Here is a 50,795-nt window from a genome sequence, read left to right on the forward strand (position 1 = left end):
CCGACAAGAGCGAGCTGAAGGGCCGCTACGCCGACACCAGCCGCGAGAATTTTTCGCGCACCATGGTGATCTCCTGCTTCTCGTTCACGGAAGTCGCAAAACGCGCTGCCGAACTGATGACGGAGGGCGGCAGCATGATCACGCTGACCTTCGGCGCCTCGGAGCGCGCGATGCCCAATTACAACGTGATGGGCGTCGCCAAGGCGGCGCTGGAAGCGTCCGTGCGCTATCTCGCCTCTGATTTCGGACCGCGCGGCATCCGTGTCAACGCGATCTCCGCAGGCCCCATTCGCACGCTCGCGGGCTCCGGCATCGGCGAGGCGCGCGCGATGTTTGCGTTCATGCAAAAGCATTCGCCACTCCGCCGCGGCGTCACGCTCGACGAGCTCGGCGGCTCGGCGCTGTATCTCCTGTCGGACTTGTCCGGCGGCGTGACCGGCGAGATCCATTATGTCGATTCCGGCTACAACACGGTTTTGATGCCGAGGCCGGACGATTTGAAGACCCCGGACTAGAACTCCGCAGGGTGGGCAAAGGAGCGTAAGCGACGTGCCCGCGATCTCTCATATTGCGCCGAGAACTTCTGCCGCGAGCGACGCATTGATCAGCGCGCGTCGCTGTTGCGCGCCGCTCGTTGAGCCCCGAGCATGAACGGAAGTGTCTTGTCGAGGCTTTCCGTCAGCATGACGCGGACGCCATCGCGCAGGGCGGGATCGCTGGCGGCGTCCTCGGGGCGCGTTGGAAACGATTCTGCGGGCAACTCGCGATAAGGACCGCCGATTAGCGTGCCCAAAAGCCTCTGCACCGCCAGGGAATGATGCACGTTGATCAGCGCAGAACTCTGTCTGACAACAGAGAAGTCGCGCCCGTCAAAGATGCGGATAAACGCCAGAGCGTAGAGAAAGATGCGACGCCCGAGCACCACGTCCTGATTGAGGATGCCGAAGCCGCGGACCGTATAATTCGATGAGCCGATAGGACTGATTGAATTGAGGATCTGGATGTAATGCCGGCAATTCGTTCCTTTCGCGACCTGGCGCATGTATTCGGCCAGCTCCGCGTTGTGATCGCGGAACAACCTGTCCTTCAACGTGTCCTTGGACTCATCGCGGGGAGGAAATTTCGCCGGGTTGTAGGGGATTCTCAGGACGGATACCCCGGCAGGGATCGTGGCGCGAATCCGCGCGAAGATCAGATCGTTGAGTCCCCAGCCTGGGATCGGGATGACGGTCTTCTTGTTCTGGAATACGGTGAGGCCGGTCGTCAGCACGGTGAACTCATCGCCGGTGGTGACGACGACACCGAAGTCGCACGGGCCGCCGACCACGGACGCAGGCTTGGCCGTCCGCGTGCTCGTCTTGCTGTTGGCTTGCTTGACGGCTGGTCCTGCCGTCTCCGCCCCTGGTGGTCCCGATTTGGTCTGCGCCCAAGCAGATGTCGAAAGGCACCACAAGACAGCTGCAACGACGACCGGCCGGGCCATAACCCCAAATGCAGCCCAGCCGCAGGAAGCGGACGAGCGATATGCTTTGTCGCGTCCCGTCGGCAAAGGCGCTCACTCGCCTTTGATGTACGCGGGTAGATACTTGTCCAATTGGGCCGTGAGCAGGCTGCGTGTGCTGTCACGCAGCAATGCACTGTTGGTCACCTGTTCAGGAGTCTTGGGAAATTCGAGATTGTTGAGAATCTGCATATTGTCATTCTTGTTGGAAAAGCTCGAAGCAAGCACATCTCCGAAGCTCCGGGTCGGCGCTCGGTGGATGTCGAAAGTTCGTCCGTCAAAAACGTTGATACGGAAATAGGCAACCACGACGCCGCGCCCGGAAGGGCTCGCCCAATTCTTGTAGACCCCAAGGCCCTCGATTGACTGATTGGTGCCATCAACCGAAACGCGGGATTTCGTGGCTACGATGTAGCGTTCGCAATTTGCAGTCCCGGCGATCTGCCGCACCAAGGCCGTCAGGTCGTCGCGGTCATTGCGGAATAGTTTCGCTTCCGGATGATAGTATGGCTTGAAGGCGCCGCTTGCGTAAGCGATCTTTCGGACAGTCGTGCCGGGAGCCGCGGCGCGAACCCTCGCGACGAACAGATCATCGATACCCCACGTCTCGATCGGCGCCTCCATGTACTCGTTGCCGAACATCGTGAGGCCGACATGTTGCACCGAGAACTGGTCGCCGATCGCGGAAATGACGCCGATCTGACAGGGGCCATTCTCCGCCGCGACCGGCTGTTGTGCAGCCGGTTTGGCCTTCGGCGTCGCCCGCTTGACCGCTGACTTGGCCGGTGCCGCCGTCTGAGCGGAAGGCGCGGCGGGTGCTGGAGGAGTTTGCGCGATTGCCGAGGTGAAAATGGACAGGAGCGCGATCAGCGAGGCGGCAATGCGTAGCATGGATTCCGGGAGATCAGAGGCAGGAGGTTATCGGCCCCGCCACACTAAGTGGGGATCGTGACAACCGCAAGCTGCATCCGGAGATCGCCGTCTATCCGCCCGGCTGCCGCTTCCAGCGGTAATATTTCATCACGAACCCGTTCGACGGCTCGACCTCTTCCTTCTCGAACACAAAACCCTCGCGCTCGTACCAGCGCCAGGCCTTTTCGTTCTCGCGAATGCAGCGCAGGTACATCTCATCCGGCATTTGCGTGCGCGTGAAGGCGAGTAATTGCCGGCCGAGCGATTGTCCCTGATATGCGGGCCCGACAAACAGCATGTCGAGATAGAGTTTTGGCAGATGCAGCGCCAGCATCGCGGCGATCGTGCCGTTGTCGTCTGCGACGAACAGGCTCCAGCCACCCTCGATCTCGCGCTGGACGCGCGCGCGCAAATTCGCCAGCAGGAAGTTGCTCGCCTCGGCAAGCCCGGTCGAGACCCAGCTCTCCATCCAGACGCGGGCGATCTCGTCATATTCCTCAGTGCGAGCAGGGCGGATGACCGGATGCGACATCCGAGCCTCAACCCCGTTGGTTGCGCGCGACCTGCCGCGGGCGCGCCTTGCCGGCGGACAGGCACACCACTTCGGAGATTTGCAGGAGCTGCCGCGCCAGCGGACTGGTCTTGCGCCAGACCATGCCGATGGTGCGCGAGGGCTCCGGGTCGCGAAAGCGCGAGAGCGAGACCGAGGCGGATCGCGTCTCCACCGACACCGCCATCTCCGGAATCAGGGTGACGCCGATGCCGGCGCTGACCATCTGGACCAACGTCGACAGCGAATTTGCGTCCAGCATCTCGCGTGGCGGTGCCGATTGCATGTTGCAGAACGACAGCGCCTGGTCGCGGAAACAATGTCCCTCTTCGAGCAGCAACAGCCGCATCTCGCGCATCATCTCGCGTGACGGCACCGGCGTCCCCGCATCCGTGCCCGGCCGCACCAGCAGGAACTTCTCCTCGAACAGGGCGACTTCGGTGAGCGAAGGCTCGGACACCGGCAGCGCGACGATGGCGGTGTCGAGCCGGCCTTCGACCAGTTCCTGGATCAGCCGCGGCGTCATCGTCTCGCGCACGCGGATGTCGAGCTCCGGATGCATGCGCGTGAGATTCTTGGTGATTGTGGGCAGCAAATAAGGCGCGATCGTCGGGATCATGCCGATGCGCAGGCGGCCGACAAAACGGTCCTGCGAGGCGCGGGCGAAATCGCCGAGCTCATCGACCGAGCGCAGGATGTCGCGGACGCGTGGTGCGAGCTCCTCGCCAAATCGCGTTAGCGCGACCTGCCGGGCGCTGCGCTCCAGCAGCAGGCCGCCGAGCGCCTCTTCCAGTTCCTTGATCTGCATCGACAGGGCCGGCTGTGAGATGGAACAGGACTCAGCCGCACGCCCGAAATGGCCATGACGCGCCAACGCGTCGAAATATCGCAGTTGGCGCATCGTCACGTTGACCATCAGAAAATCCTATCGCAGCGATCATTAAAGTCAACTTCCCCTGATGGAATGTGAAGCTTAGAGTGCTTCTACCTGGTCAAAGGCGCGAGTTCGACGCCACCAGAGGAGGTATTCATGGACGACTCTTCGAAGTGCCCGTTTTCGGGTGGAAAACGCGTACCGGCGAACCGCGATTGGTGGCCAACTCAGCTCAGCATCGAGATGCTGCACAAGAATTCCGGTCTGTCCGATCCGATGGGCAAGGAATTCGACTATGCCAAGGAGTTCAAGACGCTCGACCTGAACGCGGTCGTCAAAGACCTGACCGCGCTGATGACGGAGTCGCAGGAATGGTGGCCCGCCGATTTCGGTCACTACGGCGGCCTCATGATCCGCATGGCCTGGCACAGCGCGGGCACGTACCGCACCACCGATGGCCGCGGTGGCGCCGGTGCCGGTCAACAGCGTTTCGCGCCGCTCAACAGCTGGCCCGACAATGCCAACCTCGACAAGGCGCGCCGGTTGCTCTGGCCGATCAAGCAGAAATACGGCCGCAAGATTTCCTGGGCCGATTTGATGGTGCTTGCCGGTAACGTCGCGCTGGAGTCGATGGGCTTCAAGACCTTCGGTTTCGCGGGCGGTCGCGCCGATGTCTGGGAGCCGGAAGAACTGTATTGGGGACCTGAAGGTTCGTGGCTGGGCGACGAACGCTACAGCGGCGAGCGTGAGCTCGCCGAGCCGCTCGGCGCGGTGCAGATGGGCCTGATCTACGTCAATCCGGAAGGCCCGAACGGCAAGCCGGATCCGGTCGCCGCGGCAAAGGATATCCGCGAGACCTTCTTCCGCATGGCGATGAACGATGAGGAAACGGTCGCCCTGATCGCCGGCGGCCACACCTTCGGCAAGACCCATGGCGCGGGTGATCCCTCGCTGGTCGGACCGGAGCCGGAGGCGGGCGCGCTCGAGGATCAGGGTCTCGGCTGGAAGAGCAAGCATGCTTCGGGCCTGGGGGGTGATTCCATCACCAGCGGTCTCGAGGTGACATGGACGACGACGCCGACGAAGTGGAGCAACAACTTCTTCGAGAACCTGTTCAAGTACGAATGGGAGCTGACGAAGAGCCCGGGCGGCGCGAATCAGTGGACGGCCAAGGGCGCCGACGCGATCATTCCCGATGCGTTCGATAAGTCGAAGAAGCATCGGCCGACGATGCTGACGACCGACCTCTCGCTGCGCCTCGATCCGGCCTATGAGAAGATCTCGCGGCGCTTCCTGGAGCATCCCGATCAGTTCGCGGACGCGTTCGCCCGTGCCTGGTTCAAGCTCACCCATCGCGACATGGGCCCGATCGTGCGCTATCTCGGCCCGCTGGTGCCGAAGGAGACGCTGATCTGGCAGGATCCGATTCCGGCCGTGAATCACGAGCTGGCCAGCGACCAGGACATCGCTTCCTTGAAGACGAAGATCCTGGCCTCGGGTCTCTCGGTGTCCGAGCTGGTCTCGACCGCCTGGGCGTCGGCTTCGACGTTCCGCGGTTCGGACAAGCGCGGCGGCGCCAACGGCGCGCGCATTCGCCTCGCGCCGCAGAAGGACTGGGAGGTGAACCAGCCGGCTCAACTCTCGAAGGTTCTCGGCAAGCTCGAAGCGATCCAGAAGGACTTCAACGCTTCGTCTGGTGCGAAGAAGGTCTCGCTCGCCGACCTGATCGTGCTCGGTGGTTCTGCCGCGGTCGAGAAGGCCGCGAAAGACGCCGGCGTCGACGTCAAGGTCGCGTTCACGCCGGGCCGCATGGATGCCTCGCAGGAGCAGACCGATGCCGCTTCGTTTGCTCCGCTGGAGCCGCGGGCCGATGGTTTCCGCAACTTCGTCGGCAAGCGGCATCAGTTCTTGCAGCAGGAAGAGGCGCTGGTCGATCGCGCGCAGCTTCTGAAGCTGAGCGGACCCGAGCTGACGGTGCTGGTCGGCGGCCTGCGTGTGCTCGGTGCCAATGCCGGTGATTCGAAGAACGGTGTCTTGACCTCGAAGGTCGGCACGCTGACCAACGACTTCTTCGTCAACCTGCTCGACATGAGCATGCAGTGGACGCAGGCGGCTGACGGCAGCTATGAGGCACGCGACCGCAAGACCAACGCGGTGAAGTGGACCGGCACGCGCGCCGATCTCATCTTTGGCGCGCACTCGCAGCTCCGCGCCTACGCCGAGGTCTATGCCACGTCCGACTCCAAGCAGCAGTTCGTGAAGGACTTCGCCAAGGCCTGGACCAAGGTGATGAACCTCGACCGGTTCGACCTCACCGCTTGATCCCAGCGATCAGTACAGCACAAACAAAAAGGGCGGCCGAGAGGCCGCCCTTCGTGTTTTTGGCTTTAGCGAGATTTACTCGCCGGCCGCTTCGCGCGGGGCCTTCTCGCCATCACCGCCCTTGCCCTCGAGGTCTTCGCCGGTGGTCTGGTCGACCACCTTCATCGACAGGCGGGTCTTGCCGCGGTCGTCGAAGCCGAGCAGCTTGACCTTGACCTTGTCGCCTTCCTTGACGACGTCGGAGGTCTTCTGCACGCGCGCGGAAGCGAGCTGGCTGATGTGAACGAGGCCGTCCTTGGAGCCGAAGAAGTTCACGAAGGCGCCGAACTCCATCACCTTGACGACGGTGCCCTCATAGATCTGACCGACTTCCGGATCGGAGGCGATCGACTTGATCCACTTGATCGCGGCCTTCATCGCCTCGCCGTCGCTGGAAGCGACCTTCACGGTGCCGTCGTCCTCGATGTTGACCTTGGCGCCGGTCTTCTCGACGATCTCGCGGATGACTTTGCCGCCGGTGCCGATCACTTCGCGGATCTTGTCGGTGGCGATCTTGAAGGTCTCGATGCGCGGCGCGTATTCGCCGAGCTCTGCGCGGGCGTTGGTGAGCGCCTTCGACATCTCGCCGAGGATGTGGATACGCCCATCCTTGGCCTGGCCGAGCGCGACCTTCATGATCTCCTCGGTGATGCCCTCGATCTTGATGTCCATCTGGAGCGAGGTGATGCCGGCTTCCGTGCCGGCGACCTTGAAGTCCATGTCGCCGAGATGATCCTCGTCACCGAGGATGTCGGAGAGAACCGCGAAGCGCTTGTCTTCGAGGATCAGGCCCATCGCGATGCCCGCGGTCGGCCGCTTCAACGGCACGCCGGCATCCATCAGCGCGAGCGAAGCGCCGCAGACCGAAGCCATCGACGAGGAGCCGTTGGATTCGGTGATCTCCGAGACCACGCGGATCGTGTACGGGAACTCGTGATGCGGCGGCAGCACCGGGTGGATCGCGCGCCAGGCAAGCTTGCCGTGGCCGATCTCGCGGCGCTTGGTGCCGCCGAGGCGACCGGTCTCACCGACCGAGTAGGGAGGGAAGTTGTAGTGCAGCAGGAACGTCTCTTTGTAAGTTCCCGCAAGCGCGTCGATGTACTGCTCGTCCTCGCCGGTGCCGAGCGTGGTCACGACCACTGCCTGGGTCTCGCCGCGGGTGAACAGCGCCGAACCGTGGGCGCGGGGCAGCACGCCGACTTCGGCGATGATGCTGCGCACGGTCTTGCTGTCACGGCCGTCGATGCGCTTGCCGGTGTCGAGGATGTTCCAGCGAACGATCTTGGCTTCGAGCTCCTTGAACACGCCGCCGATGCGCAGCTTGTCGTATTTCGGCTCCTGCCCTTCGGGGAAATAATGGGCGATCACCTTTTCCTTGACCTTGCCGACCGCGGCGTAGCGATCCTGCTTGATCGGAATGGCGTAGGCGGTGCGCAGCTCCTGCTCGACGAGGCCGAGCATTTCCTTTTCGAGCGCCGAATTGTCGATCGTGGTGACTTCGCGCGGCTCCTTGGCGGCCTTCTCGGCGAGCTCGATGATCGCGTTGATCACCGGCTGGAAGTGGCGGTGACCGAACATCACCGCGCCGAGCATGATGTCTTCGTTCAGCTCCTTGGCTTCCGATTCCACCATCAGCACGGCGTCGGCGGTGCCGGCGACGACGAGGTCGAGCTGGGTGTCGACCATCTCGTCGAGCGTCGGGTTGAGGATGAACTCGTCATTGGCGAAGCCGACGCGCGCTGCGCCGATCGGGCCCTTGAAGGGCGCGCCGGACAGGGTCAGCGCAGCCGACGATGCCACAAGCGCCACGATATCGGGATCGTTCTCCATGTCGTGCGACAGCACGGTGACGATCACCTGGGTCTCGTTGCGCCAGCCGTCGACGAACAGCGGACGGATCGGACGGTCGATCAGGCGGGAGACCAGCGTCTCCTTCTCGGTCGGACGTCCCTCGCGCTTGAAATAGCCGCCGGGAATGCGCCCCGCAGCGTAGGTCTTTTCCTGGTAGTCGACGGTCAGCGGCAGGAAGTCGACGCCTTCACGCGGCGTCTTCGCGGCGACGACGGTGGCGAGCACCACGGTCTCACCATAGGTGGCGACGACGGCGCCGTCGGCCTGGCGGGCGATCTTGCCGGTTTCGAGCTTGAGAGGGCGTCCGCCCCAGTCGATCTCGACTGAATGCTTATTGAACATAGAGGTCTTCTTTCATGGGTTCTCGAAAGAAGGGACGGCTCGAAAAACAAAAACCATGTCAAGATTGCAGGACGCTGATCGGAGCGGGCGATCAGCGTCCTGCGATCCTGCCATGGTTTTCGGATTTCGGATGGCGTCCATCCTTTCGGGTCATACGGGCGCCTTGCCCGTTGTGCCCAGCCGCCGGATTGCTGCTGGACTGTCAGTCGGCACGAACGCGAACACCGAATCGCGGTCTTCGCTTACATGCCCCGGATGCGAATCATCATTGGCCCGCACCCGATGTGCGCGTGAGCCTCGATCAAAAACCCTAAAATAAGCGCCTTCGCTCGAAACCACGCGCAAAAACGCGCGCCGATGGCGCGCGCAAGAACTCTTAACGACGAATGTTGTGCTTCTCGAGCAGCGCCTTGTAGCGCGCCTCATCCCGCTTCTTCACGTAGTCGAGGAGCGAGCGGCGGGTCGACACCAGCTTCAAGAGGCCGCGACGCGAATGGTTGTCCTTCACGTGGGTCTTGAAATGGCTCGTGAGGTTGTTGATGCGTTCCGAAAGGATCGCGACCTGCACCTCGGGCGAACCGGTGTCGCCGGCTTTGTTGGCATTCGTCTTGATGACTTCCGCTTTGCGTTCTGCGGCAATCGACATCGTCAATTTCTCTCGTTGCGACCGGAGCTGGCAGTCAGGCCGGTCAGGTTGAACACACGCTTGGGGATGATTTCGCCATTGCCAACTTCAGCAAGCGCCAGAAGACGGCCTGCCACCGTGACATAGACTGTGCCGCTACTTGTGGGCGCATCCCGTCCGCGCAATAAAACGGCTTGGCCCCGATGGAGCCTTGCCGCATCAGCCCGAGTGACGGCCAGTGCCGGGATGTCGTCCAGCGCGGTCTCAACGGGCATAAGCGCGTCGGCGAGGCTCCCCTCGCCGGACGCGGCTCTATCGCACAAAGCCTCCAACTGATCCAGCGGAATCATGTCGTTCTCGCCGAATGGGCCGACCAGGGTCCGCCGCAGCGCGCAGATATGGCCGTAAGTGCCGAGAATCCGGCCCATATCGCGGGCGATCGCGCGGACATAGGTGCCCTTGCCGCACTCGGCCTCGAACGTGGATCTGCCGCTATCTGGTTGATCTGCAAGGGATAAATGATGAATCACGACCGGGCGCGGGGCCAGTTCCACGATCTCGCCGTCGCGGGCGAGGTCATAGGCGCGCTCGCCCTGGACCTTGATGGCGGAATAGCGCGGCGGAACCTGCTCGATCACCCCGGTAAAGCGGGGCAGCAGGGCCTCGATGGCCTCGCGCGTGGGGCGCTGGTCGGACGTATGAGTCACCCGGCCCTCGACGTCGTCGGTGTCGCGTTCCTCGCCCCAGCAGACCGTGAAGCGGTAGCGCTTGCGGCCGTCCATGACGAAGGGAACCGTCTTGGTGGCCTCTCCAAGCGCGATCGGCAGGCCGCCGGAGGCGAGCGGATCGAGCGTGCCGGCATGACCGGCGCGCTTGGCGTTGAACAGGCGCTTGAGCACGGCGACCGCCTGGGTCGACGTCATGCCGATCGGCTTGTCGAGCACGACCCAGCCGTGAACGTCGCGCCGGTCGCGGCGCGGCTGCTGACCCTTCTGCTGCTTGTTGGCCCGCGGATCGTTGTTGACGCGACGCGTCTCCTGCTGCGGCTGAATATCGCCGCCGACGTCTGCAAAATTATTTTTCTGCACGTCGCGCGTATCGGGCTCTTCGCTGCCGATTGTGCCGTGAGCCGGGTCCATCATCATTGCTCTTCTTCCCGATCCGCATCCGGATCCTGTTCCAAGTCCTTCTGCACCGCAGGTGTTCGCAAAAGCTTCTCGATCCGTTCCGCTTCGTCGAATCGTTCGTCGGCGCGGAAGCGAAGGTCAGGTGCAAATTTCAGGTTAACGCGCCGCGCGACGTCGCCGCGCAGGAATTTCTTGTTGCGCTCAAGCGCAGCGAGAACCACCTCGGTGTCGCGGCCACCGAGCGGCATCACGTAGATTGTCGCGAGCTTCAGGTCGGGCGACATCCGTACCTCCGGCACGGTGATGATGTGACCTTCGAGATCCGCATCATGCACACTGCCTTGCGCCAGAATCTCGGCTATCGCGTGGCGAACCTGCTCGCCGACACGCAGCTGACGCTGCGAGGCGCCGGGTGCGGAACTCTTCTTCTGGTGGTGGCGGGGCATAGTTCGAAATCACCTCGTCATGCCCGTGTTTGGGACATGGGCATTGTCATTTGTCCTGCTGAAACGAATGAGGCGTGGATGGCCGGAAAAAATCCGGCCATCGCACTCCCGCAATTTCAGTTCAAAAAGATCCGCGCGCTTCGGTAAGATTTGGACTTACAGGGAGCGCTGGATCGTCTCCACGCGATAACACTCGATCACGTCACCGGCACGCATGTCGTGATAGTTCTCGAAGGCCATGCCGCATTCCTGGCCGGCCTGGACTTCCTTCACTTCGTCCTTGAAGCGCTTCAGCGTCGACAGCTTGCCTTCGTGCACGACGACGTTGTCGCGGATCAGACGCACATTGGCGCCGCGTTCCACGGTGCCGTCGGTGACGCGGCAGCCGGCAACCTTGCCGACCTTGGAGATGTTGAAGATCTCCAGGATCGAGGCGTTGCCGAGCATGGTTTCGCGCAAGGTCGGCGCGAGCAGGCCGCTCATCGCCTTCTTCACGTCGTCCACGAGGTCGTAGATGATGTTGTAGTAGCGGATTTCGATGCCGTTGCGCTTGGCGGCGGCAGCGGCTTCCTTGTTGGCACGAACGCTGAAGCCGATGATCGCGGCGTTGAAACCTTCCGCGAGCGTCACGTCCGACTCCGAGATGCCGCCGACGCCGGCATGCAGGATGCGGGCTGCGACTTCGTCGGTGCCGAGCTTCTCCAGCGAGCCGAGGATCGCTTCCAGCGAGCCCTGCACGTCGGCCTTGATGATCAGCGGGAATTCCTTGCGGCCCGCGGTCTTCAACTGCGACATCATCTGCTCGAGCGAGCCGCGCATGCCGGAGATCGAGGCAGCCGCGTTCTCGCGCTTTTGGTGCGCGCGGTAGCTGGTGACCTGGCGGGCGCGGGCTTCGTTCTCGACGACGGCGAGACGATCGCCGGCTTCCGGCGGACCGTTGAAGCCGAGCACCTCGACCGGGACCGACGGACCCGCTTCCTGCACCGTCTCGCCCTGATCGGAGATCAGCGCGCGGACGCGGCCCATCTCGGCGCCGGCGACGATGATGTCGCCGACACGGAGCGTGCCGCGCTGGACCAGCACGGTCGCAACCGGACCACGACCGCGATCGAGCTTGGCTTCGATCACGGTGCCTTCGGCCGGGCGCTCCGAATTGGTCTTCAGGTCGAGGATGTCGGCCTGGAGCGCGATCATCTCGAGCAGCTTGTCGAGATTGGTCTTGTTCTTGGCGGACACTTCGACGTCGACGACTTCGCCGCCGAACGACTCGACCTGCACCTCGTGCTGAAGCAGCTCGGTGCGGACGCGCTCGGGCTTGGCGTCGGGCTTGTCGATCTTGTTGATGGCAACAATGATCGGCACGCGCGCCGCCTTGGCGTGGTTGATGGCTTCGATCGTCTGCGGCATGACGCCGTCATCGGCCGCAACCACCAGCACGACGATGTCGGTGACCTTGGCGCCGCGGGCGCGCATCGCGGTAAACGCGGCGTGGCCGGGCGTGTCGATGAAGGTGATCTTCTTGCCGCTTTCGGGCGACAGCACCTGATAGGCGCCGATATGCTGGGTGATGCCGCCGGCTTCGCCGGAGACAACGTTGGCATGACGGAGCGCGTCGAGCAGCGAGGTCTTGCCGTGGTCGACGTGACCCATCACGGTCACGACCGGCGAGCGGGTCTCGGTGTCGGTGGAGTCCTCGATGGCGTCGAACAGGCCTTCTTCGACGTCGGACGCCGCCACGCGCTTCACGGTGTGGCCGAGTTCTTCGGCGATCAGCTGCGCGGTGTCGGCATCGATCACGTCGGTGATCTTGTGCATCGCGCCCTGCTTCATCAGCATGCGGATGACGTCGACCGCGCGCTCGGCCATGCGGTTGGCGAGTTCCTGGATGGTGATCGCTTCCGGAATGATCACCTCGCGGATCAGCTTTTCCTTCGGCTCGTTCGAGGCATGGCCCTTCAGGCGCTGGGTACGGCGGCGGAACGAGGCGATCGAGCGCTCGCGCACCTCGTCGGCATTGAGCGCGGTGACGAGTGTCAGGCGGCCGCGTTCCTTCTGCGGACCCGGCTTGTGCGTGGTCTTGGGGGCTGCCACGGGACGCATGGCGCCGCCGGGACCGCGACGGATCTGGCGCGGACCGTCATCCTCGTCCGGTCCGGCTGCGACGCCGGGGGCGCGAGCCGCCGGTCCACCCGGCCGCTGTGCGGTCGTTGTCGCAGGTCGCGCTGTCGTCGTTCCGGGTCGCCCTGTGGTCGTGGTCGTCGCAGGTCGCGCCGTGGTCGGCGCGGAGCGCGGTGCGCTGGCCGCCGGTGCGGCCGTCGCCGTGCGTGCCGCAGATTGCGACTGCTCGCCCTCGCCAAAGCGCTTCTTGGCCTCGGTCTCGGCCTTGCGCTTGGCTTCCTCTTCATGGCGATGCCGCTCGTCCTCGGCCTTGCGGCGGGCTTCGGCGGCTTCGCGCTCGACACGCTCGGCGCTTTCGCGGACGGCGCGGCGCTGGGCTTCGTCTTCGGCCTGGCGGCGCTCTTCGACTTCGCGCACCTTGGCATCGGCCAGCGCGCTGGCGCGGGCGGAACGTTCGTCCTCGGTCAGGGTGCGCAGCACCACGCCGGAGCCGGAGTTACGCGGCGGAGCGGGGCGCGCGGGAGCGGGTGCAGGCGCGGCCGGAGCCGGCTTTGCAACAACCGTGGGAGCCTGCGGCTCGGGGCTGCCGTCGATACGGCGCTTGCCGCGCTTCTCGACCACGACCTGCTTGCTGCGGCCATGGCTGAAGCTCTGGCGCACAGTGCCCGTTTCGACGCGCGGCTTGAGCGATAGCGTCTTGCTCGGAACGCTCAGCTTCTTGTCGTCAGGGGTCTTGGTATCAACCATTCAGCAGTCCTAATCCTGATCTTGTTAACGTTGTGCGTTGCCGCACCGTTCTGTCGGGGGTCGTTGTCTCTCAGAAATCCTGGCCGTGCTTTTCGGCAGTCTTGTCATCGTCCGCCAGCCGGTATCGGACCAGCATCTGGCTACGTGACAGGAATGTCTTGCTCGCCGGGCCCGCAAGCAGGGCAGCATGTATCACATTTGACCGGGTAAGTGCCAAATCCAATTCTATCGATTTCAATGCGGTAACGACGGGAATCGGCAGCTTGGCACCGCGATTTTCGTCATTTTGCCGCGCCAGCATGTCCAATTTGCGGATTCCGTCCGCGGCCCCGTCGCTGGCATGGATCAGGACCTCGACCGTGCCTTCCCGCAGGGCGCTTTCGACCTTGCCGAAGCCGGCAACGATCTGCCGCGCCTTGGCAGCAATCCCAAGGGCTTCGGTGACGCTCCGAACCAGGAGCGCCTCGATGTCGGCGGGAAGCGTCGGAGGAATGCGCAGATCGCGCTTGAAGGCTTTGGTAAATTGGTGACGACGGGCGGCTTCCGCAACCACCTGTCGCGATGCCGTCACCCACATGCCCCGTCCGGGCAGCTTGCGCTTGAGATCGGGAACTATCTGCCCGTCCGGCGATAGGACGAAGCGGATCAGCTCGTCGATCGGCCGGACCTCGCGGCTGACCACGCACATCCGCATGGTCGCGGACCTTTCGGTCCGCGGGCCATTGTCGAGATCGTGGTCAGTATCTGCGAGCATCCGGGCGACATTCTCCTTGGCCCTTAAGCCGGCTGATCTTCAGCCGCCTCAGCCTCTTCGGCCGGCTTGGCCAGGTCGGCTTCGGTGATCCAGCCCGCCTTGACGCGCGCCTGCATGATCATCGATTCAGCATCGTCACGGGAGACGCCGAGGCCTTCGAGCGCACCGGGGAATTTGGTCTGCTCGCCGCCTTCCTTGCGCTCGGTCCAGCCGACCAGATCGTCGGTGGCGCAGCCGGCGAGATCGTCGACCGACTTGATGTCGTTCTCGCCGAACTTCACCAGCATCTTCAAGGTCACGCCGGGCACATCCTTGACCGCGTCCTCGACGCCGAGTTCCTTGCGCCGGGCTTCGATCTCGGCTTCCTGCTGGTCGAGATATTCACGGGCGCGGTTCTGGAGTTCCTGCGCGGTCTCCTCGTCGAAGCCCTCGATGCCGGCGAGTTCCTTGATGTCCACCATCGCGAGTTCCTCGACCGAGGTGAAGCCTTCGGAGGCGAGCAACTGGCCGACCACCTCGTCGACATTGAGCGATTCCATGAAGACGCGGGTGGAGTTCTCGAAATCGGCCTGGCGGCGCTCCGATTCTTCCTGCTCGGTCAGGATGTCGATGTCCCAGCCGGTGAGCTGCGAGGCGAGGCGGACGTTCTGGCCGCGGCGGCCGATCGCCAGCGAGAGCTGGTTGTTGGTGTCGGGCACCACGACCTCGATGCGCTCGCGGTCCTCGTCGATGACGACCTTGGACACTTCGGCGGGCGCCAGCGCGTTGACCACGAAGGTCGCGATGTCGGGCGACCACGGAATGATGTCGATCTTCTCGCCCTGCAATTCGTTCACCACCGCCTGCACGCGCGAGCCGCGCATGCCGACGCAGGCGCCGACCGGATCAACCGAGGAATCACGGGAAATCACGCCGATTTTCGCACGCGAGCCCGGATCGCGGGCAACCGCCTTGATCTCGACGATGCCGTCATAGATTTCCGGCACTTCCTGCGCGAACAGTTTCGCCATGAACTGCGGATGGGTGCGGGAGAGAAAGATCTGCGGCCCGCGGGTTTCGCGGCGGACGTCGAAGATGTAGGCACGGACGCGGTCGCCGTTGCGGAACACCTCGCGCGGCAGCATCTCGTCGCGGCGGATGATGGCTTCGCCACGGCCGAGATCGACGATCACGCTGCCATATTCGACGCGCTTGACGACGCCGTTGACGATGTCGCCGATGCGGTCCTTGAATTCCTGATATTGCCGGTCGCGCTCAGCCTCGCGCACCTTCTGCACGATCACCTGCTTGGCCGATTGCGCGGCGATGCGGCCATATTCCAGCGGCGGCAGGGTGTCGGCGATGGTGTCGCCGACCTGTGCGCCTGGGTTGGCGCGCTGCGCATCCACCAGCGAGATCTGGTTGGAGTGGTTCTCGACATTGTCGACAACCAGCATGTGGCGCGACAGCCGGAGCTCGCCCTTCTTCGGGTCGATCTCGGCGTGAACGTCAGTCTCGCTGCCGTAACGCGCGCGCGCCGCCTTGGCGATGGCGTCCTCCATCGCGGCGATGACGATGCCGCGGTCGATCGATTTCTCGCGCGCAACGGCGTCGGCGATCTGGAGCAGTTCGAGTCGATTGGCGCTGACTGCCATGGCTAGTCTCCTTCGTCAGGCTCGATCTCGCCGCGCCGCGCACGGTCGGCGGCAAGACGATGTTTCTTTGTATTGGTCGGTGCCGGCTTTTTTTGCGTATTGATCAGGGCCGGCTTCTTTTGCGGCTTGGTGTTCTTGGTGATCTTCGCACTGATCTCCGCGTGCGGCGCAGCCGGCGGCTCCAGGCCGAGATTGCGGCGTATCTCGCGCGCCTCGGCCTTGCCGCGGCGCATGGATTGCGCGATCAGCTCGTCGGTCAGCACCAGCCGCGCCTCGCCGATATCCTCCATCACCAGGAGAACTTCGACATCGTCGCCGGCCTTTAAATCGTCGCGTATCAGCCGGATGGCGTCACCTTCGACACCCGCGATCTTGCCGCGGAACCGCTTCCGTCCCTCATGGGCGACCGCCATGTCGACCTTCACGAGATGCCCCGTATACCGCTCGAAATCGGAGCGCCGCACCAGTGGCCGGTCGATCCCGGGCGAGGAAATTTCCAGCCGATAGGCGCGCTCAACGGGGTCGGCGACGTCGAGCACGGGCGACAGCGCCCGCGAGATCGCTTCACAATCCTCGATCTGCATCGAACCGTCCGGACGCTCGGCCATGATCTGCACGGTGCAGCCGGCCTCGCCTGAAATGCGGATCCGCACCAACCGGTAGCCCATGCCCTCGAGCACGGGACCTGCGACCGCAGACACGCGCGCAGCCGCGCCCGGCTCGACCACAAGCCGCGGTTCGGCCAGCAATTCGGCATCCGTGGAACCAGTATTCGGTTCGGTCATATCCAGGGTCGGGGCGCTCGATGGTTAAGGCTAGGTTAACGACTTTCGCACGTTAAGATTTGCAGAGCCTGCTTCGGAACTCTTCGTCCCGACAATTCGTCGGGTCGCGCATCTTTCGCCAAGCCGCGTTCAGGTAATAAAAAAGAGCGGGTCCTTTCGGGCCCACTCTCACTACGCGGATCGTATGAGAAGATGAAGTTGGCGCTGATATAGCCCTTTCCACCCTCCCGGACAAGGCCCATCGCAGCCGGGAGCGGGCTTTTTGCGCCCATCCGGCGTCCCCGGAGCAACGCTTCCTTCATCAAGGGGGCCTAAATTTCCCGATTGTGGGGCGGCTTGAGCCTATGGCGCGCCCACGGCGTGCCAGATTCGAGTTGCGTTCCATGACCGTTGCTACGTCGCTCATTCCCGGACTGGACGATATCGTCAGACGCGGCGATCCCAAGCGCCGTGGCGAGATCGCGCGCGCCATCGCCGCGTTGTTCTTCCAGGACGCAGCAAAGCTTCGTCCCGACCTTGTCGATCTCTTCGACAATCTCCTGATCGATCTCGTCCCTCATGCCGAGCTTGCTACGCGCGCCGACCTCGCGGAGCGCTTCTCGTGGCTGGACAATGCACCGCCCCATCTGGTCGGCCAGCTCGCCCGCGAAAATGAAATCATGGTGGCGGCTCCCGTACTGCGCCGTTCGCCCGTGCTCGATGATGCCGCACTTGTCGAGATCGCCCGGCTGAAGGGCCAGGGTCATCTGCTGGCGATGACGGAGCGGCCGATATTGTCGGCCGACATCACCGACGTGCTGGTCGAGCGTGGCGATCGCGACGTGGTGCGCCGCGCTGCCGGCAATGCCGGCGCGACGTTCTCGGCGGGCGGCTATTCGGAACTGATCAAGCGCGCCAGCCAGGACGGCGTGCTGACGCTCAAGATCGGCCAGCGCGAGGATCTCTCCGGCGAGAATCTCAAAGAGCTTCTGAACGGCACGCTCGACGTCATTCGCCGCCGTCTCTCGACCGTGGTCAATCCCGACCGCCAGGTCGAGATCAAGCGCGCCATGTCCGCGATCGAGGAAGCCGCGCTGCCGCCCGGGCCGCGGCGGGATTTCTCGGCGGCGCAACGCACGGTGCTCGGCCTGCATCGCGGCGGCCATCTCGGCGAGAGTGCGCTGCTCAGCTTCGCCAAGGCGAACAAATACGAGGAGTCGATCGCTTCGCTCTCGGCGATGTCCGGCGTCAGGCTTACGACCCTCGACCGCCTGATCGCGGGCGACCGCTACGATCCGATCTTGATCCTGGGCCGATTGCTGAACCTGGGCTGGCCCACAGTGCGCGCGCTCATCCTGATGTGGTACGGCGCGAATCGCACGCCGGCTGATGCCGATCTTGAGCAGGCTCGCGTGAACTTCACGCGCCTGATGCCCGCGACAGCCGAGCGCGTCGTGAATTTCTGGCGCAACCGGCGGACGATCTAGATTCTCTTGAACCGCAAGTAAGCCGCCCTGCGTCCCTCGCGCGCGGCTTTTTTCCCGTAGCGCGTCATGGTGTAGCCGGCCCAGGGCAGCCGGAAATCATCGGCGCATTCCGCAAGCCACCGAAAATCCGGCGAACGCGCGAGATGCGACAGTGTCCAGGCGCAGTAATCGTCGATGTCGCAGACGAAGCGGAATTCGCCACCCGCCTTCAGAACGCGCGCCATCGCGGCAATTGTTCTGTCCTGAACGAAACGCCGCTTCCAGTGCCGCCGCTTCGGCCAGGGATCGGGATGGATTAGATCGATCCGCGATAGCGAGGTTTCCGGCAGCCAGGCCAACAACTCTGCGGCATCGCCCGCGAGCAGGCGGATATTGCCGATGTCGCCGGCCTCGATCTGCGCGAGGATTTTCGCCATGCCGTTGACATAGGGCTCGCAGCCGATGAAGCCGGTTGCGGGAAAACTCTGCGCCTCCGCCGCAAGATGCTCGCCGCCGCCAAAGCCGATCTCGAGCCGCACATCGTCGGCTGCGGGAACGAAGATATCGCGAGCATTCGCCGGCGCCGCGGTCGCGATGTCGAGCGAAAGACGCGGCAATAGATGATCGATCAGCTCCGCCTGGTGCTGCCTGAGCTTGTGGCCCTTGCGGCGTCCGAAGAAGGCGCGCTCGCTGTCCTCGCGCTCCGGATCTGATTTGCGCTCGCTCATCGCAGCGTCTGGTACAGACGGTAGAGCAGTCGCGCGCGCGGCTCGAGCGAGGAGACGTAGATCTGCTCATAATGGGTGTGCGCGCCCTTGCCGTCGACGCCGAGCCCGTCGAGCGTGCCGGTGTGCGGAGCCGTGAAATTGCCGTCCGAGCCGCCGCCCGTGTGGGTGTCGATCAGTTCGAAGCCGATCTCCGCGGCGACCGTCTTCGCGTGCTCGTACAGCGAGGCGCCCGCATTGCCCTTCTCGTAAGGAGGACGATTGAGCGCGCCGGTCACCGTGACGGTGACGCCTTCGGTTTTCGACGTCAGTCCGAGGATCTTGCCGACGAACTCGTCGGCATCGGCAAAGCTCGGCACGCGCAGATCGACTTCGGCATAGGCGTCTTCCGGCGTTACGTTCGGCCGCGAGCCGCCGCGCACCACGCCGACATTGACGGTGACGCCGCGCTTCAAATCGTTCATGCCCTCCAGCGCCTGGATGACATTGGCGAGCTCGCGGATGGCGCTGCGGCCGTCTTCCGGTCGCGAGCCGGCATGGGCTGGCACACCCTTGATGAAGACCTCGAAGCGTCCGACGCCCTTGCGGCCGGTGACGATCTTGCCGCCGTCGCGCGCAGGCTCCGTCACCAGCACGTATTTGGCCTTGCGTCCTTCCTTCTCGATCAGCGCGCGCGACGTCGGGCTGCCGATCTCTTCGTCAGACGTGAACATGTGGGTGATGCCGAGCGGCGAACGATCGGGTGTCGCGCAGAGCTCGCGAAAGGCGTGATAGGCAATGTAGGCGCCGCTCTTCATGTCGTAGATGCCGGGACCGAACGCGCTGTCGCCCTCGACCTTGAATGGCAGGCGCGCGATGAATCCCATCGGGTGAACGGTATCGAGATGACTGAGCACCAGGATACCAGGCCGGTCCTGACCCCAGGTCGAACGCACCACGAGATGATCGCCGCAGCCATCGATGCCGGCGACGCGTTCGAGCGTGACAGGCAGATCGCGATAATGTTCGGCAGCCATTGAGGTCAGCTTGTTGACCTGTTCAGGCACTTCCGTCGGTGTCTCGATCTCCACCCAGCGGCGGATACCATCAAGGATAGTTTGGGAATCGAACGAATTGGTGCTCGCCATGGGCGTATCTGTGCCTTTGAACCGGATCATCGGAGAGGAGCACGCTGAACGCGCGCCCGCAAAGGACGACATAGGCCAGATTTGGCGCAGTCTCAAATCGTAAGAGGATGGCGCGTCAGCGCTTGTCGGGCCCTTCGCGGGCGGCGATCTGTTCGACGAGGTCGACGATCGAGCGGCGCAGCTTCGAATCGGTGATTCGGGTGAACGCCTTGGTCAAAGCGAGCCCTTCGGAGGTCGCGAGGAAGTCGGAGACATAGGACGGCGAGGCGCCTTCTGCGAAGCCGTTCGAGCCGGCCACGCCGCTCGGTCCGCCCTCGAACAGGAACGACACCGGCACCTGGAGAATCTCGGAAATCTGCTGAATACGGCTCGCGCCGACCCGGTTGGTGCCCTTCTCGTATTTCTGAACTTGCTGGAATGTCAGGCCCAAAGCTTCACCGAGCTTTTCCTGGCTCATGCCCAACATGATGCGGCGCATGCGCACGCGACTGCCGACATATTTGTCAACAGGGTTGGGCGCTTTCGACATTTCCTCAGCCCTCCAAACACCACCGTCGGCGCAATATGAAGTATTGCCTCAGGTGACAGCGACGTCAAAACTTCACTCTGATTGGGGAAACATTGCGGAGAAATTTAGCAATGCACCGCTGTCTTATGCAGCGGGTGCAGAATGGGGAGCCCGCCTGCAATCTGTCAACCGTGGGACTGCGGTTGTCAAAGGTTTCCGGCCGCTTCGACCGGAAACCGCTAGCGACGGTGTGATCAGGGGTGCCGTTTGGCAACACGCCGCCGCACCGCCAGAATCACAGCCAGTGCGACGAGCATGGCTGCGGGGATGTCGCCGACTCTCGCATAGATAGTGGGCGGGATTGCGGTGGGCAGGTTTGCATCCAAAATGCCTTCGATTCCAAGGCCGAGGCTGGCCACGGTTCGCCCCACCGGATCGACTACCGCCGAAACGCCGGTATTTGCGGAACGGACCAGTGGCAATCCGAGCTCGATGGCGCGCATCCGCGCCTGCTCAAGATGCTGGTACGGACCGGTCGAGATGCCGAACCAGCCGTCATTGGTGAGGTTCACGATCCAGCCCGGGCGCTCGTCATGCGTACCGACCTCGCCGGGGAAGATCGCCTCGTAGCAGATCAGCGGCAGCGCAGGCGGCGCGCCGGGCAGCGGCAGCACGTGCCGCACCGTGCCGGGAATGAAGCCACCGCGCATCCGCGTCAGTTGCTCGAAGCCGAGCTTCTCCATCAAATCCTGGTAGGGAAGAAATTCGCCGAACGGCACGAGGTGCAGCTTGTCGTAGACCGAGAGCACGCTGCCCTCGTGGTCGATCACATAGATCGAATTATAGGCTCGCGTGATCGGCGTGCCACGCGGCAGATCGGGTGCGCGAACCGACCCCGTGATCAGCACTGTTCCTTTGGGCAGCAGCTCGGCGATTTGCGCCATCGCGTCGGCTTCACGGGTCAGGAAGAACGGAAACGCAGATTCTGGCCAGATCAGAATCGTGGCAGCGCTCACGCCAGTCGATTGCGGTCCGGAGGCGCGGTCCGACAGCGCGAGATATTTCTTCATCACCTCCGCCTTGGCGGCGTAGTTGAATTTTTGGTCCTGCTGGAGGTTCGGCTGCATCAGGCGCAGCTTGGTGCCCGCAACCATCGTGGTCGGATGCAGCGACATGCGGATCGCGCCGAAGATGCCCATCACGATCAGCAGTGCGACGGCCGCGGCCGGCACGCGCCACGCCGGGCGGCGATCGGGCGTGCGGTCGATCAGCACCGCGGGACTCGCGAAGATCGCCACCGTGAGGAACGTCATGCCCCACTGGCCGATCAGCGATGCCGTCTGCGCCAGCGGCAGCGGTTCCGATAGCGCATAACCGAAGGCGTTCCAGGGAAAGCCCGTCAGCACGTGCCCGCGCAACCATTCGCCGATGGTGAGGCTTGCGGCGAGCGCGAGAATGCGCGTGGCATCCTTGGTCCAGAGCAGGCGGGCCAGCGCGAAACCGATCGCCGTGAAAATGGAGAGATAGGCCGGCAAGCCCAGCACCGCGAAGGGCGTCAGCCAGGCGAACACGTCGGCATCGACGAAGAAGGCATAGCCGATCCAGTAGAGACCGGGGACGAAATAGCCGAGCCCGAACCAGTAGCCGGTCAGTGCTGCAGCGGGCACACCGCCGTATCGTCCGGCGCCGGCGCCGTCGATCAGCCAGACCAGCACAGGGAAGGTGATGAACAGCACCGGCCAGGCGTTGAACGGTGCAAGGGCCAGAACCGACAGCGCGCCGGCCGCCATCGCAAGGACGGCGCGCTTCCATCCCCACGTCAGGATGACGGCGAGGGCGATCTGGCAGAGACGCTGGAACGAGCTCACTGTGAACCGGTCCCGTCGGCAGGCGGCGGGGTGGGCGTGTCGCCGGACTGCGGCTGACCGCTCTCCGGCGTGGCTTCGCGGCGGCGGCTCTCGCGCTGGGTGCGCGGTGCGGGACGTTCCTTCCGCGTCGAGATGCGCAGCCGCTTGACGCGGCGCGGATCGGCATCGAGCACCTCGACCTCGTAATGGCCGGGACCCGAGATCACCTCGCCGCGCACCGGCAGGCGGCCGACGAAGCTGACGAGATAGCCGCCCAGCGTCTCCACTTCCTCGCCGGCCTCGCCGGTGACGAAGTCCTCGCCGATCACCGTGCGGACGTCGTCGAGGCTGGCGCGGGCGTCTGCGATGAAGGCGTTGTCGGGCAGGCGCACGATCGAGGGCGGCTCGTCGCTGTCATGCTCGTCGTCGATCTCGCCGACGATCTGCTCGACGATGTCCTCGAGCGAAACCAGCCCGTCGCTGCCGCCATATTCGTCGACCACCAGCGCAAGGTGAATGCGCGTGGCCTGCATCTGCGCGAGCAGGTCGATCGCCCGCATCGACGGCGGCACGTAGAGCAGCTTGCGGATGATGCGCGCTTCCTGGAGCGGCAGCGCGAGATCGACCGTGCGCAAATCGAGTCCGGCCGGCAGCGGCTTCTTGCGCTTGGCCTTGGTCGCGTCCGGCACGCGGGCGCGTGCGGTCATGAAGGCGAGCAGGTCGCGGATGTGGACGATGCCGACGGGATCGTCGAGCGTCTCGTCGTAGACCACGAGGCGCGAATGGCCGGCGCTCTCGAACCGGTCCATCAGCTCGCCGAGCGGGATGTCGCGCTTCACCGCGATGATGTCGGCGCGATGCACCATGACGTCGGCGATGCGGCGCTCGTGCAGGGCGAGGATGTTGCGCAGCATGGTGCGCTCGACGGTCGAGAACCCGGTGTCGTCGGGCGTGGTGGCATCGAGCACGACCTGAAGATCGTCGCGTACCGATCCCGCCTTCCAGCCGAACAGCGTGCGGATGGCGCGCAAGAGCCAGCCGTCCGCGGTCGGACGCAGCACCTCGCCGGGCGTCACCACGGCCGGCAAATTGGGCGTGTTGCGCGGATTGTCGTGGGTCGGGTCGGAATCCGGCATCTCAATCCATCCGTCAGCGGTCGGCATAGGGGTCGGGTATGCCGAGATGCGCCAGGATTTGGGTTTCGAGCGCTTCCATTTCCTCCGCGTCGTCGTCGTTTTCGTGGTCGAAGCCGATCAGGTGCAGAAAACCATGCACGGCGAGATGGCTCAGATGATGGTCGAACGGCTTCTGCTCGTCGTCCGCCTCGCGCCGCATGGTCTCGTAGGCAATCGCGATGTCACCGAGCATGCGCGGTGCATCGCCCGGCTTCCATTCGCCTTCCGGCTGGAGCGCTGGAAACGACAGCACGTTGGTCGGCTTGTCGATGCCGCGCCAGTTGCTGTTGAGCGTGCGGATGCCGGCATCATCGGTCAGCATCACCGCCACTTCCGCTTCCGCAACATCCTCGTCGACCGTCTCCGCCGCGGCGGCGACCGCGCGCTGGATCACGGCATCGGCGTCGGGCTCGCTCTGCCAGCAATCGGCGACGACGAGGACCTCGGTGGTGGGAAGGTTGGGATGCGACATGGCTTTGTTCGGAACGAAAAGGGCGCTGTGTCCGCGCCCGTATGGTCCGGCTGTTGTCTCGTCAGGATTTGTTGCCGGTGGCCGGCCGCTGCGGCAAGCCTTCGTAGGCCGAAACGATCCGCGCCACGAGCTCGTGGCGGATCACGTCTTCGGCGGTGAAATGAACTTGCGCAATACCTTCGACGCCGTTCAGCAGCCGGGTCGCTTCCGCGAGGCCCGAGGTCTGGCCGTTCGGCAGGTCGATCTGCGAGGGATCGCCGGTCACGATCATGCGGCTGTTCTCGCCGAGACGGGTCAAGAACATCTTCATCTGCATCGATGTCGTGTTCTGCGCCTCGTCCAGGATGATGGCGGCGTTGGTGAGCGTGCGGCCGCGCATGAAAGCGAGCGGCGCGATCTCGATCTCGCCGGTCTGGAGCGCGCGCTCGACGATGCGGGCATCCATGAGGTCGTAGAGCGCGTCGTAGATCGGGCGAAGATAAGGATCGACCTTCTCGCGGAGATCGCCGGGCAGGAAGCCGAGCCGCTCGCCGGCTTCCACCGCCGGACGCGACAGGATGATCTTGTCGACCTCCTTGCGCTCGAACAGTTGCGCGGCATGCGCGACCGCGAGCCAGGTCTTGCCGGTGCCGGCCGGGCCGATGCCGAACACCAGCTCATGGCGCTTCAGCGCGCGGATGTAGGAATCCTGCGCGGCCGTGCGTGCGCGCACCGGGCGCTTGCGCAGATTGATGCTGTCGAAGGTCGACTTGGCGGATTTGGCGTCGAACTCGAACAGCGAGCCTTGGGCGATCACGGCGCGGATCGCGCCTTCGACCTCACCCTGGTCGACATCCTGCCCCTTCACCGCATGGGCGTAGAGCGTCTCCAGCACGCGGCGCGCCGCATCGCAGCCGTCGCGCGTGCCGCCGATGGTGATGTGGTTGCCCTTGGAATCCACGACGACGCCGAGCCGCCGCTCGATCTGCGCCAGGTTCTGGCCGTAGGGGCCGACCAGCGCCGATGCGGCGCGGTTGTCGTCGAAGTCGATGACGACCTGGGTCTCGGGCGGAACTTGCATGTCGCGGTCAAATTTGCGGCTGGGAGCGAAGGAAGGCGAATCCGATGCGCTTTTGGGCAAGGGTTCAGGCTCCAGTGGCGATGGGTGAGAAAGCGGGCTCGCGCGTCATGCGCGGCGTCACGAGCTCACCGAGGAAGCTATAGCGTTCGAGGCTGTCGATCCGGACCGGCAGGATTTGTCCGATGATGTCGGGCGGGGCCATCACATGTGCGGGCTGGAGAAAGGCGGTGCGGCCGACGATCTGGCCGTCCTTGCGGGCTGGGCGCTCGAACAGCACATCGACCGTTGCGCCAATCGCAGCCTTGTTGAAGGCCGATTGCTGGCTGTCGATCAGTTCCTGGAGCCGCTCCAATCGCTGGTCCATTTCGGCGGGGGACACCGTCTCCTGCATATCCGCGGCCGGCGTTCCCGGCCGGGCGGAGTATTTGAACGAATAAGCCGCAGCGTAGCCGATTTGCGTGACAAGCGCGAGGGTGGCGAGAAAATCTTGCTCGTTCTCGCCCGGGAAGCCAACAATAAAATCTGATGAAAAAGCAATGTCTTGGCGTGCAGACCGGAAACGGTCGATGACACGCCGATAATCATCGGCGGTATGTTTCCGGTTCATGGCGGCCAGGATCCGGTCCGAGCCCGACTGCACCGGCAGGTGCACGAACGGCATCAGCGCGTCGAGATCGCGATGGGCTGCAATCAAGTCGTCATCGACGTCGCGGGGGTGGCTGGTCGAGTAGCGCAACCGCGCGATGCCGGGAATCCGCGCCAGATGCTCGAGCAATTTGCCGAGCGGCCAGCTTTTTCCGTCCGGTCCGTCGCCGTGATAGGCGTTGACGTTCTGCCCGATCAGCGTGAGCTCGCGCACGCCGTTGTCGGCGAGCCGCTTCACGTCGTCGACGATCCTTGCCACAGGGCGCGAGACTTCCGCACCGCGCGTATAGGGCACGACGCAGAAGGTGCAGAACTTGTCGCAGCCTTCCTGCACCGTGACGAAGGCGGAAATGCCGCGCGCGCGGATCGCTGCGGGTTTTGGCTGGGCGAGGAAGCCGAACTTGTCTGCGGCCGGAAACTCGGTCTCGATCGCGCGGCCTTGCTCGCCGGCGCGCTTCAACAGCTCGGGCAGGTGATGATAGCTCTGCGGGCCGACGACGACGTCGACCGTGGGCGCACGGCGCACGATTTCCTCGCCTTCGGCCTGCGCCACGCAGCCCGCGACTGCGATCTGCATCGTGCGGCCTTCGCGTGCGGCCTCATCCTTGGCGACGCGCAGGCGGCCGAGCTCGGAATAGACTTTTTCGGAGGACTTCTCGCGGATGTGGCAGGTGTTGAGAATGACGAGGTCGGCATCCTCGGCGTTCGCCGTCTCCACGAATCCTTCCGGGGCCAGCGTGTCCACCATGCGCTGGGCATCGTAGACGTTCATCTGGCAGCCAAATGATTTGATGTGCAGCTTGCGCGGCGGCTTCATGGAACCCGGAATGGAGGTGGAGGACGGCCCTCAGATATAGGCTGGAGCGGCGAAAATCCAGCGAATCGGGCCATTCGGGCCGTCATTCCAGGGCACGCACCAGTGCGTAGTGAGGAATCTCGCGCCAAAACCTCTGGATTCCGGGTTTGCGCGCGTTGCGTGTGCCCGGGAACGACGGTGAGGGGCAAAATCACCCTGCCACGGCGTCGGCCGCGACCCGCCGGACCAGCTCCGGCAGCTGATGCATGTCGGCAAAGAGCAGGTCAGCGCCTGCCTGGCGCAGTGTCTCGGCATAGCCGTCGCGGCAATGGCTGCCGCCGTGGAAGCCGAACACGGTCATGCCGGCCGCCCGCGCGCCGGCGATCCCGGCCAGGCTGTCCTCGATCACGACACAGCGCTCCGGCGGCACGCCCATTTCGTGGGCCGCGAACAGGAACAGATCCGGCGCCGGCTTGCCGTTCTTCACCTGAGAGGCCGAGAAGATGTTCGGCGCGAGGCGCTCGTAGAGTTCGGTGCTCCCGAGGCTCACGCGCATGCGCTGATGCGAGCCGCTCGAGGCGACGCAGACGGCTTGCGTGACGACATCGAGCACGTCGTGGATGCCGCGGATTTCTTCGAGGTCGGCCTCGAACGCGCGAAACAGTTCGTCCTGCAAATCGCCGTGATAGGCCTCGGGCAGCTTGCGGCCTAGTTCGGTCTCGATCTCGAGATTGGCCTGCCGTGTCGAGCGGCCGAGAAAGCGCGCGAACACCTGATCCGGCGTGATCGGATAGCCGTGCCTGGTCAGCACATCGGCATGCGCGCGGCAGGAGATCTCCTCGCTGTCCACGAGCACGCCGTCGCAATCGAAGATGATGAGATCGATGGGCACTAGCTTTTGGACGTGTCGTCGTCGAGCGGAACGCAATAAAGCTCGAGCCGGTGATCGACCAGCTTGTAGCCGAGCTTGCGGGCGATCTCCGCCTGGAGCTTCTCGATCTCTTCGGAGGTGAACTCGATCACCTTGCCGTCGCGCAGATTGATGAGGTGGTCGTGATGGCTGTCGCGCATCGTCTCATAGCGTGCGCGGCCCTCGCGGAAATCGTGCCGTTCGATGATGCCGGCATCCTCGAACAGTTTGACGGTGCGATAGACCGTCGAGATCGAGATCTTGTCGTCGACCGCGACACAACGCCGGTACAGCTCTTCGACGTCGGGGTGATCGAGCGCCTCCGCAAGCACGCGGGCGATGACGCGGCGCTGCTCGGTCATGCGCATGCCGGTGGCGGCACAGCGCGCCTCGATGCCGGACGCCTTGGATGCGGAGGAAGGTTTAAGTCCAGTCATGTGTTGTCTGCCTGACGGGGCGCTATCTGCCATCAATATTACGACAAGTCACGTCGCATCAGAAGTGCGTTCAATTGTTCCCCGTTGGCCTGCTTATAGTAGCGTTCGCGGCGTCCGACCACCACGAATCCGCCTCTATCGTAGAGCCGCCGCGCCGGCTGGTTGTTCTCCTCGACCTCCAGAAATATCGTGCGGACGCCGCGTCCCGCGAGGTGACCGAGATGGGTCATCAGCAGCGTGCGGGAGAGGCCGCGGCCGCGATGGGTCTGGTCGACCGCGACCGAGAGGATCTCCGCTTCGTCCGCGCCGATCCGCGATACGGCGAAGCCGATTGTCTTGCGGCCCAGGCGCAAGCGATGGACCAGCGTGTTGCGCTCGCTGAGCATGGTCTCGAACTCGCCTTCGCCCCAGCCGCGGGCGAAGGAGGCGCCGTGAAGCTGTGCCAGCCGCGCGGCGTCGCGCACCGAGGCCGGCTCGACGGCCGCCGTGCCGCCGCGCCACCATTCCGATAGCCATTTCATCATGAGGTTGCGGCTTGGGCTGCCAGCGGCTTCTGTGCGGCAGGCTTTGCATCGGGTGCGCGCAGATAGAACGGCCGCGCCGGATTGGTGTCGGGATCGGCGGCAGCACCAAGCCACGCGACCCAGCTGATGTCGGGCGCGGCCTGCGCCTCGACCGCAACCGGTCGTGGCGCATCCTTCGGCCAGCGGTCGGCGAGAATCTGTGCGGCATTGCCGACCAGATGCGGCGCGCCGAATTGCGAGGCGGCGATCGCCTCATCGATGCTGGCGACTTTAGGCCGCACCAGCTGGCTGCCGTCGCCGGCGACGATCTGGAAATAGACGTGATCATGCCGCGCATCGATCGCGGAGATCACCGGCGCCGATTTGCTCTGGCCGACGATGGCGGCCGCATAGGCGGATAATGTCGTAAGCCCAACAGCCGGCCGTTTGGCCGCGAGTGCAAGACCGCGTGCGGCCGAAATGCCGACGCGCAGGCCGGTGAAACTGCCGGGACCGACGGTGACCGCGATCCGGTCCAGCGTCGTGAATGCGAGATTTGCCGACTGCATGACGCGTGCAATCATCGGCATCAGCGCCTCGGCATGGCCGCGCTTCATCAGAAGCTGCTCCTGCGCAAGGAGCTCGCCGGCATCTGTGTCGAGGACGGCAGCCGCGCAGGCCTCCAGCGCTGTGTCGATGGCAAGGATCAGCATGGATGAGCGAATGGTGAGTGGCGAATGGCGGACAGCTTAGCCGATCGGAGTTCCATTCGCCATTCGCTACTCACCATTCGCTGTTAATCACATCGGCCGGACTTCGACCACGTCCGGCACGAAGTGCTTTAGCAGGTTCTGGATACCGTGCTGGAGCGTTGCGGTCGATGACGGGCAGCCGGCGCAGGAGCCCTTCATGTTGAGATAGACGATGCCGTCCTTGAAGCCGCGGAAGGTGATGTCGCCGCCGTCATTGGCGACCGCGGGCCGCACACGGGTCTCGATCAGATCCTTGATCATGTCGACCGTCTCGGCGTCAGACTCGTCGAAGAACTCGTTTTCGTCGTCGAGATCGGCATCGCTGGTGGCCACACCGTCGGCGAGCAGCGGCGCGCCTGACATGTAGTGCTCCATGATGGCGCCGAGGATCGCGGGCTTGAGCTGCTGCCATTCACCGTCCGCCTTGGTCACGGTGATGAAGTCCGATCCATAGAACACGCCGGTGACACCGGGCACGTCGAACAGCTTCTCGGCGAGCGGCGAACGCGCGGCGGTTTCGCGGCTCGCAAACTCGATCGGGCCGCCATCGACGACGACGCGGCCGGGAATGAACTTGAGCGTGGCGGGATTGGGGGTGGCTTCGGTCTGAATGAACATGGCTTTCTCCGGACGTCGCCGGTTCAAGGCCGGCGCGTAATCTATCCAGTAGCAGATGGCGACGGCAAACGCACGGTCAAGGGGTGGGGAGGCCGTTTCGTTGTTATATCAGCAGGTTAGGGCGGTGCCTACCCTCGCCTTCCAGGGGAGGGTGGGCAGCAAACTACGACAGCGCGTCCACGCTTTGATCGCTCAGCGCGCCGGAGATGATCGTGACCGGAACCGGGAACGTGCCCAGCGCATGCGCGAGCAGGGCCACCCACGGCCCCGGACCTTCCGCGCCGGGGCTGGCAGCGAGCACCAGCATGGCAATGTCCGGGTCCTCGTCGATCACCGCGAGCAGCTGTTCCATCGCGGCACCTTCGCGGATGACGCGCTCCGGTGTGATCGCGGCGATGCCGTTGGCACGGCCGGCGGCGCGGTCGAGCGTGGCGTTGGCCTCTTCATGCGCCTCGGCGCGCATGATGTCGACGACCCCCAGCCATTGCTGGTTCTGGTCCTCGATCTCGATGATGCGCAGCATCACCACGCGACCGCCGGCGCGGATCGCCCAGCGGCTGGCGTAATAGACCGCGCGATCCCATTCGGCGGTGTCGTCAACGATGACAAGGCATTTGGGCTTGTGACCCGGCTCGAAGCACTGTCGCTTGCTGGTCATGCATGTCCCGGCGTGTCGTCGCCCGACATGCTGCCACACTCCCTGTGGATTTGGGAGAGGCGACGTCGGCCGACGCCACAGCGCCGGCCAGACTTCGCAAGCGCAATCGTCAGCGCCGGCGGATGAAGCCGACGATGTCCTTCGAGAGCTTCATGGTCTCGTCGGCGATCGCACGCGCACGGTCGGCGCCATCGTTCAGGATGGTGTCGATATGGCCGGGGTCGGCGACGAGGCGCTTCATCTCACCGGCGATCGGCGCAAGCTTGGTGACGCACAGCTCTGCCAGCGCGTTCTTGAAGCTGGAGAACTGGCCGCCGCCGAACTCGCGCAGCACCTCGGCCTTGGGACGACCGGAGAGCGCCGCAAAAATGCCGACGAGGTTGTCGGCCTCGGGACGTGCTTCCAGGCCCTTTTCCTCTGATGGCAGCGGCTCCGGATCGGTCTTCGCCTTGCGGATCTTTTGCGCGATGGTGTCGGCATCGTCGGTCAAATTGATGCGCGAATTGTCGGACGCATCCGACTTTGACATCTTTTTGGTGCCGTCGCGCAAGCTCATCACGCGCGTCGCCGGTCCCGTGATCAAAGGCTCGGGTAGCGGGAAGAACAGGCCGTCATTGGCGCCGTGGCTGCGGATCGAGTCGCCGAAATCGTTGTTGAACTTCTGCGCGATGTCGCGCGAGAGCTCGAGATGCTGCTTCTGATCCTCGCCGACCGGCACGTGGGTGGCGCGGTACAGCAGAATGTCGGCCGCCATCAGCACCGGATAGTCGAACAGCCCGACGGAAGCATTCTCGCGATCCTTGCCGGCCTTCTCCTTGAACTGGGTCATGCGGCCTAGCCAGCCCATGCGCGCGACGCAGTTGAAGATCCAGGCGAGCTCGGCGTGTCCGGAGACCTGGCTCTGGTTGAACACGATGTGCTTGTTCGGATCGATGCCGCTCGCGATGAACGCCGCCGTCACTTCGCGGGTGTTGCGCGCGAGCTCGGCCGGGCCGCCCCAGACGTCGACGCCCTGTGTGATCGCGTGCATGTCGACGACGCAATAAATGCAGTTATGGGTTTCCTGCATTTTCACGAAGTTGACGATGGCGCCGAGATAATTGCCGAGATGCAGATTGCCCGTCGGCTGGACGCCCGAAAAAACCCGTTCAACGAATGGCATGGCGAGTGTCCCCAAAGGTATTCGGGCCGTCGTTTCCAACAGCGGCGCTGCCCCGTCAAGGGTAATTCGATGGCCTCACGCGCCGAGGTCGGGCTGGGCGGGGCGCTTCAGGGCGCTAACCGCCTCACGCAAGGAGGTGGCCCCGAGGATTTGCAGGAGGACGCCATAGACGGCGATCCCCGCCACAATCTGCAAACCCAACGCGATGAAGCGGATGAGGCCGTGCGCCTCGGCAGGCATCAGCCCCGTCGTCAGCCAGAGCAGGGCGCCCATGGCCACTGCTGCGAGCACGATCCGCGGCAGCCGCTTGCGGGCGGCGTCGTCGACCGAGAAGCCGAATTCGCTCGTGCCTTTGCGCAGCAGCGACAGCGCGCTGCTCCAGGCGCCGGCCGCGATGCTCGCGGCGATCCCGGTTGCGCCATAGAAGTGATCAAGCAGCACCGCAAGCGCGATGGCGACGACAAACCCTTTCGTCGTTGCCACGAGCGGCGTCATCGTGTCGCTGCGGGCAAAGAAAGCCGGCGACAGCGCCTTGATCAGCACATGCGCCGGCAGCCCCAGCGCCAGCCACATCAGCGCATGCGCGGTGGCCAGACTGTCGTCCGCACCGAAGGCGCCATGCTCGAACAAGAGCCGCACGATCGGCTCGGACAGCACGATCAGGCCGAGGGTCGCCGGCAGCGCGAGCCCCGTCGCGAGCTCAAGCGCGCGCGATTCCGCGTGCGCCACTGCGTCGCGGTCACCGGTGCCGACGGCGCGCGTCAGCTCGGGTACCAGCACCGTGCCCATGGCGACGCCGACAATGCCGAGCGGCAGCTCGATCAGCCGGTTGGCGAAATAGAGCCAGGACACGGCAGACGGTGTGGCGGAGGCGATGATGGCGCCGGCCACCATCAGCCATTGCGGCCCCGAGCTTGCGATCATGCCGGGCACGGCCTTGGCGAAGAAGCCGCGCATCTCCTTGTCGAAACTTGCGCGCAACGGCGTCGCAAGGCGTGCACTCCGTTGCGACAGCAGCATCAGGAGTTGCAGCAGGCCGGCGATGCCGACGGTGGCCGCTAGCATCCACGCGGCGAAGGCGGCGTCGGTGTGCCAAACGAGGAGCACTGCGATCGCGGCGATCAAGGCGATGTTGAACAGCAGCGGCGAAAATGCGGTCAGCGCAAAACGTCCTTGCGCGTTCAAAAGTCCCATCAGCACAGTGACGGGGCCGGCAAAGGCGAGATAGGGCAGCATCAGCCGCGCGTTCTCGACGGCGAGACCGAGCGTGGCGCTACCGAGAAATCCGGGCGCGATCACCATGATGATCAACGGCATTGCGAGCGCAATGACGATCGAGATCGCGATCAGGGCCGCGCTGACCGTGCCGAGCACGCGTCCCGCGAATGCGGCTGCGGCCGCCTCGCCATCGCGATCACGGACGCGAAGCCAGGCCGGGATCAGCGCCGCGTTCAGTGCTCCTTCGCTGAGCAGCCGGCGCACCACGTTGACGAGCTGGAAGGCGGCCAGGAACGCATCCGCCACGGCGCCGGTGCCCAGCAACGCGGCAATCATTGAATCACGCGCAAAACCGAGCAGCCGCGAGGCCAGTGTTCCCGTCGAGACTGTCAGGAAGGAGCGGATCATTGCTCTTTAATACCATAGCGTTTTCAAGCGAAGTGGTCCCGGTTCGCGTGAAGAAAACGCGTCAAAGACAACTCTCGTTGCTTGCCCGTGCGGGCCCGGTCGTGATAGGCCGCGAGCCAGATTTCAGGCCGACAGGAAGCGGATTTCCGCAGGGATCGCAATCCGGCAACAGGATCAAGGTGAATGGCTGACGTGAAATATGACGTTCTCGGGATCGGCAACGCGCTGTTCGACGTGCTGGTCCGGACCGATGAGGCTTTTCTCGCCAAGCACGGCATGGCCAAGGGCAGCATGTCCCTGATCGACGAGGCGCGGGCCGCCGCCATCTACAAGGACATGGGCCCGGCGACGGAAGTCTCGGGCGGCTCGGCCGCCAACACCATCGTCGGCATCGGCAGCCTGGGGGCACGCGCGGCCTATGTCGGCAAGGTCAAGGACGACCAGATCGGCAAGCTCTATGTCCATGACATCCGCGCCGCCGGCGTCGCCTTCAACACGCCCGCCGCCAAGGACGGCCCCGCCACCGGCTGCTCCTACATCCTGGTCACGGGTGACGGCGAGCGCACCATGAACACCTATCTCGGTGCGGCGCAGGATTTGTCGCCGGCCGATATCGACCCGGCCGAGATCGCGGGCGCTGGCATCGTCTATCTCGAGGGCTATCTCTGGGACCCCAAGGACGCCAAGGACGCCTTCCTCAAGGCGGCCAAGATCGCCCATGATGCCAAGCGCAAGGTGGCGCTGACGTTGTCGGATTCCTTCTGCGTCGATCGCTATCGCGACGAGTTCGTGGCGCTGATGCGCAACGGCACCGTCGACATCGTATTCGCCAACGAATCGGAGCTGACTTCGCTCTACATGAGCTCGGACTTCGACACGGCGCTGAAGCAGCTGCGCAACGACGTCAAGCTTGGCGTGGTCACCCGTAGCGAAAAGGGCTGCGTGGTGGTGACGCCGACTGATGCCGTCTCCGCTCCGGCGTCACCGATCGCGAAGCTGGTGGACACCACCGGCGCCGGCGATCTCTTCGCTGCCGGCTTCCTGTACGGTCTCTCGCGCGATCTGTCGCACAAGCAGTGCGGCGAGCTCGGTGCGCTTGCCGCCGCCGAAGTGATCCAGCACATCGGCGCACGCCCGCAGGTGTCGCTGAAGGAATTGGCTCAGCAGCGCGGGCTGACGGTTTAACTCCGCCGTCATCGCCCGGCTTGATGCGATCGAGTACGCCGAGACGTCAGTGGTTTATCGAGACGCCGCGGCGTACTGGATTCCCCGCTTTCGCGGGGAATGACAGTCGTTGTGTGATGAAGAGGGGCGGCAACTACGCCGCCTTCTGCCCCTTCCCCGCATCGAGCCCGGCATAAACCCCGCGCTCGAATCCCGCGAATGCCTCAAGGCACTTTCCATCCGCGAACGGCAACAGCTGCATCAGGATCACGCCGGTGACGTTGCGCGCAGGGTCGATCCAGTAATAAGTGTTGGCGAGGCCCGCCCAGGCGAGGCTGCCGGCGCTGCGGCCTTCCGCGGTCTTGGCGGTGTTGATCATGAAGCTGAGGCCCCACTTCTTGACCTGATCCGGATAGAGATCGACGTCGTTGGTGTAGATCGGCGCGGCCGTCGCCAGCTTGGTCATGTTGAGATCGCCCATCTGGTTCTGACCCATCGTGGCGACCGTCTCGGCCTTGAGCACCTGGTTGCCGTTGCCGCGGCCCTTGTTCAAAACCATCTGGGTGAACTTGATGTAGTCGGCCGCGGTCGAATAGAGGCCGCCGCCACCCATGTGGAATTCCGGCTCCTGCTCGAGCTCGAACGGGATCGCGGCGAGCTGGCCGTCCTCGCCGCGCGCATGCATGCCGACCAGGCGCTTGCGCATGTTGTCGGTGATCTTGAACCCGGTGTCGCTCATGCCGAGCGGCGCAAAGAGATTGTCACGCAGATAAGCGTCGAGCCGCTTGCCGCTGACGGCTTCCACGGCCTTGCCGACGAAATCGATATTGGTGCCGTATTCCCAACGCGTCCCGGGATCGGTCATGATCGGGGTCTTCAGCGCGGCGTTCTGGCAGGTGGTGATCGCCGGGATGCCGGTCTTCTCCAGATAGACCGCGAGATCGCCGTTCCACATGTTGTAGGCGAAGCCGGCGGTGTGGGTCATGAGCTGGCGCAGCGTGATCGGCCCCTTCGCCGGCCGCAGCTTTGGTTCGCCCTTGGCGTCGAAGCCGTCAAGCACTTGCGGCTTGGCGAGATCGGGCAGCAGCGATCCGATCGGAGCATCGAGCGAGAGCTTGCCCTGCTCGACCAGTTGCATGGCGCCCGCTGATGTCACCGCCTTGGTCATCGATGCGATCCAGAACACGCTATCCGGCGTCATCGCATCGGGCTTGGACAGATCGCGCTTGCCGAACGCGCCCTGATACAGCACGTCGTTACCGCTGGCGGCGATTGCGACGACGCCGGGAATCTCCTTGGCGTCGCTTGTCTTGCGCAGAATCTCGTCGATCTGGGCTTTGCTTTGCATACGCGTTTCCTCCGGTTTGATTATTGTTGGAAGCGATCGATTGTCCTCCCGCTCCCGCTGCGCGGCAAGCGTGACGATGTGCACGCTTCGGTCGCGATGTCGTGACTTGACGGTCCGTCCTCCACACGGGACGACTGAATTGCAACACTTCATCGCAATCTGCGGTGGATGGCCGCACTTCGCCGTGACCGCGGATGGGCTCAGGCGATATGTTTCGGGTGTTTGAAGCACTTGAAACATTTTGTGCGTTGCGGCGTTCAGCTCTCGGCCCAATCGGCGGCTGGCGCCAAGAATAGATGAAGACTTGATACAAATTTGGCGGCCGCCGATCGGCCGCGAGGGGACCTCTGATGATTTCCACCTGGAGCGAATGGAAGCGCTATCCCCGTCCCGGACGGGGCGACAACCTCGAGGCGCCGATCGCGCCCGGCATTTATGAGGTCCGCATCGCCGGCACCGGCGCGCTCTATTCGTTCGGCGCGGTCGACAATCTGGCGCAGGCCCTGGCGCTGCTGCCGGTCGGCTCGAAGTCGTGGTTCGGTCGCCGCGACACCTCCGATGCCCCCGCTCTCGAATACCGCACCTGCGCGACCTCCTCGAAGGCCGACGCCAAGGCGGCAGCCGAGCGCATGATTGGCCGGCGCGAGACCTATATGAGTGGCGCGGCGTAACCTTCCAGCTCCGAATTTAACTCCCGGCAGATGTGCGTTGCGGGACGGTGCATTGTGCACCGTCTGCTACTATATTCCGGCCAATTCGATCGCCCGCAATTGATCGTCCGAGGAGCAAAGCCATGACCCCGACCGCCGCCGCACGCGCCCAGCACACGACCGCCACCCTGCGCGACCGGCTGAAGGACCCCTCGCTGCTCAAGGAGGCCTGTTACATCGATGGCGCCTGGGTCGGCACGCCCGTCTTTGCCGTCAACAATCCCGCCACCGGCGTCGAGCTCGCGAAAGTCCCGCAGCTTGGTGCGGAGGAGACAACCAAGGCGGTCGAGGCCGCCGAGCGCGCGTTTCCGGCCTGGGCCAAGCACACCGCCAAGCAGCGCTCCAACATTTTGCGTAAATGGTTTGAGCTGATCATCGCCAACCGCGAGGACCTCGCGCTGATCCTCACCTCCGAGCAGGGCAAGCCGCTCTCCGAGGCGCTCGGCGAGGTCGATATCGGCGGCGCCTATGTCGAGTTTTTCGCGGAAGAGGCCCGTCGGGTCTATGGCGAGACCATCCCGACCCAGCGGCCCGACGCGCGCCTGCTCGCGATCAAGCAGCCGATCGGCGTCTGCGGCGCCATCACGCCGTGGAATTTCCCGAACTCGATGATCACGCGAAAGGTTTCGCCGGCGTTAGCTGCCGGCTGCACCGTGGTACTCAAGCCCGCCAACGAGACACCGCTCTCGGCGCTCGCACTCGCCACCCTCGCGGAGAAAGCCGGTGTGCCCAAGGGTGTGTTCAACATCATCACCGGCGATGCCCCACCGATCGGCAAGGTGCTGTGCGAGCATCCGGCGGTGCGCTTCGTCGGCTTCACCGGCTCGACCGCCGTCGGCAAGATTCTCTACCAGCAGGCCTCCGTTGGCGTGAAGCGGCTTGGCCTCGAGCTCGGCGGCAATGCGCCGTTCGTGGTGTTCGACGACGCCGATATCGATGCGGCGGTCGAAGGCGCGATCGTCTCGAAGTACCGCAACATGGGCCAGACCTGCGTCTGCGCCAACCGCCTCTACGCCCAGGACAAGATCTACGACGAGTTCGTCAAGAAGCTGTCGGCAAAGGTCGCGGCGATGAAGATCGGCGACGGCACCGAGAGCGGCGTCACGCAGGGCCCGCTGATCAATTTGAAAGCGGTCGACAAGGTCGAGCGCCACATCGCGGATGCCGTCAAGCGCGGCGCCAAGATCGTCACCGGCGGCAAGCGTAGCGAGCTCGGACGCTCCTTCTTCGAGCCGACCGTGCTCGCCGACGTCAAGCCGGACTCACTGGTGGCGCATGAAGAGACGTTCGGTCCGCTCGCGCCGGTGATTCGCTTCAAGGATGAAGCCGACGTCGTCGCGTTGTGCAACGCCTCGCCGTTCGGTCTCGCCTCCTATTTCTACTCCCGCGACCTCGGCCGAGTCTGGCGCGTCGCCGAAGCGCTGGAATCCGGCATGGTCGGCGTTAACACCGGCCTGATCACCACCGAAGTCGCGCCCTTCGGCGGCGTCAAGGAAAGCGGCCTGGGACGCGAAGGCTCGCGTCACGGCATGGAAGAATATGTCGAGATCAAATACGTGATGATGGCAGGGGTGTAAGGGCCGACCTCCCTGGTCGTCCTGGCTTTCGCCAGGACGACATTGGAGTTTGTGGCGCATGATGTTCGCCTCAGTTTCGTAGCCCGGATGGAGCGCAGCGCAATCCGGGGCCTCTGTCGCTTGTGGCACGACCCCGGATTGCGCTGCGCTCCATCCGGGCTACGCAGTCGCTACCGCCGCAACACCGCAATTGTTCGGTTCGCAAACGTCAGCCGCTCGGCCATGACCGAAACAAAGTAAGTCAGCAGCTTATGACTGAGCGCGGGGTCTTCTTCCTTGATGGCGTCGAACTGGAGCGTGTTCAGCACGTAGAGCACGCTGTCGACCTCGGCCTGGATGGTGGCGCTGCGCGGGGTCTGCGACACCAGGCCCATCTCGCCGATCGTGGTGTAGCGCCCCAAGCTGCGCACGCGCGTGGTGCGGTCGTCCTCGGCCGGGACCATGATGCCGACGCGGCCGTCGAGGATGAAGTGCATGGAATCTGCGGGATCGCCGGCCCGCACGATGATGTCGCCAGCCTCGACCTCGAGACGCTGGCAGCGGCGGATCAGCTCGTCGGCGTCGTCCTCGCTGTCGAGAATCCCCGTGAACCAGTCGCGCAGACTGGCCGTTTCCTGGGCCAGCCCCTGATGCTGCGAAATGAGCTCGTTCTCGCACCATTCCAGCGCACGATCGAGCTCGGGAATGAGGGTGGCGCCGTCGCCGATGAAATCGCTGGAGTGCAGCACCTTCTCGGCCGCGGCCGAAAGATGCACCAGAATGAGCTCGACGCCGAGGTCACCTGCGCTGCGCTTGATCTGCGCGAAACTATAGGCAGCCGAGGAGTCGACGCCGGTGACGAGCTTGAAGTCGAACAGAAGGTAGCGGCATTCCGGGCGCTCCTGGAGCAACTGCTTGACGTGCTGGTAGAGCCGGTTGGCGGAGCCGAAGAACAGATAGCTCTGGAGGTTGAGGCCCTGGATCTTGCCGCCATGGGCCAGCAGCACCTCCTGGTCGTCGCGCGAGCGGTCGAGCGATGAGCGATATTCGGCGCCGTCAAAACTGTATTTGATCGATTCGACCCGCGCCGCGCTGAACGCAAAGGTCGCGCAGCCGATGATCACGCCGATCAGGATGCCTGGCACGAAGCCCCAGATGACGATGATCGCGATGATGGCGACCAGCGACAGATATTCAAGCTTCGACAGCCGCTTGCGCGACTCGATGATCCATTTATGGAGCTGGTCGGCGCCGAGATAGAGCAGAAGGCCGCCGAGAACGAATTTCGGGATGAAGCCGAGCAGTTCGGGCGCGATTGCCAGCATCAGCAGCGACAGCGCCGCGCCGGTGAGGCCCGACAGCCGTCCGCGGCCGCCGCTGGAGAAATTGAGGACCGAGCGGCTGACCGAAATGCAGCCGGCATAGCCGCCGAGCGCACCGGTCAGGATGTTGGCTGCGCCCGTGACGTTCAGCTCGCGCTCCAGATTGGCTTCGCGATGTACGGCGACCTCGATCCCCGTGGTGTTGAACAGCGTGCTCGACGCCGTGACGAAGATGACGGCGACGACGTTGCCGAGCAGATCCGGCACAGTGGACCAGGGATATTGGGCGAGATCGTCAATGTGCCATGGCAGCATGAACGCCGCCGGCGGGGGAGGCTGGAAGGTCCAGCCCAGGGCGCGCGCCGCCTCCGGCGAGATGCCGGAGATCCAGAACGCCACATGCGCCGTGAGCACGCCGCCGACCAGAATGATCGGCAATCCGAATGGGCTGCGCGAGCGATGCCAGGTCAAATACAGCACCATGGCCATCGCACAGGCCGCGCCAAGCTCTGACAGCGTGGTGCCGTTGGTGAAGCGCAGCATTGTTGCGAACTGCATGGGGTGATCGGTGATGACGCGGATCGCGCCCATCACAATCAAGAGGCCGGTCGCGCCGAGGAAGCCGCCGACCACGGGATAAGGCACGTAGCGGATGGCGCGGCCCATCCGCGTCAGCCCCAATCCGCACAGCGCTATCCCGGTCAGCACAGTCGACAGGCCGAGCGTGATCAGGACCGGCGCGAGCAGTGGCGCCGACAGATTGGCCGCCTCAACGTGCTCGACCAGCGAGGCCGCCAGAATTCCGGTGACGGCGGCGGTCGAGCTGTCGGGGGCAGCGATCGCGAAAGGCAGGGAGCTGCCGAGCCCGATGACGACCGCGAGCACCGCGGAGCTGACAAAGGTCGCTGTGATCCCGTAGGACAGATAGGGCGAGAGCGGGCCGGCGAAAATCAGCAGCGCATAGGACAGCCCGAACGTAACGGTAAGGACGCTGGCGGCGGTTCCGCCCAGGATATCGTTCAGCGCACGCTTGAGTGACGGACTAACCCTGGTGACCGGATCGAAGCCAATTGCCGGATCTGTCACGCCCTGACACTCGCTCATGAAAATTCCCGCCCGAGAGGTAGACGACTGCGAGCTTAGCGCAACAGGATTCTTGCAAGTATGAGATAGCCGACAGTTTTCGGGCATCCGGTGAGGATGCGGCCTGTGGCGTGTGAATGGGCAATCATATGCGGCGGGTGGATGGGTGACGCAGCAGCATTGGCTGCACATTCAGTGTCGTCCCGGCGAAGGCCGGGACCCATAACCACAGGGAGACGTTTGGCGAAGACTAGCAGTTCGGGATTAGCATCATCCGCGGTCGATGGACCTCGCGGTATGGGTCCCGGCCTTCGCCGGGACGACGATAAACGGCCTTGCTAAATCTTCAGCTCTGTCCCCGTCACCCGCCGATACGCCTCCAGATATCGCTTGCTGGTCGCGTCCACCACGCTTGCAGGCAATGGCGGCGGCGGGGCGTCGCCGTTCCAGCGGCCGGCGTGGCGTTCGACGTCGAGATAGTCGCGCAGCGGCTGCTTGTCGAAGCTCGCCTGCGGCTGGCCGGGCTTGTAGGCATCGACCGCCCAGAAGCGGGAACTGTCCGGCGTCATCACCTCGTCGATCAGGATGATGCGGCCGTCCTTGTCGCGGCCGAACTCGAACTTGGTGTCCGCAATGATGATGCCCTGCTCGCGTGCGAGCTCCTCGCCGAGCGTGTAGACCGCGCGCGTCATGCTCTCGAGCGTGTAGGCGAATTCGTCGCCGACCACCTTGCGCATTTGCGCAATCGTGATGTTTTCGTCATGGCCGGTCTCGGCCTTGGTCGCCGGGCTGAAGATCGCGGGCTCAAGCTTCTCGCTCTCGACCAGACCCGCTTTCAGCTTCTCGCCGGCGAGCGTGCCGGAGCCGGCATATTCCTTCCAGGCCGAGCCGGAGAGATAGCCGCGGATGACGCATTCGATCGGGAACACGGTGGTGCGGCGGCAGAGCATGGCGCGGCCGAGAATCTCGGCTCGGTGGGCCTTGAGCGCCGGCACGGCCGCGATGATCTCGTCGGTGTCGGCGCTGATCATGTGATGCGGCACCACGCCTTCGAGCTCTCCGAACCAGAACGCACTGATCTGGGTCAGCACCGCGCCCTTCATCGGGATGGTCTCGCCCATGACGACGTCGAAGGCGCTGATACGGTCGGTGGTGACCAGCAGCAGGCGGTCGTCATCGACGGCGTAGATATCGCGCACCTTGCCGCGCCCGATTTTGGGGAGCGGCAGGTCGCTGGAGAGCATGGTGGTCATCGGCAAATCTTTCGCAGGCAAGGCCTTCAGGCAGGAGATTTCAGCCGTGCCCGATCGCACGGCTGAAACCGGATTAGCCTATTCCGGCAGCGGAATGAACTCATGTTCCTGCGGAACCGCGGCGAAGCGGCCGGTTTTCCAGTCCTGCTTGGCCTGCTCGATCCGCTCCTTGCTGGAAGAGACGAAATTCCACCAGATGTGGCGCGGGCCTTCCAATGCATCGCCGCCGAGAAACATCATCCGCGTGGCCTTGATCGCTTTCACGGTGATGCGGTCGCCGGGGCGGAAGATCAGCAGCCGCGGCCCCTCGTAGCGCTCGTTCGCGATCTCGACCTCGCCGTCGACGACATAGATCGCGCGTTCCTCATGATCAGGATCGAGCGGCACGCTCGCGCCCGCCACGGCCGTGACCTCGGTATAGAACCAGGGCGATACCATCGACACCGGCGAGGTGATGCCGAAGGCGGAGCCCGCGATCACCCGCGCGGTAAAGTCGCGCTCGGAGATCATCGGCAGATCGCCTGCGCCGTAATGCTGGAACGACGGTGCGATCTCCTCCGATCCGGCCGGCAGCGCAATCCAGCTTTGCAGGCCGAGCATCTGCTGGCCCGATGCGCGCTGCGTGTCCGGCGTGCGCTCGGAATGAGCGATGCCGCGCCCGGCAGTCATCAGGTTCATTGCGCCGGGCTGGATTTCGCAGACGTTGCCCTCGCTGTCGCGGTGCATGATCGAGCCGTCAAAGAGATAGGTGACGGTGGCGAGCCCGATATGCGGATGCGGCCGCACGTCCATGCCCTTGCCGGAGACGAACTGCACCGGGCCGAAATGATCGAAGAAAATGAAGGGCCCGACCATCTGTCGCTTGCCGTGCGGCAGCGCCCGCCGCACCACGAATCCGTCGCCGAGATCGCGGGTGCGCGGCACGATGACGATATCGAGCGCGTCGCAGGACATGGGATCGCCGAGCACGGGATCGTTGGAGGGCTGCCAGCTCATGGTGGACTCCTGTTTCTTGCTGGTATGATCGTAGCAGAAAATGTTGGAAACGGGAGGAGACCGATGATTCCGCCGCTCAAGCCTGGCGCCAGGCTGTTGCAGGTGTCCGGCCCCAGAATCGAGACAGAACGCCTGATTCTGCGCCCATGGTGCGCCAACGACATTGCTCCCAATTCCGTGATGCTGAGCGACCCGGACACGGCGCGTTTCATTGCGGCAGACGGCAAACCGGTCACCACTGAGATTGCCGGCTGGCGCAACGCGGCGGTGATGGCCGGGCATTGGGCGCTCCATGGCTTCGGCTTGTTCGCGGTCGAAGAGAAATCGAGCGGACATTATGTCGGGCGGGTCGGCCCGTGGTGCCCGCCGGGCTGGCCCGGCTTCGAGGTCGGCTGGGGCATCGCCAAGGAGTTTCGCGGCAAGGGCTATGCGGTGGAAGCGGCCCGCGCCTCGATCGACTGGGCGTTCGACAGTTTTGAGGTCGACGACATCTTGCACTGTATCGAAAGCACGAATGCGCCGTCGCAGGCCGTGGCTCGCAGCCTCGGAGCCCGGAAGGATCGCGAGATCGAACTGTTCGACAAGCCTGCCGACGCCTGGATCACGTCGCGGGCTTCGTGGGCGAGGCGAAATTGAATCGATGTCCGATCTGACTTAAATTCGCGGCACCGACGAAGCGGACCGACAGAATGCTGCTGACCAATCTCGAACTCGCCTTTCGCGCCGCCAGCGTCGCGCTGCTGCTGGTGCTGGCGGCGTCATTGGTCTCCGATTTCCGCAATGTGCTCGCGGCCCGGCTCGGCGCGGCCTTCGCGCTCAGCTCGGCCGCGCATGCGGCGAGCTATTCGTTGGATGTCACGTCGCGGATCCCGCTCTTGCATGCACCGCTGATCGCGTTGTCGACCGGCAGCATCGTGGTGTTCTGGCTGTTCACACGCTCCCTGTTCGACGACGAGTTTCACCTCCGCTGGTGGCACGGATCGGTCTGGGCGCTGGTGACGGCCTTCAGCTTCGCAGGCTGCGTCTGGATTGCACCCAGCGGCCATGTGCGGTTCTCGGTGACGGTGGTCAATCTGATCGTGCTCGGTTTCATCGCGCTTGCGGTTGGGCAAACGATCGCCTCCTGGCCGGCCGACCTGGTCGAGCGCCGCCGCAGCGCTCGCGTCTTCATCGTCTGCGCAACCGCGCTCTATGGCGGGCTGAACGCAGTGCTCCAGATCGCCGTCGCCGGGCACCACGTCGGCGATGTCGCCGAAACCATCAATGCCGGCGTGCTCGCCTGCACCGTCGCTGCGATGGTCTATGCCATGATGCGCGTTGACGGGGCGGATCTGTTTCCGGCCGCGGCGGAGCCCGCACCGCCGATTGTTTTCAGTCAGCCTGCGGCCGATGATGCCGCCGATCAAAAGCTCATCGACGCCTTGATGCGGCTGATGGCGGATGAGCGGATCTATCGTCAGGAGAACATCACCATCGGCGTGCTGGCGGGCCGTTTGAAGATTCCCGAATACCGGCTGCGCCGGTTGATCAACCAGCGGCTCGGCTATCGCAACTTCAATGTGTTTCTGAACAATCACCGGATCGAGGAGGCCAAGGCCGCGCTCGCGGATCCCACCCAGGCCGAGGTCCCCGTCATCACCATCGCGATGGACGCCGGCTTCCAGTCGCTCGGCCCCTTCAACCGCGCCTTCAAGGCGGTGACGGGCGTGACGCCGACCGAATATCGGCGGCTCAGGGTTGACGCTATCTTACCCTGTAATCAATTGTAAAAACTGGATAATTTCAGAATCGGCGAACCGCTGCGCAGTTTCGGCGAGCTCGCTTTCAAATCCGGCGAGCGCTCATCAGGCCACTCCGGCTTTCTCTCGGCACGTCCTCGAAGCCCGGAGAAGCCCGTGACCCGCCGCCGCAAGATCATCCTCCTCACCACCACCATCATCTGTGCCGGCCTTGCGCTCGGCGCGGCGCGGGCCCGCGACGTGCCGAAAGTCGCCACCGGCTTCATCGCCGACGTGCTCTGCTCGGAAACTTTCGTCTCCGGCCTCGATCCCCGGCGCGACCTCGTCGAGACCACCCATGCGATGCCGGGCGTCGGTCTGCTGACCTGGGCGATGGACTACCAGGTCGATCGCGCGCGCAAGGATGTCACAGTGACGCTGTTCGGCATCGGCCGCAGCCATGCCGTCTATCGCGAGGGGCTTGGCTGCACGCTCGAGCACGGCCAGGGGATCGCCGAAGTCGCGTTGCCGCCTGATGATAAACAGCCGGCGTTGCTCCCCGAGATCGCCGGCCCGGGACTCGTGCCGCCGCAAAGCGAGGGGCTGTCCGCCGCGCTCGACCGCGCTTTCGCCGAGCCCGCGCAACCGCCTTATCGCCGCACCCGCGCGATCGTTGTCATGAAGGCCGGGCGCGTCGTTGCCGAGCGCTACGCTGATGGTGTCGGGCCGGAGACGCAGCTGCTCGGCTTCTCCATGACGAAGTCGGTGATGTCGGCGCTGACAGGCATTCTCGTGCGCCAGGGCAAGTTGAAGCTCGATGGGCCCGCGCCAATTGCCGCTTGGCAAAATCCTGATGATCCGCGCCATGCCATCACTGTCGACCAGTTGCTGCGTCACACCGCAGGCATTGCGCTCGGAAGCTCGTTGGAAGCCTCGCTCGGTTCGGCACTCGAGCCGGTCAACACCATGAAATTCGCCGAGGATGATATGGCCGCCTATGCCGCGAGCATGCCGCTTGCGACCGCACCCGGCACGGTGTGGAATTATCACGACGGCAACTTCCTTATTCTCGCGCATCTGATCCGCAACGCCGCCGGCGGCAAGCCCGCCGATGCACTTGCCTTCGCGCGCCGCGAATTGTTTGCGCCGCTCGGCATGAACAACGTCACGCTCCAGCTCGATGGCGCCGGCACGATCGAGGGCTCCAGCGAAATGCTCGCATCCGCGCGCGACTGGGCGCGCTTCGGCCAGCTCTTTCTCAACGACGGCGTCGCCGGCGGCAAGCGCATCCTGCCCGAGGGGTGGGTGAGCTACTCGGCGACGGCGACGCCCAACGCGTGGGTCGGCATCGGCGCCGGCTTCTGGACCAATCAGGGCGACAGCTTTGGCGCGAAGTTTCGTGTGGAGCACGGCTGGCCGCGCGATGCCTTTTTCGCCAAGGGCACGATCGGGCAATACACGATCGTGATTCCGTCGGAGCATCTGGTGATCGTGCGGCTCGGCCGCTCGCCGAACTGGCCGCCGGAAGCGGATGGCGTGTTCGATCTGGTGCGGGATGTGGTCGCAGCGACGCGCGAGAAGGGGAAGATGGCGGGAGCGAACTAGGCGGCTACTGCCGTCCCAGCTCCGTCGCCTTCGCCACGCGATCGAACCGCTCCAGCGTCATGATCGCATCCGCGAACTTATCGGCGCGCGCGTTCAGCACCGGCCGTGCCAGCGTCAAAAATTTCTGCTGCATCGCCTGCGCATCGGGGAACGATGCCGGCTCGCCGGAAGGATCGGCGTAGAGCCGCTCGTGCACGCCGTCGTCGGTGGTGATGCTGACGCGCGCGCCGAACGGATGGGTGCGGCCGACCTCGAGCCGGTCGTCCTGCACCACGTCGAACTTGTCGGCGAGCGCGTCGATCGCGGCATCGCCGAGACGGATGTAATCGTCCCAGCCGAATGAGCCCTGGTCGAGCGCGAGCGCGCCGGTAAAGAACATCGAGAACTGGCCGCCGACGATCGAGGTCGGATGCCGCTTGGTCGCGGCGTCACCGGTCAGCGTGATGCCGTTGCGATGCAGGCCGATTTCGACGCGCTTGACCTGATCCGGCGTCAGATTGTGCTCGCGCCGCATCGCGATCAGCGCGTCGATCGCGGCATGGGTGTAGCGGCAGCTCGGATACGGTTTGACGCCGATCTTCATGGTCTCGTAGGTCTTGCCGAGCCCGGCCACCGCCTTGTCTGGATGTGCATCGTCGGTGTAGCCGGCGAGCAGGCCGTGCTTGCCCTCGATCGATTCCGTCGCGCCGACGAAATCGTTGCGCGCGAGCGTCGCGGCGATCACGCCGTTCATGGCGGCGGCGCCGACCTGGTAGCGCTTGTTCCAGGCGCCGTTCATCAGGAATTGCAGCGAGCCCGCGGCCTGGCTGCCGGCGACGCCGAAGGCGGCGATGAGCTGTGGCTCGGACAGGCCGAACAGTTTGCCAGCGGCGGCCGCTGCGCCATAGGTGCCGGCGGTCGCGGTCGGATGGAAGCCGCGCGCGTAATGCGAGGTCGGGTCGAGCGCGTTGCCGAGCCGGCAGCAGACCTCATAGCCCGCGACGATCGCGGTCAGCACGTCGCGGCCCGAAGCGCCGACCATCTCGCCGACGGCGAACGCCGCCGGAACCACGGGCGCACTCGGATGCAGCGAGGAATCCGCATGGGTATCGTCGAAGTCGAGGGAATGGCCGAGCGCGCCGTTGAGCAATGCCGCGACCGCCGGCGTCCAGGTCTTGCTGTCGCCGAACACGGTCGACTCGCCCTTGGTGTCGAGCGCCAGCGCCTCGAGCATTTTCAGCAGTGAAGGGGTCGATTCCGCCTCGCTGCGGGCCCGGATGGCGCTGCCGAGGAAATCCAGCGTCAGCACTTTGGCGCGATCGAGCACCTCCGCCGGAATATCCCCGAATTTCAGGTTGGCGACATAGGCGGCGAGCGTTGCGGTTTCGTGGGCCATCGTGTTTCCTCGTTTTGGCCGGCAAGTTAGGCGGGCTGGTTTGGCCTTTCAAGCGGCCTTGGGGACACGGGCATCAGCTATGCTTTTGGTCGGCTGACGAGGATTGGATCGGACATTCGATGATGGCACTCGCAACACGGCTGTTCGACCGGGTCTGGTCGCGAAAGACGCAATTGGGGTTGGCGGTGCGGGTCACGGTGGCGGCCACGGGGGCCTATGCACTTGCCACCGCTCTGCACCTGTTGTTGCCGCTCTGGGCCGTCCTGACCTCCATCATCGTGACCCAGATGAGCGTCGGGCGCTCGCTGAAGGCGACGCGCGACTACATGATCGGCACGATCGGCGGCGCGATCTATGGTGGCGCTATCGCAATCCTGATCCCCTATTCCGGCGAACTGGGTCTTCTGGGTTTGCTGGTGCTGGCCGTGGCGCCACTTGCCTTTATCGCATCGATTTATCCGAACCTGAGCTCTGCGACGGTGACGGCCGTGATCGTGCTCGTGCTTCCGACCATGCATCATGCCGATCCCATGGCCTCGGCGATCGATCGTGTCAGCGAGGTCTCGGTCGGCGCCATCACCGGGCTGCTGGTCTCGTTCCTGGTGCTGCCGTCGCGCGCGGTGGGGCAGATCCGCGCCAGCGCAGCGAAGCTGCTCGAATTGATCGCCGATGCCTTCACCGAACTGCTCGCAGGCTTGACGCGCGGCCGCGATAACGACGCGCTGCACCGGATCCAGGACGGCATCGGCACCGCGATGGTTGGCCTTAACACCATCGGCGCCGAGGCCGAGCGCGAGCGTGCCGCACGCCTGTCAGGCGGGCCGGATACCGGCCCGTTGCTGCGAACCATCTTGCGGCTGCGCCATGACGTCGTGATGATCGGCCGCTCGACCGTGGTGCCGCTGCCGGTTGATGTGCAGATCAGGCTCGCAGGCCCGCTGGCGGAGGTCAGCGCCGCGATCGTGCGCTTCCTGCGGTCGGCGGCGGAAGCGATCCGGGCCGGCGCCGGCGCGCCCCCGATCCATCCCGTCCACGTCGCGCTCCAGCATTACGCCGAGGCGGTCGCAGCCGTTCGCCAGGACGGCCTGATCCGCGGCCATCCTGGCGACACCGCGGAGCGCTTCTTCGCCCTCGGCTTCTCGTTGGAGCAGATGCACCAGAATCTCTGCGATCTCGATCGCGTCGTCGGTGAATGGTCGGAGGCCACGGCAGACGGGCCGGTGAAGATCGCGGAGTGAGCTAGCGGGCCCGCTCCACGATCCGCCCCATCATGCTGCGGGCTACGAGCTTGTGGAAGGGCGTGATGAGCGCGAGGTAGGTCCGGCCCAGCAGATTGTTGGTCCGCACCAGCGTGGTCAAGGTGACGTGGCGGAGCGTCGCGTCGCCGGCAACGTTGACCACGATGCGGAAGTCGAGATGAGAATCATCGAAGCCGGCGACCAGCCGCTCCGGCGTCTCGCTCAGCACCGGAAACAGGCCGATCAGGCCGCCGGGCGCCGGCGCGCCTTCGCCCGATGTCTTCAGCCCGAACGGCGTCACCAGAATGTTGCGCAGGCGTGTCAGCGCATCGACCCAGCGCGGCCCGTGCAGCACCATCCTTGTGCAGGCCTCGCGCGCATTCACGGGGGTTGTGCCGATCTCGACGCGAAAGGCGTCGATGAACTGCGCGCCGGCCAGAAGTGTGCCGGCATCGACCTCAGGTGGGACTTCGCGAACGGATCCGGTCATTCCGCGATCTTGCGCGTCAGCATCCCGAAGCGCAAGATCAGCAGGCCTGCGTAGACGAACGATCCGATCGACAGCCCGATCCAGACGCCGACCGCGCCGAGATGGGCGTGAAATGCCAATACCCAGGCGATCGGGAAGGCGACGCACCAATAGCCGATGGCGGCGAACACCAGTGTCATCCGAGTGTCATTGAGGCCGCGCAGCGCGCCGCCCATGATGGTCTGGAGGCCGTCGGCGATGAAGAAGGTGGCGCCGACCAGGAGCAGCGTCGCGGTCAGCTCGACGGTCGCCGCACTCGCCTCGCCGCTGCCGAAGAACAGCCGCCCCAGCTCGTAGCGGCCGAGGATAATGGCAACCGTCAGCGCCGAGACGAACGCGATCCCGAGCAGCGCGGCGACGAGGCCCGCGCGCCGCACGGCCGCCGGCTCGTTGCGGCCGACGGCGTGACCGACCCGCACGGTTGCGGCCATCCCGATGCCGAGCGGGACCATGAACAGCACGGCAGTGACCTGGAGCGCAATCTGATGTGCGGCAAGCGCGGTGGTCGAGATCAGCCCCATCAGCAGCGCCGCCGAGGAGAACAGCCCATATTCCATCAGCATCGAAAACGAGATCGGTGCACCGAGCGCGATAAGTTCGCGCAGCAGCGGCCAGTCGATCCGCCAGAGATGGGCGAGCGGGCGATAGCCAGCAAAAGGCTTGCGCCATGCGACGATGCCGAGCGCTGCGACGAAGGTACCAAGATTGACCAGCGTGGTCGCCAGGCCGGCGCCAAGCAGGCCGAGCTCCGGCAGCCCGAACAGGCCGTGCAAGAGAACGTAGACCAGCGCGCCATTGGCGGGGATCGCTACGAGCGTGATCCACAGCGGCGATAGCGGCCGGTTCATCGCGCTCATCAGGCCGCGCAGCGCGACGAAGCCGAGCGCCGGCGCGATCCCCCAGGCCAGCCCGTTCAGATAATGCTGGGCCAATGCAGCGGACTGCGGCGCCTGCCCGAGCGCCAAGAGAATGTGCTCGCCATAGAGCGGCGAGGCCATCATCGGCAGCGAGATCAACAGCGCAACCCACAACCCGACGCGCAGCGCGCGCCGCATGCGCCTGACGTCGCCGGCGCCAAACGCCTGTGCGGCCAGCGGCGACACCGCGACGACGAGACCGAGCCCGAAGGTGAAGCTGACGAAATAGACCGTGTGCGCAAGTGCCGCAGCCGCGACCGAATCCTCGCCGAGCCGGCCGATCAGCGCGAGATCAGTCGTCATCATCGCCATCTGCCCGAGCTGCGTCAGCATCATCGGCACGGCCAGCCGCAACGTCTCGACGAATTCATCGGCGAGATGGTTTTGCGGCACGCCGGCTTGCGGCGGCGGATGAGGTTGCGCGGTGTCGAGCATGGCGGGTCAATAGCATGGCCCGGCGACGAAAACATGGCCCGGCCTTTTTCCCCTCTCCCCTTGTGAGGGCTTTGCACAGAGGGGCGAGCGGGCGCTTGAGGTGCGTCGCGGGCTTTTTTGATGTCAGCCCGCTACAGTGAGCGGCATTTTGCTCATTTCATCCCCTGTTGTCCTCTGTTTTTTCATGCGGAGACGGACTCCTGGCGTTGTGCGGCCAATGCGCCGGCCGCACGCCGTAGGTTGTAGGCGCAGCAGGCCAGCACGATGTGCACCTGATTGCGCTCGAAGTTGAAGAAGCGCATCCGCCGGAGACCATAATGCTCCTTGAACACGGCGTACGGACGCTCGACGGCGGCGCGCACCTTGGCGATTAGTTTGTTGCGCAGCTTCTGCCGCGGCGGCAGTTCGGGATGATGCTTGTTGGGCCGATGCATCAGGCGGTCCTTGATGCCA

47 protein-coding genes (1 of these 47 only partly in view) are annotated in these 50,795 nt (G+C 64.4%); 11 read left to right on the top strand and 36 right to left on the bottom strand.

The annotated features are described in order from the left end of the window. Positions 1-515 carry the 3' portion of an enoyl-ACP reductase FabI gene (gene fabI / locus UB31_RS26235; protein ID WP_045012939.1) on the top strand. 286 nt of this gene lie to the left of the window's left edge, so only the last 515 of its 801 coding nucleotides appear in the window; the start codon falls outside the window, past its left edge; it ends in the stop codon at positions 513-515. Positions 516-604: 89 nt separating this feature from the next. On the opposite strand, the gene UB31_RS26240 is transcribed toward fabI, so the two are convergent. From UB31_RS26240 to UB31_RS26255, 4 genes are all read right to left on the bottom strand, one after another. Beyond that, positions 605-1,327 carry a hypothetical protein gene (locus tag UB31_RS26240; RefSeq protein WP_045012940.1) on the bottom strand — a complete coding sequence of 241 codons (723 nt, stop codon included), beginning with the start codon at positions 1,325-1,327 and terminating at the stop codon, positions 605-607. Positions 1,328-1,555: 228 nt separating this feature from the next. Further along, complete coding sequence (locus UB31_RS26245) at positions 1,556-2,392, bottom strand: hypothetical protein (RefSeq protein ID WP_045004910.1); 837 nt, start codon at positions 2,390-2,392, stop codon at positions 1,556-1,558. Positions 2,393-2,483: 91 nt separating this feature from the next. Beyond that, positions 2,484-2,945, bottom strand: a complete 462-nt coding sequence (locus UB31_RS26250) for a GNAT family N-acetyltransferase (RefSeq protein WP_045012941.1) — start codon at positions 2,943-2,945, stop codon at positions 2,484-2,486. Between the two features lie 7 nt (positions 2,946-2,952). Then, complete coding sequence (locus tag UB31_RS26255) at positions 2,953-3,879, bottom strand: hydrogen peroxide-inducible genes activator (protein ID WP_045012942.1); 927 nt, start codon at positions 3,877-3,879, stop codon at positions 2,953-2,955. Between the two features lie 114 nt (positions 3,880-3,993). Here UB31_RS26255 and katG point away from each other — a divergent pair, with 114 nt between their 5' ends. Next, entirely contained in the window at positions 3,994-6,159 is a 2,166-nt protein-coding gene (gene katG, locus UB31_RS26260) for a catalase/peroxidase HPI (RefSeq protein ID WP_045012943.1), read from the top strand. A gap of 75 nt (positions 6,160-6,234) precedes the next feature. On the opposite strand, the gene pnp is transcribed toward katG, so the two are convergent. The 4 genes from pnp to rbfA form a co-directional block, all read right to left on the bottom strand. Beyond that, entirely contained in the window at positions 6,235-8,391 is a 2,157-nt protein-coding gene (gene pnp, locus UB31_RS26265) for a polyribonucleotide nucleotidyltransferase (RefSeq protein WP_045012944.1), read from the bottom strand. A 376-nt stretch (positions 8,392-8,767) separates the two neighbouring features. Continuing rightward, positions 8,768-9,037, bottom strand: coding sequence for a 30S ribosomal protein S15 (gene rpsO, locus UB31_RS26270; protein ID WP_045004919.1), 270 nt, complete (start codon positions 9,035-9,037; stop codon positions 8,768-8,770). Positions 9,038-9,039: 2 nt separating this feature from the next. Next, positions 9,040-10,161 (bottom strand): tRNA pseudouridine(55) synthase TruB, encoded by a 1,122-nt coding sequence (gene truB, locus UB31_RS26275; protein ID WP_045012945.1) that lies wholly within the window; start codon positions 10,159-10,161, stop codon positions 9,040-9,042. Beyond that, positions 10,158-10,535: a 30S ribosome-binding factor RbfA gene (rbfA, locus tag UB31_RS26280; RefSeq protein WP_245306060.1), complete on the bottom strand. Its 378-nt coding sequence runs from the start codon at positions 10,533-10,535 to the stop codon at positions 10,158-10,160. Before rbfA ends, truB begins: the two co-directional genes overlap by 4 nt. Between rbfA and UB31_RS42650 the strand changes: the two genes are divergently transcribed. Next, positions 10,452-10,736 carry a hypothetical protein gene (locus UB31_RS42650; RefSeq protein ID WP_245306061.1) on the top strand — a complete coding sequence of 95 codons (285 nt, stop codon included), beginning with the start codon at positions 10,452-10,454 and terminating at the stop codon, positions 10,734-10,736. The two genes, rbfA and UB31_RS42650, sit on opposite strands and share 84 nt — an antisense overlap. A 9-nt stretch (positions 10,737-10,745) precedes the next feature. Here UB31_RS42650 and infB read toward each other — a convergent pair whose 3' ends face one another. From infB to rimP, 4 genes are all read right to left on the bottom strand, one after another. Continuing rightward, the gene (gene infB / locus UB31_RS26285; protein ID WP_045012947.1) at positions 10,746-13,454 is read right to left on the bottom strand and encodes a translation initiation factor IF-2; all 2,709 of its coding nucleotides are present in this window, start codon (positions 13,452-13,454) and stop codon (positions 10,746-10,748) included. A gap of 70 nt (positions 13,455-13,524) precedes the next feature. Next, positions 13,525-14,208 carry an RNA-binding protein gene (locus UB31_RS26290; protein ID WP_045012948.1) on the bottom strand — a complete coding sequence of 228 codons (684 nt, stop codon included), beginning with the start codon at positions 14,206-14,208 and terminating at the stop codon, positions 13,525-13,527. 23 nt (positions 14,209-14,231) lie between these two features. Further along, entirely contained in the window at positions 14,232-15,842 is a 1,611-nt protein-coding gene (nusA, locus tag UB31_RS26295) for a transcription termination factor NusA (protein WP_045004927.1), read from the bottom strand. 2 nt (positions 15,843-15,844) lie between these two features. After that, a complete protein-coding gene (rimP, locus tag UB31_RS26300; protein WP_045012949.1) occupies positions 15,845-16,627 on the bottom strand; it encodes a ribosome maturation factor RimP in 783 nt (260 codons plus the stop codon). Positions 16,628-17,010: 383 nt separating this feature from the next. Between rimP and UB31_RS26305 the strand changes: the two genes are divergently transcribed. Then, entirely contained in the window at positions 17,011-18,093 is a 1,083-nt protein-coding gene (locus UB31_RS26305; RefSeq protein ID WP_045004929.1) for a DUF2336 domain-containing protein, read from the top strand. On the opposite strand, the gene trmB is transcribed toward UB31_RS26305, so the two are convergent. The 16 genes from trmB to murJ form a co-directional block, all read right to left on the bottom strand. Continuing rightward, positions 18,090-18,800, bottom strand: a complete 711-nt coding sequence (gene trmB / locus UB31_RS26310; protein ID WP_045012950.1) for a tRNA (guanosine(46)-N7)-methyltransferase TrmB — start codon at positions 18,798-18,800, stop codon at positions 18,090-18,092. The two genes, UB31_RS26305 and trmB, sit on opposite strands and share 4 nt — an antisense overlap. Then, positions 18,797-19,954, bottom strand: a complete 1,158-nt coding sequence (locus UB31_RS26315; protein ID WP_045013002.1) for a M20 family metallopeptidase — start codon at positions 19,952-19,954, stop codon at positions 18,797-18,799. The genes trmB and UB31_RS26315 overlap by 4 nt, the downstream gene beginning before the upstream one ends. 85 nt (positions 19,955-20,039) lie before the next feature. Then, positions 20,040-20,453: a helix-turn-helix domain-containing protein gene (locus UB31_RS26320; RefSeq protein ID WP_045004935.1), complete on the bottom strand. Its 414-nt coding sequence runs from the start codon at positions 20,451-20,453 to the stop codon at positions 20,040-20,042. 233 nt (positions 20,454-20,686) lie between these two features. Continuing rightward, the gene (gene lnt / locus UB31_RS26325) at positions 20,687-22,300 is read right to left on the bottom strand and encodes an apolipoprotein N-acyltransferase (protein ID WP_045012951.1); all 1,614 of its coding nucleotides are present in this window, start codon (positions 22,298-22,300) and stop codon (positions 20,687-20,689) included. After that, on the bottom strand, positions 22,297-23,415 hold the full coding sequence (locus UB31_RS26330; protein ID WP_045013003.1) for a hemolysin family protein: 1,119 nt from the start codon (positions 23,413-23,415) through the stop codon (positions 22,297-22,299). The genes lnt and UB31_RS26330 overlap by 4 nt, the downstream gene beginning before the upstream one ends. A gap of 13 nt (positions 23,416-23,428) precedes the next feature. After that, on the bottom strand, positions 23,429-23,926 hold the full coding sequence (gene ybeY / locus UB31_RS26335) for an rRNA maturation RNase YbeY (RefSeq protein WP_045012952.1): 498 nt from the start codon (positions 23,924-23,926) through the stop codon (positions 23,429-23,431). Between the two features lie 61 nt (positions 23,927-23,987). Further along, the gene (locus UB31_RS26340; protein ID WP_045012953.1) at positions 23,988-24,986 is read right to left on the bottom strand and encodes a PhoH family protein; all 999 of its coding nucleotides are present in this window, start codon (positions 24,984-24,986) and stop codon (positions 23,988-23,990) included. 64 nt (positions 24,987-25,050) lie between these two features. Beyond that, the gene (gene miaB, locus UB31_RS26345; protein ID WP_045012954.1) at positions 25,051-26,448 is read right to left on the bottom strand and encodes a tRNA (N6-isopentenyl adenosine(37)-C2)-methylthiotransferase MiaB; all 1,398 of its coding nucleotides are present in this window, start codon (positions 26,446-26,448) and stop codon (positions 25,051-25,053) included. 190 nt (positions 26,449-26,638) lie between these two features. Beyond that, on the bottom strand, positions 26,639-27,319 hold the full coding sequence (locus UB31_RS26350) for an HAD family hydrolase (RefSeq protein ID WP_045012955.1): 681 nt from the start codon (positions 27,317-27,319) through the stop codon (positions 26,639-26,641). Continuing rightward, entirely contained in the window at positions 27,319-27,774 is a 456-nt protein-coding gene (locus UB31_RS26355) for a Fur family transcriptional regulator (RefSeq protein WP_045004945.1), read from the bottom strand. The genes UB31_RS26350 and UB31_RS26355 overlap by 1 nt, the downstream gene beginning before the upstream one ends. Before the next feature lie 38 nt (positions 27,775-27,812). Then, positions 27,813-28,298, bottom strand: a complete 486-nt coding sequence (gene rimI / locus UB31_RS26360) for a ribosomal protein S18-alanine N-acetyltransferase (RefSeq protein ID WP_045004947.1) — start codon at positions 28,296-28,298, stop codon at positions 27,813-27,815. After that, positions 28,295-28,990 carry a tRNA (adenosine(37)-N6)-threonylcarbamoyltransferase complex dimerization subunit type 1 TsaB gene (gene tsaB, locus UB31_RS26365; protein ID WP_045004948.1) on the bottom strand — a complete coding sequence of 232 codons (696 nt, stop codon included), beginning with the start codon at positions 28,988-28,990 and terminating at the stop codon, positions 28,295-28,297. Before tsaB ends, rimI begins: the two co-directional genes overlap by 4 nt. A gap of 87 nt (positions 28,991-29,077) precedes the next feature. Further along, complete coding sequence (locus UB31_RS26370) at positions 29,078-29,647, bottom strand: NifU family protein (RefSeq protein ID WP_045012956.1); 570 nt, start codon at positions 29,645-29,647, stop codon at positions 29,078-29,080. Positions 29,648-29,810: 163 nt separating this feature from the next. Continuing rightward, the gene (locus tag UB31_RS26375; RefSeq protein WP_045012957.1) at positions 29,811-30,305 is read right to left on the bottom strand and encodes a universal stress protein; all 495 of its coding nucleotides are present in this window, start codon (positions 30,303-30,305) and stop codon (positions 29,811-29,813) included. Between the two features lie 109 nt (positions 30,306-30,414). Beyond that, positions 30,415-31,467: a tryptophan--tRNA ligase gene (gene trpS, locus UB31_RS26380; protein ID WP_045004953.1), complete on the bottom strand. Its 1,053-nt coding sequence runs from the start codon at positions 31,465-31,467 to the stop codon at positions 30,415-30,417. A 75-nt stretch (positions 31,468-31,542) separates the two neighbouring features. After that, positions 31,543-33,093 carry a murein biosynthesis integral membrane protein MurJ gene (gene murJ, locus UB31_RS26385; RefSeq protein WP_045012958.1) on the bottom strand — a complete coding sequence of 517 codons (1,551 nt, stop codon included), beginning with the start codon at positions 33,091-33,093 and terminating at the stop codon, positions 31,543-31,545. Positions 33,094-33,276: 183 nt separating this feature from the next. On the opposite strand from murJ, the gene UB31_RS26390 reads away from it, so the two are divergent. After that, a complete protein-coding gene (locus UB31_RS26390; RefSeq protein ID WP_045012959.1) occupies positions 33,277-34,278 on the top strand; it encodes an adenosine kinase in 1,002 nt (333 codons plus the stop codon). A gap of 133 nt (positions 34,279-34,411) precedes the next feature. Here the strand turns inward: UB31_RS26390 and UB31_RS26395 are convergent, their stop codons facing one another. Continuing rightward, positions 34,412-35,605, bottom strand: a complete 1,194-nt coding sequence (locus UB31_RS26395) for a serine hydrolase domain-containing protein (protein WP_045012960.1) — start codon at positions 35,603-35,605, stop codon at positions 34,412-34,414. Between the two features lie 350 nt (positions 35,606-35,955). On the opposite strand from UB31_RS26395, the gene UB31_RS26400 reads away from it, so the two are divergent. Then, positions 35,956-36,276 (top strand): hypothetical protein, encoded by a 321-nt coding sequence (locus tag UB31_RS26400; protein ID WP_045004960.1) that lies wholly within the window; start codon positions 35,956-35,958, stop codon positions 36,274-36,276. 122 nt (positions 36,277-36,398) lie between these two features. Continuing rightward, positions 36,399-37,892 carry an NAD-dependent succinate-semialdehyde dehydrogenase gene (locus tag UB31_RS26405; RefSeq protein ID WP_045012961.1) on the top strand — a complete coding sequence of 498 codons (1,494 nt, stop codon included), beginning with the start codon at positions 36,399-36,401 and terminating at the stop codon, positions 37,890-37,892. 170 nt (positions 37,893-38,062) lie between these two features. Here UB31_RS26405 and UB31_RS26410 read toward each other — a convergent pair whose 3' ends face one another. From UB31_RS26410 to UB31_RS26420, 3 genes are all read right to left on the bottom strand, one after another. Then, positions 38,063-40,279, bottom strand: coding sequence for an SLC26A/SulP transporter family protein (locus tag UB31_RS26410; protein ID WP_045013004.1), 2,217 nt, complete (start codon positions 40,277-40,279; stop codon positions 38,063-38,065). 335 nt (positions 40,280-40,614) lie between these two features. Beyond that, complete coding sequence (locus tag UB31_RS26415; protein WP_045004964.1) at positions 40,615-41,529, bottom strand: phosphoribosylaminoimidazolesuccinocarboxamide synthase; 915 nt, start codon at positions 41,527-41,529, stop codon at positions 40,615-40,617. Between the two features lie 78 nt (positions 41,530-41,607). Beyond that, positions 41,608-42,525: a pirin family protein gene (locus tag UB31_RS26420; protein WP_045004966.1), complete on the bottom strand. Its 918-nt coding sequence runs from the start codon at positions 42,523-42,525 to the stop codon at positions 41,608-41,610. Between the two features lie 63 nt (positions 42,526-42,588). On the opposite strand from UB31_RS26420, the gene UB31_RS26425 reads away from it, so the two are divergent. The 3 genes from UB31_RS26425 to UB31_RS26435 all read left to right on the top strand — a co-directional run bounded on the left by UB31_RS26425 (position 42,589) and on the right by UB31_RS26435 (position 45,848). After that, the gene (locus UB31_RS26425) at positions 42,589-43,161 is read left to right on the top strand and encodes a GNAT family N-acetyltransferase (RefSeq protein ID WP_045012962.1); all 573 of its coding nucleotides are present in this window, start codon (positions 42,589-42,591) and stop codon (positions 43,159-43,161) included. A 53-nt stretch (positions 43,162-43,214) separates the two neighbouring features. Further along, positions 43,215-44,294 carry an AraC family transcriptional regulator gene (locus UB31_RS26430; protein WP_045012963.1) on the top strand — a complete coding sequence of 360 codons (1,080 nt, stop codon included), beginning with the start codon at positions 43,215-43,217 and terminating at the stop codon, positions 44,292-44,294. A 126-nt stretch (positions 44,295-44,420) separates the two neighbouring features. Continuing rightward, entirely contained in the window at positions 44,421-45,848 is a 1,428-nt protein-coding gene (locus tag UB31_RS26435) for a serine hydrolase domain-containing protein (RefSeq protein ID WP_045012964.1), read from the top strand. A 4-nt stretch (positions 45,849-45,852) separates the two neighbouring features. On the opposite strand, the gene UB31_RS26440 is transcribed toward UB31_RS26435, so the two are convergent. Continuing rightward, a complete protein-coding gene (locus UB31_RS26440; RefSeq protein WP_045012965.1) occupies positions 45,853-47,223 on the bottom strand; it encodes an MmgE/PrpD family protein in 1,371 nt (456 codons plus the stop codon). Between the two features lie 122 nt (positions 47,224-47,345). On the opposite strand from UB31_RS26440, the gene UB31_RS26445 reads away from it, so the two are divergent. After that, complete coding sequence (locus UB31_RS26445; protein ID WP_045013005.1) at positions 47,346-48,461, top strand: FUSC family protein; 1,116 nt, start codon at positions 47,346-47,348, stop codon at positions 48,459-48,461. Between the two features lies 1 nt (position 48,462). Here UB31_RS26445 and UB31_RS26450 read toward each other — a convergent pair whose 3' ends face one another. The 3 genes from UB31_RS26450 to UB31_RS26460 form a co-directional block, all read right to left on the bottom strand. After that, complete coding sequence (locus UB31_RS26450; protein ID WP_045012966.1) at positions 48,463-48,951, bottom strand: DUF2867 domain-containing protein; 489 nt, start codon at positions 48,949-48,951, stop codon at positions 48,463-48,465. Further along, entirely contained in the window at positions 48,948-50,342 is a 1,395-nt protein-coding gene (locus UB31_RS26455; protein ID WP_045012967.1) for an MATE family efflux transporter, read from the bottom strand. Before UB31_RS26455 ends, UB31_RS26450 begins: the two co-directional genes overlap by 4 nt. A gap of 182 nt (positions 50,343-50,524) precedes the next feature. After that, on the bottom strand, positions 50,525-50,795 hold a 271-nt coding region (locus tag UB31_RS26460; RefSeq protein WP_045009670.1), incomplete at its 5' end, for a transposase.

The organism is Bradyrhizobium sp. LTSP849 (assembly GCF_000938255.1).
Classification (GTDB): Bacteria; Pseudomonadota; Alphaproteobacteria; order Rhizobiales; family Xanthobacteraceae; genus Bradyrhizobium.

What these genes read in the sequence shown, in the direction of transcription:
- UB31_RS26330 (WP_045013003.1), bottom strand. Translation starts at nt 23,415, where the DNA reads ATGCCGGATTCCGACCCGACCCACGACAATCCGCGCAACACGCCCAAT.
- UB31_RS26405 (WP_045012961.1), top strand. Translation starts at nt 36,399, where the DNA reads ATGACCCCGACCGCCGCCGCACGCGCCCAGCACACGACCGCCACCCTG.
- UB31_RS26420 (WP_045004966.1), bottom strand. Translation starts at nt 42,525, where the DNA reads ATGAGCTGGCAGCCCTCCAACGATCCCGTGCTCGGCGATCCCATGTCC.
- UB31_RS26415 (WP_045004964.1), bottom strand. Translation starts at nt 41,529, where the DNA reads ATGACCACCATGCTCTCCAGCGACCTGCCGCTCCCCAAAATCGGGCGC.
- trmB (WP_045012950.1), bottom strand. Translation starts at nt 18,800, where the DNA reads ATGAGCGAGCGCAAATCAGATCCGGAGCGCGAGGACAGCGAGCGCGCC.
- trpS (WP_045004953.1), bottom strand. Translation starts at nt 31,467, where the DNA reads ATGCCATTCGTTGAACGGGTTTTTTCGGGCGTCCAGCCGACGGGCAAT.
- UB31_RS26430 (WP_045012963.1), top strand. Translation starts at nt 43,215, where the DNA reads ATGCTGCTGACCAATCTCGAACTCGCCTTTCGCGCCGCCAGCGTCGCG.
- UB31_RS26250 (WP_045012941.1), bottom strand. Translation starts at nt 2,945, where the DNA reads ATGTCGCATCCGGTCATCCGCCCTGCTCGCACTGAGGAATATGACGAG.
- nusA (WP_045004927.1), bottom strand. Translation starts at nt 15,842, where the DNA reads ATGGCAGTCAGCGCCAATCGACTCGAACTGCTCCAGATCGCCGACGCC.
- UB31_RS26375 (WP_045012957.1), bottom strand. Translation starts at nt 30,305, where the DNA reads ATGACCAGCAAGCGACAGTGCTTCGAGCCGGGTCACAAGCCCAAATGC.
- UB31_RS26255 (WP_045012942.1), bottom strand. Translation starts at nt 3,879, where the DNA reads ATGGTCAACGTGACGATGCGCCAACTGCGATATTTCGACGCGTTGGCG.
- UB31_RS26425 (WP_045012962.1), top strand. Translation starts at nt 42,589, where the DNA reads ATGATTCCGCCGCTCAAGCCTGGCGCCAGGCTGTTGCAGGTGTCCGGC.
- UB31_RS26305 (WP_045004929.1), top strand. Translation starts at nt 17,011, where the DNA reads ATGACCGTTGCTACGTCGCTCATTCCCGGACTGGACGATATCGTCAGA.
- ybeY (WP_045012952.1), bottom strand. Translation starts at nt 23,926, where the DNA reads ATGTCGCATCCCAACCTTCCCACCACCGAGGTCCTCGTCGTCGCCGAT.
- UB31_RS26440 (WP_045012965.1), bottom strand. Translation starts at nt 47,223, where the DNA reads ATGGCCCACGAAACCGCAACGCTCGCCGCCTATGTCGCCAACCTGAAA.
- UB31_RS26245 (WP_045004910.1), bottom strand. Translation starts at nt 2,392, where the DNA reads ATGCTACGCATTGCCGCCTCGCTGATCGCGCTCCTGTCCATTTTCACC.
- infB (WP_045012947.1), bottom strand. Translation starts at nt 13,454, where the DNA reads ATGGTTGATACCAAGACCCCTGACGACAAGAAGCTGAGCGTTCCGAGC.
- pnp (WP_045012944.1), bottom strand. Translation starts at nt 8,391, where the DNA reads ATGTTCAATAAGCATTCAGTCGAGATCGACTGGGGCGGACGCCCTCTC.
- rimP (WP_045012949.1), bottom strand. Translation starts at nt 16,627, where the DNA reads ATGACCGAACCGAATACTGGTTCCACGGATGCCGAATTGCTGGCCGAA.
- katG (WP_045012943.1), top strand. Translation starts at nt 3,994, where the DNA reads ATGGACGACTCTTCGAAGTGCCCGTTTTCGGGTGGAAAACGCGTACCG.
- UB31_RS26370 (WP_045012956.1), bottom strand. Translation starts at nt 29,647, where the DNA reads ATGTTCATTCAGACCGAAGCCACCCCCAATCCCGCCACGCTCAAGTTC.
- UB31_RS26450 (WP_045012966.1), bottom strand. Translation starts at nt 48,951, where the DNA reads ATGACCGGATCCGTTCGCGAAGTCCCACCTGAGGTCGATGCCGGCACA.
- truB (WP_045012945.1), bottom strand. Translation starts at nt 10,161, where the DNA reads ATGATGATGGACCCGGCTCACGGCACAATCGGCAGCGAAGAGCCCGAT.
- murJ (WP_045012958.1), bottom strand. Translation starts at nt 33,093, where the DNA reads ATGATCCGCTCCTTCCTGACAGTCTCGACGGGAACACTGGCCTCGCGG.
- UB31_RS26390 (WP_045012959.1), top strand. Translation starts at nt 33,277, where the DNA reads ATGGCTGACGTGAAATATGACGTTCTCGGGATCGGCAACGCGCTGTTC.
- UB31_RS26400 (WP_045004960.1), top strand. Translation starts at nt 35,956, where the DNA reads ATGATTTCCACCTGGAGCGAATGGAAGCGCTATCCCCGTCCCGGACGG.
- rpsO (WP_045004919.1), bottom strand. Translation starts at nt 9,037, where the DNA reads ATGTCGATTGCCGCAGAACGCAAAGCGGAAGTCATCAAGACGAATGCC.
- UB31_RS26315 (WP_045013002.1), bottom strand. Translation starts at nt 19,954, where the DNA reads ATGATCCGGTTCAAAGGCACAGATACGCCCATGGCGAGCACCAATTCG.
- UB31_RS26355 (WP_045004945.1), bottom strand. Translation starts at nt 27,774, where the DNA reads ATGACTGGACTTAAACCTTCCTCCGCATCCAAGGCGTCCGGCATCGAG.
- UB31_RS26455 (WP_045012967.1), bottom strand. Translation starts at nt 50,342, where the DNA reads ATGCTCGACACCGCGCAACCTCATCCGCCGCCGCAAGCCGGCGTGCCG.
- UB31_RS26395 (WP_045012960.1), bottom strand. Translation starts at nt 35,605, where the DNA reads ATGCAAAGCAAAGCCCAGATCGACGAGATTCTGCGCAAGACAAGCGAC.
- UB31_RS26290 (WP_045012948.1), bottom strand. Translation starts at nt 14,208, where the DNA reads ATGCTCGCAGATACTGACCACGATCTCGACAATGGCCCGCGGACCGAA.
- UB31_RS26320 (WP_045004935.1), bottom strand. Translation starts at nt 20,453, where the DNA reads ATGTCGAAAGCGCCCAACCCTGTTGACAAATATGTCGGCAGTCGCGTG.
- miaB (WP_045012954.1), bottom strand. Translation starts at nt 26,448, where the DNA reads ATGAAGCCGCCGCGCAAGCTGCACATCAAATCATTTGGCTGCCAGATG.
- rimI (WP_045004947.1), bottom strand. Translation starts at nt 28,298, where the DNA reads ATGATGAAATGGCTATCGGAATGGTGGCGCGGCGGCACGGCGGCCGTC.
- tsaB (WP_045004948.1), bottom strand. Translation starts at nt 28,990, where the DNA reads ATGCTGATCCTTGCCATCGACACAGCGCTGGAGGCCTGCGCGGCTGCC.
- UB31_RS26445 (WP_045013005.1), top strand. Translation starts at nt 47,346, where the DNA reads ATGGCACTCGCAACACGGCTGTTCGACCGGGTCTGGTCGCGAAAGACG.
- UB31_RS26340 (WP_045012953.1), bottom strand. Translation starts at nt 24,986, where the DNA reads ATGCAAGTTCCGCCCGAGACCCAGGTCGTCATCGACTTCGACGACAAC.